This is a genomic window from Diplocloster agilis (assembly GCF_019042275.1).
Taxonomy (GTDB): Bacteria; Bacillota; Clostridia; order Lachnospirales; family Lachnospiraceae; genus Diplocloster; species Diplocloster agilis.
In genome coordinates this window covers 1-53,360 of record NZ_JAHQCW010000040.1, presented here as the reverse complement: position 1 = coordinate 53,360, position 53,360 = coordinate 1, and the positions used below count along the sequence as shown (strand labels likewise).

The 53,360-nt window shown below is 49.6% G+C and carries 48 protein-coding genes; 2 read left to right on the top strand and 46 right to left on the bottom strand.

Annotation, left to right across the window (positions count from 1 at the left end; genetic code table 11):
* Window positions 1-256 precede the first annotated feature (256 nt).
* From KTH89_RS19505 to KTH89_RS19450, 12 genes are all read right to left on the bottom strand, one after another.
* Complete coding sequence (locus KTH89_RS19505) at window positions 257-1,864, bottom strand: MBL fold metallo-hydrolase RNA specificity domain-containing protein (RefSeq protein WP_238722813.1); 1,608 nt, start codon at window positions 1,862-1,864, stop codon at window positions 257-259.
* 419 nt (window positions 1,865-2,283) lie between these two features.
* Window positions 2,284-4,017 (bottom strand): ABC transporter ATP-binding protein, encoded by a 1,734-nt coding sequence (locus tag KTH89_RS19500; RefSeq protein WP_238722812.1) that lies wholly within the window; start codon window positions 4,015-4,017, stop codon window positions 2,284-2,286.
* Complete coding sequence (locus KTH89_RS19495) at window positions 4,010-5,785, bottom strand: ABC transporter ATP-binding protein (protein ID WP_238722811.1); 1,776 nt, start codon at window positions 5,783-5,785, stop codon at window positions 4,010-4,012. Before KTH89_RS19495 ends, KTH89_RS19500 begins: the two co-directional genes overlap by 8 nt.
* Before the next feature lie 154 nt (window positions 5,786-5,939).
* Window positions 5,940-7,385, bottom strand: a complete 1,446-nt coding sequence (locus tag KTH89_RS19490; protein WP_238722810.1) for an ABC transporter ATP-binding protein — start codon at window positions 7,383-7,385, stop codon at window positions 5,940-5,942.
* Between the two features lie 134 nt (window positions 7,386-7,519).
* Window positions 7,520-8,257, bottom strand: a complete 738-nt coding sequence (locus tag KTH89_RS19485; protein WP_238722809.1) for an energy-coupling factor transporter transmembrane component T — start codon at window positions 8,255-8,257, stop codon at window positions 7,520-7,522.
* Complete coding sequence (locus tag KTH89_RS19480) at window positions 8,257-8,838, bottom strand: MptD family putative ECF transporter S component (protein ID WP_238722808.1); 582 nt, start codon at window positions 8,836-8,838, stop codon at window positions 8,257-8,259. The genes KTH89_RS19485 and KTH89_RS19480 overlap by 1 nt, the downstream gene beginning before the upstream one ends.
* A gap of 21 nt (window positions 8,839-8,859) precedes the next feature.
* Window positions 8,860-9,162: an NADPH-dependent FMN reductase family protein gene (locus tag KTH89_RS19475; protein ID WP_238722807.1), complete on the bottom strand. Its 303-nt coding sequence runs from the start codon at window positions 9,160-9,162 to the stop codon at window positions 8,860-8,862.
* Window positions 9,163-9,199: 37 nt separating this feature from the next.
* On the bottom strand, window positions 9,200-9,751 hold the full coding sequence (locus tag KTH89_RS19470) for a DUF3793 family protein (RefSeq protein WP_238722806.1): 552 nt from the start codon (window positions 9,749-9,751) through the stop codon (window positions 9,200-9,202).
* Window positions 9,736-10,041 (bottom strand): DUF2325 domain-containing protein, encoded by a 306-nt coding sequence (locus KTH89_RS19465; protein ID WP_238722805.1) that lies wholly within the window; start codon window positions 10,039-10,041, stop codon window positions 9,736-9,738. The genes KTH89_RS19470 and KTH89_RS19465 overlap by 16 nt, the downstream gene beginning before the upstream one ends.
* A 149-nt stretch (window positions 10,042-10,190) precedes the next feature.
* Entirely contained in the window at window positions 10,191-11,180 is a 990-nt protein-coding gene (locus KTH89_RS19460; protein WP_238722804.1) for a helix-turn-helix domain-containing protein, read from the bottom strand.
* Between the two features lie 199 nt (window positions 11,181-11,379).
* Window positions 11,380-11,688, bottom strand: a complete 309-nt coding sequence (locus KTH89_RS19455) for a class I SAM-dependent methyltransferase (RefSeq protein ID WP_408639971.1) — start codon at window positions 11,686-11,688, stop codon at window positions 11,380-11,382.
* A 272-nt stretch (window positions 11,689-11,960) separates the two neighbouring features.
* Window positions 11,961-12,224, bottom strand: a complete 264-nt coding sequence (locus KTH89_RS19450) for an ABC transporter permease family protein (RefSeq protein WP_238722802.1) — start codon at window positions 12,222-12,224, stop codon at window positions 11,961-11,963.
* 355 nt (window positions 12,225-12,579) lie between these two features.
* Here KTH89_RS19450 and KTH89_RS19445 point away from each other — a divergent pair, with 355 nt between their 5' ends.
* Window positions 12,580-12,948, top strand: a complete 369-nt coding sequence (locus tag KTH89_RS19445; protein WP_238722801.1) for a YkvA family protein — start codon at window positions 12,580-12,582, stop codon at window positions 12,946-12,948.
* Window positions 12,949-13,355: 407 nt separating this feature from the next.
* On the opposite strand, the gene sigE is transcribed toward KTH89_RS19445, so the two are convergent.
* The 13 genes from sigE to mraZ all read right to left on the bottom strand — a co-directional run bounded on the left by sigE (window position 13,356) and on the right by mraZ (window position 28,761).
* Complete coding sequence (sigE, locus tag KTH89_RS19440) at window positions 13,356-14,096, bottom strand: RNA polymerase sporulation sigma factor SigE (protein ID WP_158344548.1); 741 nt, start codon at window positions 14,094-14,096, stop codon at window positions 13,356-13,358.
* 25 nt (window positions 14,097-14,121) lie between these two features.
* Complete coding sequence (locus tag KTH89_RS19435; RefSeq protein ID WP_158344550.1) at window positions 14,122-14,982, bottom strand: sigma-E processing peptidase SpoIIGA; 861 nt, start codon at window positions 14,980-14,982, stop codon at window positions 14,122-14,124.
* Window positions 14,983-15,383: 401 nt separating this feature from the next.
* Window positions 15,384-16,580 (bottom strand): cell division protein FtsZ, encoded by a 1,197-nt coding sequence (gene ftsZ, locus KTH89_RS19430; protein WP_158344552.1) that lies wholly within the window; start codon window positions 16,578-16,580, stop codon window positions 15,384-15,386.
* Window positions 16,581-16,683: 103 nt separating this feature from the next.
* A complete protein-coding gene (locus KTH89_RS19425) occupies window positions 16,684-17,427 on the bottom strand; it encodes a cell division protein FtsQ/DivIB (protein ID WP_158344554.1) in 744 nt (247 codons plus the stop codon).
* A 39-nt stretch (window positions 17,428-17,466) separates the two neighbouring features.
* Window positions 17,467-18,720 (bottom strand): UDP-N-acetylglucosamine 1-carboxyvinyltransferase, encoded by a 1,254-nt coding sequence (murA, locus tag KTH89_RS19420; protein WP_158344557.1) that lies wholly within the window; start codon window positions 18,718-18,720, stop codon window positions 17,467-17,469.
* Between the two features lie 131 nt (window positions 18,721-18,851).
* The gene (locus KTH89_RS19415) at window positions 18,852-19,982 is read right to left on the bottom strand and encodes an FtsW/RodA/SpoVE family cell cycle protein (RefSeq protein WP_238722815.1); all 1,131 of its coding nucleotides are present in this window, start codon (window positions 19,980-19,982) and stop codon (window positions 18,852-18,854) included.
* Window positions 19,983-20,032: 50 nt separating this feature from the next.
* Complete coding sequence (murD, locus tag KTH89_RS19410) at window positions 20,033-21,388, bottom strand: UDP-N-acetylmuramoyl-L-alanine--D-glutamate ligase (protein WP_238722800.1); 1,356 nt, start codon at window positions 21,386-21,388, stop codon at window positions 20,033-20,035.
* 48 nt (window positions 21,389-21,436) lie between these two features.
* On the bottom strand, window positions 21,437-22,396 hold the full coding sequence (gene mraY, locus KTH89_RS19405) for a phospho-N-acetylmuramoyl-pentapeptide-transferase (RefSeq protein ID WP_158344561.1): 960 nt from the start codon (window positions 22,394-22,396) through the stop codon (window positions 21,437-21,439).
* A 143-nt stretch (window positions 22,397-22,539) separates the two neighbouring features.
* Window positions 22,540-24,474 (bottom strand): penicillin-binding transpeptidase domain-containing protein, encoded by a 1,935-nt coding sequence (locus KTH89_RS19400; RefSeq protein ID WP_158344563.1) that lies wholly within the window; start codon window positions 24,472-24,474, stop codon window positions 22,540-22,542.
* A 64-nt stretch (window positions 24,475-24,538) separates the two neighbouring features.
* Window positions 24,539-26,818: a penicillin-binding transpeptidase domain-containing protein gene (locus KTH89_RS19395; RefSeq protein ID WP_238722799.1), complete on the bottom strand. Its 2,280-nt coding sequence runs from the start codon at window positions 26,816-26,818 to the stop codon at window positions 24,539-24,541.
* 15 nt (window positions 26,819-26,833) lie between these two features.
* A complete protein-coding gene (locus KTH89_RS19390; protein WP_158344568.1) occupies window positions 26,834-27,343 on the bottom strand; it encodes a cell division protein FtsL in 510 nt (169 codons plus the stop codon).
* 22 nt (window positions 27,344-27,365) lie between these two features.
* Entirely contained in the window at window positions 27,366-28,307 is a 942-nt protein-coding gene (rsmH, locus tag KTH89_RS19385) for a 16S rRNA (cytosine(1402)-N(4))-methyltransferase RsmH (protein ID WP_238722798.1), read from the bottom strand.
* 22 nt (window positions 28,308-28,329) lie between these two features.
* Window positions 28,330-28,761, bottom strand: coding sequence for a division/cell wall cluster transcriptional repressor MraZ (mraZ, locus tag KTH89_RS19380; RefSeq protein ID WP_158344572.1), 432 nt, complete (start codon window positions 28,759-28,761; stop codon window positions 28,330-28,332).
* A gap of 173 nt (window positions 28,762-28,934) precedes the next feature.
* Here mraZ and KTH89_RS19375 point away from each other — a divergent pair, with 173 nt between their 5' ends.
* Window positions 28,935-29,165: a hypothetical protein gene (locus KTH89_RS19375; RefSeq protein ID WP_238722797.1), complete on the top strand. Its 231-nt coding sequence runs from the start codon at window positions 28,935-28,937 to the stop codon at window positions 29,163-29,165.
* A gap of 206 nt (window positions 29,166-29,371) precedes the next feature.
* Here the strand turns inward: KTH89_RS19375 and KTH89_RS19365 are convergent, their stop codons facing one another.
* The 21 genes from KTH89_RS19365 to KTH89_RS19265 all read right to left on the bottom strand — a co-directional run bounded on the left by KTH89_RS19365 (window position 29,372) and on the right by KTH89_RS19265 (window position 53,012).
* Entirely contained in the window at window positions 29,372-29,530 is a 159-nt protein-coding gene (locus tag KTH89_RS19365; RefSeq protein ID WP_158344580.1) for a Spo0E family sporulation regulatory protein-aspartic acid phosphatase, read from the bottom strand.
* Window positions 29,531-29,568: 38 nt separating this feature from the next.
* Complete coding sequence (gene lgt / locus KTH89_RS19360; RefSeq protein ID WP_158344582.1) at window positions 29,569-30,432, bottom strand: prolipoprotein diacylglyceryl transferase; 864 nt, start codon at window positions 30,430-30,432, stop codon at window positions 29,569-29,571.
* Between the two features lie 233 nt (window positions 30,433-30,665).
* On the bottom strand, window positions 30,666-31,763 hold the full coding sequence (ychF, locus tag KTH89_RS19355; RefSeq protein ID WP_158344584.1) for a redox-regulated ATPase YchF: 1,098 nt from the start codon (window positions 31,761-31,763) through the stop codon (window positions 30,666-30,668).
* Window positions 31,764-31,822: 59 nt separating this feature from the next.
* Entirely contained in the window at window positions 31,823-32,485 is a 663-nt protein-coding gene (gene rpe, locus KTH89_RS19350) for a ribulose-phosphate 3-epimerase (RefSeq protein ID WP_238722796.1), read from the bottom strand.
* A 2-nt stretch (window positions 32,486-32,487) separates the two neighbouring features.
* Window positions 32,488-33,390 (bottom strand): ribosome small subunit-dependent GTPase A, encoded by a 903-nt coding sequence (gene rsgA / locus KTH89_RS19345; protein ID WP_158344709.1) that lies wholly within the window; start codon window positions 33,388-33,390, stop codon window positions 32,488-32,490.
* A gap of 27 nt (window positions 33,391-33,417) precedes the next feature.
* Window positions 33,418-35,568, bottom strand: a complete 2,151-nt coding sequence (gene pknB / locus KTH89_RS19340; RefSeq protein ID WP_238722795.1) for a Stk1 family PASTA domain-containing Ser/Thr kinase — start codon at window positions 35,566-35,568, stop codon at window positions 33,418-33,420.
* A gap of 100 nt (window positions 35,569-35,668) precedes the next feature.
* On the bottom strand, window positions 35,669-36,409 hold the full coding sequence (locus KTH89_RS19335; RefSeq protein WP_158344590.1) for a Stp1/IreP family PP2C-type Ser/Thr phosphatase: 741 nt from the start codon (window positions 36,407-36,409) through the stop codon (window positions 35,669-35,671).
* Window positions 36,406-37,476, bottom strand: a complete 1,071-nt coding sequence (gene rlmN, locus KTH89_RS19330; RefSeq protein WP_238722794.1) for a 23S rRNA (adenine(2503)-C(2))-methyltransferase RlmN — start codon at window positions 37,474-37,476, stop codon at window positions 36,406-36,408. Before rlmN ends, KTH89_RS19335 begins: the two co-directional genes overlap by 4 nt.
* Window positions 37,466-38,824, bottom strand: a complete 1,359-nt coding sequence (rsmB, locus tag KTH89_RS19325; RefSeq protein ID WP_238722793.1) for a 16S rRNA (cytosine(967)-C(5))-methyltransferase RsmB — start codon at window positions 38,822-38,824, stop codon at window positions 37,466-37,468. Before rsmB ends, rlmN begins: the two co-directional genes overlap by 11 nt.
* On the bottom strand, window positions 38,817-39,524 hold the full coding sequence (locus tag KTH89_RS19320; RefSeq protein WP_158344597.1) for a zinc metallopeptidase: 708 nt from the start codon (window positions 39,522-39,524) through the stop codon (window positions 38,817-38,819). Before KTH89_RS19320 ends, rsmB begins: the two co-directional genes overlap by 8 nt.
* Before the next feature lie 286 nt (window positions 39,525-39,810).
* The gene (fmt, locus tag KTH89_RS19315; protein WP_238722792.1) at window positions 39,811-40,743 is read right to left on the bottom strand and encodes a methionyl-tRNA formyltransferase; all 933 of its coding nucleotides are present in this window, start codon (window positions 40,741-40,743) and stop codon (window positions 39,811-39,813) included.
* A gap of 7 nt (window positions 40,744-40,750) precedes the next feature.
* Window positions 40,751-41,221 carry a peptide deformylase gene (gene def, locus KTH89_RS19310; RefSeq protein WP_158344601.1) on the bottom strand — a complete coding sequence of 157 codons (471 nt, stop codon included), beginning with the start codon at window positions 41,219-41,221 and terminating at the stop codon, window positions 40,751-40,753.
* 12 nt (window positions 41,222-41,233) lie between these two features.
* Window positions 41,234-43,462, bottom strand: coding sequence for a replication restart helicase PriA (priA, locus tag KTH89_RS19305; protein ID WP_238722791.1), 2,229 nt, complete (start codon window positions 43,460-43,462; stop codon window positions 41,234-41,236).
* Window positions 43,463-43,471: 9 nt separating this feature from the next.
* A complete protein-coding gene (locus tag KTH89_RS19300) occupies window positions 43,472-44,932 on the bottom strand; it encodes a UDP-N-acetylmuramoyl-L-alanyl-D-glutamate--2,6-diaminopimelate ligase (protein ID WP_238722814.1) in 1,461 nt (486 codons plus the stop codon).
* Between the two features lie 218 nt (window positions 44,933-45,150).
* Window positions 45,151-46,077: a sensor histidine kinase gene (locus KTH89_RS19295; protein ID WP_238722790.1), complete on the bottom strand. Its 927-nt coding sequence runs from the start codon at window positions 46,075-46,077 to the stop codon at window positions 45,151-45,153.
* A 10-nt stretch (window positions 46,078-46,087) separates the two neighbouring features.
* Window positions 46,088-46,918: an ABC transporter permease subunit gene (locus KTH89_RS19290; RefSeq protein WP_238722789.1), complete on the bottom strand. Its 831-nt coding sequence runs from the start codon at window positions 46,916-46,918 to the stop codon at window positions 46,088-46,090.
* Window positions 46,911-47,825: an ATP-binding cassette domain-containing protein gene (locus KTH89_RS19285; RefSeq protein WP_158344607.1), complete on the bottom strand. Its 915-nt coding sequence runs from the start codon at window positions 47,823-47,825 to the stop codon at window positions 46,911-46,913. Before KTH89_RS19285 ends, KTH89_RS19290 begins: the two co-directional genes overlap by 8 nt.
* 82 nt (window positions 47,826-47,907) lie before the next feature.
* Window positions 47,908-48,579, bottom strand: coding sequence for a response regulator transcription factor (locus KTH89_RS19280; RefSeq protein ID WP_238722788.1), 672 nt, complete (start codon window positions 48,577-48,579; stop codon window positions 47,908-47,910).
* Between the two features lie 248 nt (window positions 48,580-48,827).
* On the bottom strand, window positions 48,828-50,339 hold the full coding sequence (locus KTH89_RS19275) for a flotillin family protein (protein ID WP_158344612.1): 1,512 nt from the start codon (window positions 50,337-50,339) through the stop codon (window positions 48,828-48,830).
* A gap of 302 nt (window positions 50,340-50,641) precedes the next feature.
* Entirely contained in the window at window positions 50,642-52,342 is a 1,701-nt protein-coding gene (locus tag KTH89_RS19270) for an aldose epimerase family protein (protein WP_238722787.1), read from the bottom strand.
* Between the two features lie 10 nt (window positions 52,343-52,352).
* Window positions 52,353-53,012, bottom strand: a complete 660-nt coding sequence (locus KTH89_RS19265; RefSeq protein ID WP_334300830.1) for an HAD-IA family hydrolase — start codon at window positions 53,010-53,012, stop codon at window positions 52,353-52,355.
* Between the last annotated feature and the right edge of the window lie 348 nt (window positions 53,013-53,360).

Sequence of the window (53,360 nt, the reverse complement as noted above, 5' to 3'; positions counted from 1 at the left end):
GTTCCCGGTTCAGAGGCTCTTGCCCGTCGGACGTGAAGTCCGCCGTGCATCCTGAACCCGGCTTTCCGATTCCACTAAGCGGGAGCTCAGCCGCCCTATACGCTCCCAGGGAGACACAAAGGAATCCGGCTGCCCGGAGCATCCCGGGACATTGACACGCACCCCAGCCTTAAGCAGCGGGCATACCCAAACCCGAGGAAGAACCTAAACTGCTCCGAACGATCCTGTCTTTTTCCATTTTCCGTAATAAAAGCGGTTAATCCCGGTCCCACTTATCCGCCAGGTTATTGATTTGATTTTCGAACTTCGCCAGATCCTTATTGGCCAGGCCCTCGTTCTTCATAATCACCGCCATCAGCCGTTTACCGGCTTCCACTACGCGGCGGAACGCATTCGCGGCCCGCTGTGTCTCCGGTTTTTCCTTAGTCTTGCGTATCTTGACCCCTTCGCTTAAAATCTCGCCGGTGGCCAGATCCACACAACCTCCGCTATAAGGCGCAAACGCCGGACACCCGATGACTTCCTCCACGGTATGTGCAAAGGCATCCGTCACCTCATCTTCGCCATGGACGACAAATACATGCTGAAGCTCGGACTGGAATCCGCCCAGCCAGCGAAGCAGGCCATTTTTATCCGCATGACCGCTGATCCCCTTCAGGCTCTCGATTTTAGCATCCACCTCGATCTGCTCCCCGAAGATTTTAACCGTATCCGCTCCCTCTAAGAGCTTACGGCCCAGCGTTCCCTCCGCCTGATACCCCACAAAGAGTATGGTACTTTCCTTCCGCCACAAATTATGCTTCAGGTGGTGCCTAATACGGCCGGCCTCGCACATCCCGGACGCGGAAATAATCACCTTCGGTTTCTCGTCAAAATTGATCTGTCTGGAATCCTCGCTGGTAGTCGCCGTCTTAAGCCCCGGGAACATCAAAGGGTTAATCCCCTTGTCCACCAGCGCCATTGCATCTTCATCAAAGCAGGATCTGGTATTCATATTAAAAACCTTCGTTGCCTCAATCGCCAGCGGACTGTCCACATAGACTTCAAAACCCGGATACTCGCTGATAAGATTCTTCTCCTTAATTTCCCGTATAAAATACAGCAGCTCCTGCGTACGGCCCACCGCAAATGACGGAATGACCACATTGCCGCCCCGCGCAAAAGTTTCACGCAGGATCCTGGTAAAGCTTCCCACATAATCCGGGTGTTCATCCCCGTGCAGCCGGTCTCCGTAAGTAGATTCGATCACCACATAATCCGCAGAATCCACAAACGAAGGATCTTTAATAATCGGCTGATTCAGATTCCCAACATCCCCGGAAAAAACTATTTTCTTCGCTGCGTCCCCTTCCCGAATCCAGACTTCGATACTGGCAGACCCCAGCAGGTGCCCCATATCCGTGAACCGGATATCAATCCCCTCACAAAGGGAAATCCGTTCCGCATACACAACCGGCACCATCAGTCCGATCGCCGCCAGCGCATCGTTCATGGTATACAGCGGTTCATAGGGCTCCGCTCCCGACCTTCTGGCCTTTCTATTCCTCCACTCCGCCTCAAACTCCTGAATATGGGCGCTGTCACGCAGCATAATACCGCAGAGATCATACGTGGCATACGTGCAGAACACCTGCCCCTGAAACCCGTTCTTACACATTAGCGGTATCAAACCGGAATGATCGATATGAGCGTGGGTCAGCAAAATATAATCAACCTCACCAGGCGTCACCGGCAATTTCTGATTCTCATAGATATCCCGCCCCTGCTCCATACCGCAGTCGATCAGGATATGCTTTCCGCAAGCCTCCAGCAGATGGCAGCTACCCGTAACTTCATGCGCCGCCCCAATAAAAGTAAGTTTCATGCGTTTCCCCTTCCTTTTCTTTTCATTGTACCACCATGCATAACAATAGTAAAATAAACCCAAAGAAAGTTCTACCGATTCTGCACAGTCTGCCCCAAAAACATGGAATCTGGCTGGTGAATCATCCATACATTATGGATAAATGGAAATTGAGCAGAGTGAGATACAAGAGTTTTATGATTCCATTTTAAAAGAAAATCCTTTCGCCTGTACTGCCTTCATAAAGCCTTCAAATCCTCGCCAAAATCGTTACAGAGCAGGAGACGACCTGCAATCACGGGTCGAAATACTACATCCTGCTCTATAGCGTAGCAAAGGATCATTCCCTTCGGAAGGAAAATTCCGCAAAAGCATGTACAAGGCAAAAAGAAACCAAAAGACAAAATTTGGAGCAGAGAAACAATGGCGGGATTGGTTTCTCATTCCATCTTCCATGCTCCGGACTGCTGCTGCAACGCTACCATATGGCTGTAGATGCCATCCTGCGCGGAGAGAACATCCGGGGAACCTTGCTGTGCCACCGCCCCTTCAGACAACACCACAATTTTATCGGCTCCCGAAACGGTGCGCATACGGTGGGCAATAATCATCACTGTTTTGTTTTGAATCAGCTTGGAGAGTGATTCCTGAATCATCGTTTCATTTTCCACATCAAGGGAAGCAGTTGCTTCATCCAGCAAAATGATAGGCGCATCTTTCAAAAACGCGCGGGCGATGGATAGCCGCTGGCGTTCTCCGCCAGATAGCTCACAGCCGTTTTCACCGATTTGCGAATTCCATTTTTCCGGCAGTTTCTCGGCAAATTCATCGCAGTGAGCAAGTTTTGCCGCTGCAATAACTTCTTCATCGGTCGCGTCTTTTTTACCGATACGGATATTTTCCAAAATCGTGTTGTTAAATAAGGTTACATCCTGAAAAACAATGGAATACAGGCTCATCAGCGTCTCGGGATCTACCCTTGAAACATCCATACCGCCCACTGTAATCTTACCCTTTGTAATATCCCAAAAGCGTGCTGCAAGGCGGGAAACCGTGGTCTTTCCGCCGCCGGACGGGCCGATCAGCGCTGTTACTTCGCCTTGTTTTGCTACAAAAGACACATCCCGCAATACCTGTTCGTCTTTATTGTAAGCAAAGCCGACATGTTCAAACACGATGTCGCAGCCGTTGTTTGTAAGCTTCTCTGAACCCTCCTGCACAGGATGCTCTAAAATTTCGTTCATTCGTCCGCAGGGAATATTCAGCGCGATAATTCCGCTGAGGTTATCAAGCGTTGAAATCATCGGGTCATAAATACGGGAAACTACCAATAAAAACATAAAAAATGTAAGTACATCAAGGCTTCCGTTCGCAAGCAGCACACTTCCAACCAATGCAGTTGTTGCAATGCCAAGTTTGAGTATCATACGAGCAGAGCCATTAAAAACAGCGTTGCTCAGTTCTGTAATAATTGTGCGCTTTTCTACTGCCTTGAGTTTTGCATCAAGGCCAACCATATACGCATCTTCGGCATTGTTAGCTTTCAGGTCGCGCACGGATTCAAGGCACTCCTGAATACCGTCCGCAAACGCCATTTTCGCCTGCGTCTGTTTTACCTGTTTGCGGTTTATATATTTTGTAGAAGACAGTACAATACCAAAGGAAACCGGAAGCACCCAAAGAGCGGCAAGCGCCATACGCCAGTCAAAAAAGAAAAGACTGATTGCAATTAAAAAGGTGGACGCGATAGAGCCGACCAGCTCCGGAATCCAGTGGGATGAGCCCGATTCAAGCAAAGCGCAGTCCGCCATAATCGTACTTGTCAAATCCGCCAAATCCTTTTTACCAAAGAACGAAAGTGGAAGCTTACGAAGCTTTTCAGCAAGAGCGATGCGGCGTACGCCGCTTTCTTTGTAGGTGGCGAAAAAGGTTGCATTGTATTGAATATAGGTTGTGAGCATAATCAAAAGCAGGCAAATCACAATACCGGCAATATAGAATGCTGTCTTTGCACCTGTTCCTGTTCCGTTTAATAAATCCTTTACGAGAAAATAAAGCAAGCTGACAGGAAACATAAGAACAAGATAGGACGCGGTACAGGAGAAAAACGCCTTTCTCATATCCTTTGCTCCGGTTTCAGACAGTGCAAACTTGTGTCTTAAATAGTTAAGCATGAACAGCACCTACCTTCCATTTTACGGTTTTTCCGTATTCCGACCACATATGCGCATAAATTCCGCTTTGTGAAGTGAGAGCACCGTGCGTTCCGTACTCTGCAATCCGTCCGTTGTCAAGCACATAAATACAGTCGCAGGTTGTAACGGTGGAAAGACGGTGTGCAATCATAATTACGGTTTTCCCTTTGGACAGAACCGAGAAAGCCGCCTGTACCTTCGCCTCGTTATCCGGATCGGCAAAAGCCGTGGCTTCATCAAGAATCAGAATCGGGGCATTTTTCAGCATAACGCGGGCAATCGAAATTCGCTGCTGCTCGCCGCCGGAGAGATAAACGCCTTTTGTGCCGATTACCGTATCAATTCCATTCGGCAGTTTTTCTATAATATCGTCACACTGTGCATCGTGCAGCACTCTTTCAACTTCTTTTCGGGTGGCGCCGGGCTTTGCCATACGCACATTTTCAAGAATTGAGGTTTTTAAAAGCTTGGAATCTTGAAAGACAAAGGATACCGTATTCATCAGCTCTTCCTTTGAAATATCCTTTACATTCACTCCTCCGATTTTTACTTCGCCGGAGTTCACATCCCAAAACCGCGCAATAATGCTGGCAAGTGTGGTTTTTCCGCCGCCGGACGCGCCCACCAGTGCGATATGTTCGCCGGGCTTTACTTGCAGATCTACATCAGACAGGGCGTTTTCCTTAGCCTCAGGGTATCGGAAGCTAACGCCGCTCAGCGTTATTGAATTGTCTTTAGGGTGCTTCGGTGATCTCGGTTCCGGCAGCGGCTGCATGGTCAAGACGGATTCGATACGCGTCAGAGCATCCGCTACAATCAATTTATTTTCGCTGGAATACATGATTTTATTCAGCGTCACTGTAATGACAGGTGTGATGATGATATAGAACAAAAGATTCAGCAGAAATTCGTTTGTTACACCATCCGCCGTGAAAAACATGGCGGCGGCAATCAGTACAGCAAAAACAGCGTTTATGGCCGTAGTGTAAATCGTCATTGGCATGCGTAAATCCTTGGTATAGGAAATCACCCATTTTTCATAGTTGTCAATCGCCGCCTTAAAATGTTTAAAGGAAAATACCGACTGCCCGAAGGTCTTTACAACGGGAATACCCCGGACATATTCCACCGCTTCGTTCGACATGCTGTCGAGGGAGTTCTGATATTCTTTCATCTTCTCCTGCATTCTCTTTCCGGTCATAGCGCTCATAATCAGAAACGCCAATACCACAGGAATTAAGGAAAGGAGTCCAAGCCGCCAGTCAAAGGTAACCAGCAGAACAAGAAGTCCCACAGGCGTCGCATATGCGCCTGCCGTATCGGGCAGTTGATGCGCCAAATAGGTTTCGGTAGCGGCGCTGGATTCGTCCACCGTTTTGCGCAGCTTTCCGCTTCCTACACCGTCCATAAAGCCCATAGGCAGTGTGATGATGTGACGCAGTGTCCAAGAGCGAATATTTGTCTGCACACGGAATGCAGCGATGTGGGAGCATAACAACCCACAAAGGTAAATCGCCATGGATAATATGGCAAAGCAAACGGCCTGCCAACCATTGTGCACAAGATTTTCAGCCTTACCGAAGTCGGGTGCAACATCCAGCACCTCTTTTATAATTTTCCAGATGAATATAAACGGAACAAGGGCTGTCAGCGCACTGATGACCGATAGTATCCAAGAGGATACCGTCAGGATTTTGTAGTTGCCTGCATAGTTCATTAATTTTTGCAGGTTGGATTGTTTTTTCATTGTTTCATCACTCCTTACCGATTAGCTTCTGCTAACCCATATTTCAAATAAAAAGCGTCCCTTGACGCTTTTTATCTTTGGTTCCATTATACTTTAGTCTGTTTTCCGTTTCCACTCTGTTCGGGCAGGATTTGGCTCCATTCGGACACGGAAATTACACTTTGAAAAAGCCCGTAAATCGAGCTTTGTTTTCATTTGTAAGCGGGTATTGCTCTAAAACTGTTCCTTCCTCAAGATGCAGAATATGCGTACAGCACCGTACAATCAGCTCAGGATCGTGCGTGATGACAAACAGTGTTTTGCGTCCGGCAAAAGAACTCAGCAGCCTTGCGGTCTGCTCCATATGTTCAAAATCCAGTCCGCTTGTGGGTTCGTCAAAAATCAGGATTTCTTTTCCCGCCAAAATCGCCGAAGCGATGGCAACCCGCTGCTTTTGTCCGCCCGAAAGGGACATTGGATGCCTTTCAGAAAGCTCTGCCAACCCGAGTCCGGACAGAATACCCGAAACATCCTTTTCGTTATCCTCATCCATCCCGAGACAGACTTCGTCCTCTACAGATTCGCAAAAGAGCTGATGATTGACATCCTGCATGACCATATAGCATTTTTTGAGCATGGTTTTTCGTGTGTACTGCACTCCGTCAAAGGATACTTTTCCTTTAAATTTCTTTTCAAGCCCGCAAAGGCAGCGGGAGAAGGTGGATTTTCCTGCGCCGTTATGTCCGATAACGGCAATCACACCGCCGACCGGCAAAGCGAGCGAGTCAATACATAGGGCGTCCTTTTGCTGATACGAAAAATGATAATTTTGCAATTCCATCGTTTCTGCGACAGGGATTTTCGCTGCGATTCGCAGATGATCAGAGCACAGTGTACGCAATCCGAGCGACCTGATTTTTTCATCCGAAAAAGCTGTAAAGTCACACATTGAAATATCAAAGCTTATTTTACCTTTATCCATATAAATCACACGGTCGCAGATTTCTTTCAGCCAATACAGCCGGTGCTCGGCAATGATAATGGTTTTCCCCTGTGACTTCCAAAGCAGCAGCGTTCTTTTCAAATCTTCAATCGCATCAATATCTAAGTTCGAGGTTGGCTCATCCAGTACAAACACCTCCGGTTGGACGGCCGAAACCGAGGCACAGGCGACCTTTTGTTTTTCGCCGCCTGAAAGCTTAAAAATGTTTCGTCCGAGCAGCTCAACCATATCAAGCTCATTTGCTGATTTCTGTATTCTGCTTTCAACCTCTGATACGGGCAGCCCGAGATTTTCACAGCCAAAGGCGATTTCGCTCGTGGTATCCACACAAAAAAACTGACTTCTCGGGTTTTGAAACACGCTGCCGACCAGCCGTGCAGTTTCATACAGCTCGGTTTTCGTTACATCTAATCCGCTTACAGTAACATTGCCGCTCATCTCGCCCTCGTAATAATGCGGAATCAGCCCGTTGATAAGCCGCGTAAACGTAGTCTTGCCGCAGCCGGATTTTCCGCAGAGCAGAACGCACTCGCCACCCTTGATATGAAGTGTAATCTCATCAAGGACACCGCTGTCGGAATTGGCATAGCGAAAGCTTGCGTTTTGAATTTCTATCATAATTATGATCATTCCCTTCTGGACTTTGCGCCGATTTCACAACTGCATTTTAAATGCGGTTGTGAAATTCAGGTCGCGCCGACCTGAAAGGCGCAAATCCGGGTTTGAAAGATTTATCTTTCAAACTTCCCTCCTTATAATACACCGGCAACATCGAGAATTAAGAAGCCAAAGCATCCGGCACAAAAGAGTATGGCGATTACATCCTGCGCATGAAAGCCGATCTTACATACATTTGTCCGTTTTACCGTTCCGCCAAGCCCCCTTGTGAGTGCGGCGGCAGAAAGCTCATCGCCGATTTTCACCGTACAGGTCATCAGCGGAATCAGCCGGTATTCCAGCATTTTGCCGGCATTTTTGCCGCCGAATGCAATGCCGCGCATTTTCATCGCCGCATTGATGGAGGAAAATTCATCCGCAACCGTCGGAAAAAAGCGAAACATGACGGACATCGGGATGATTATTTTTTCGCTTAAATGCAATCTCTGCATGGCCGCCGTGAATTCGCTCACCGTCATACTCGAAACAACATAAACGGCCAGCATCATACTTGGCATAAAGCGCGTCAATATTCCGGCGCAGCCGAGTACAAGAAAGGCAGGAAAGCCTGTCAGGTGCGGTGTTGCGAGCAGGTTCAGCAGATAGGAGCCGGTGTATAGAATAAAATAAAGGGCTGCCGTTTTATATTTCCTTGCTGTTAAAAGCAAAACAAACGGCAGAACACAGAAGCACGGGAGGAGAAACGACAGTTTCTCTCCCGCAATTCCGCCTAGGACAAAGGTTGACATCGTAATCAGTAAAAGCAGCTTTGTGCGCGGATCAAACACGAGTCCCCGATGTTCTGTACTGACCTGTAAAAAACTTCCCCGCATCAGGCGATTCCTGCCTTTTTAAAATGCTTTTTCAAGAGCGCTTTGCCCAATAATCCGCCGACAACCCCAAAAACAAAGCAGGTGACAAGCAGCGTTGGGCACATCCACATGGGCATCAGGTTTGTAAGAGACTCAATGTATTCCTGCCCAAAACTCTGGCGAGTTGAAAAATATCCGTCCGGATTGAAAAACAGCGGGAGAAAATTGCCCCACATCCATGTGCTGAACACACCGTATGACACAATCGCCAGCTTGGAGCTTGCATATTTACCGCCTCTGTAAATCAGTTCTGCAATCAGCCCTGAAACAGCGCCAACCACAAGGGCATACCATCCCATGCCGGTAAGCATCATCATAATACCCATGATAATGCTCATAATCAAAATCATGCCGAATTTTTTAACCTTTGTCATAAACAGCATAAACGGAATCCCGCAGAGAACGGGGCCGATTACACAAAGCAGCGGCATCATAATCGGGATATATCCCAGCATGGCGATTGCCATAATGATAACAAAATAGATTGCCGAGAAAATACCGACATTGATCAGATCTTTACCTTTTAATTTTTCTGTTTTCATTTCTATCCCTCCAATTCTCTGTTATTCAGCCAGTGCCGCACCCAGAGCTTTGCAGGAGCTAATGGCGGCGGCGTCAGGCGCTTCGTTGCAGATTACGCTGTCGCAGGCAAGGACAGCTCCGTCGCCGATACAGGTTTCCTCCCAACTGCGCATCCACTCTCCGTCGCCCCAGCCGTAGGAGCCAAACAGAGCGATTTTCTTGCCTTTCAGATTTGCTTCGCAGGCTGAAAACATCGGCTCAAATTCATCCTCCTCCAAAACGGCAGCGGCCATCGCCTCCGTGTTCCCGGTTCCGCTCCAATAAACAACAGCAATTTTACTCATTTGTATGTACCATCCCTTCATAGATAATTTTAATATATCAATCGGCCACAGTGAGCCGTTCGATGCTTTTTCCCTCTGCCCATTGCGAGCAATAGATTAATGTACACTTTTTGTACTTTTCAAAGGTTTTCTGCGCCTGTTCTTCATCGCCGTAAACCTTCCAGCAGCCCGTACATTTTGCACACGCCGCCTTATTTTCAATAAAGCCACAGACATCCTCAGGCGGATAGCCAAGAAACAATCCTATCTCATGCGGAAATCCCGCAGAAGCTTGCAGCCGCCTTGACAACTGCGCAATACAGGCCGTGCTCCCGATTTGAGAATACCCGAGGTCTTCAAGAATTGCCGCAGCCGCAGCGGAAGCTAAATCATTGAATAATTTAGTCGGCCTGTACAGGTAAATCAGGGCTCGCCCCTTTGAGAGCCGCAGCGGAATCATTCGGATGCCCTTTGGCACAAGTTTTCGGTTGATCGCACGAATATCGCCGAATAACTCCTCTTTGCTTTCAAAGGTGCAGGAGAATAAATTACCGGTTTTTATTCCGGCGAGGGTCGGAGAGCAGTGTCGAATAATCAATTCCTCAGGCATAAATTGTTCACCTCTGCACAATATTCGTCTAAAATCCCCCGAAGCGCCGCCATGGAGCTGGAATGACTTCGGGCAATTTTTGTACATTTGCCTTTCATATCACATAATGCGCTTCGCACCATTTTATGCGACACGGTGCTTGTAAACAGGATCAGCAGGTCAGGGCTTCCGATATTTTTCATACAGCCGCCCATTTTGGGATATATCTTTGCTTTACAGCGGTACTCACGGCACAAGTCCTTGTATTCCCGTACCATGCATTCGTTTTCTCCGACAATTACGACGCTCATAGGTCATCTCCTTTTTGCTGGTTAGCTATTGCTAACCTTCGTTTTTAAAAGATGCGCCTCGCTGGGCGCCTTTTCTTTCAAATATAGTTTACACGAAAGGAACCGCATTTTCCGCTCCGTTTAGGTTTTCTTAGGCTCCAAAAAGACATTTAAGAGTTTTCACGGGGAACCCGAATGGTCTTGATTCCAAAAGCACTTCTGTACTCGTTCGGCGTCATGCCCATAACATCCTTAAAAGCAGCGGCAAACTTACTTCCGTTGTCATAGCCGAACCTCCCGGCAATTTCAAGAACGGTAGAGTCTGAGTGCTGAAGCATCAGCCCGGCCGCCTGCATTTTCTGCGTGCGGATATAGGAGTAAACCGATACGCCGTAAACGCCCTTGAAGCTGTTCTTAATTTGAGTGACGGATATATGAAAAGCCTCGGAAAGCTGCGACAGTGTAATTTTGTCGTCCATATGCTCTGTGAGATGAAAACATACTCTTTTGGCCAGATCAACCTGTGACTGCGAGTACGCGGGCCGGCAGTTTTTTTCATCTTTTATTTCGGTACCGCTCAGGAACAACAAAAGCTCAAGTATTTTAATTTTGAAATATCCTCGTCTGATCTTTTCGGGAACAGAATACAGCTCCGAAAAGATATGCTCCACGGCAGGGTTTGATCTTGAAACGAAACACTTTCCATCGCCGCAGTATTTTTTTATCAGTGCATCCGGCTTCACATTGACATCGTCCAAAACACAGGAAAAACACCTCGGTGCATTGTCCATATCAATCATAATGGTGATTCCGTGATAATGGCTGAGCGGGAAAAAAGAGCCGCGTGCGGTATCGTCTTTTTTCGCTATCGTCAGATCGCCGGGAGTCAGGTATACAAAATCATCCTTAAACCCACACTCAATGCGTCCTTCGCGGCAATGGTTGATTTCAAAGATATTGCTGGTTTCCGCACGCTCAAGTTCGCATTTTTGAATATGCACGTCATTGTAAATCAGCTCAATGCCCGGGAAAACTGCGTAGCTTGTCATAACAAGCTCTCCGGTACTGTCAAAGAGACGATAAACAGTGCAGTCCCCGTTACGGGAAACGATTTCAACACCGCTTCCGTATATATTCTTTTCTCTTACCGTCGCATCCATATTACCCCCTGTTCCGGCACTCTTTCCATTTCCCGCCGATAAAGGAGACAACCTCCGTCAGCCGGAAAACAAGTATCATAGAAGAAGCGCCATATAAAAATGACTGCATTGCATAGTAAGCCATCATGTATCATCTTTTTTCATCATTTTGAAGCACTCCGCATAGGTCAGCGGGAAACCCGCTGCTTTCATCACGCTTTCATGCGTGCAAAACGCCCATATCCTTATGCGTAAAGGTAGGTAAAATCACGATGCCGTCCTTTGCCAGCACTCGTTTTATTTCCGCAAGGGCTTTTTCCGGTTCGGGAATGATGCGCAGCACATTTGAGGCAATAATCACAGCAAAGCTTTCATCGGCATAAGGAAGATGAAACATATCCTGTACGAAAAAATGCAGCTTAGAGGAAGAAGAACTGTTTTGTTTTTTGCAGCCGGGCGCATAAGCGCGTACATCTGGGCAGAACAGACGCACCATACCACAGGCACGGGAAAGCCCGAGGCAAAAGATGGCAAAATATACCCCTTTAATCCCGGCGAAGGCAAAACGGTGAACACAGGAATTTCAATAGCAAAAGCTAATAGCAGTAAAAACCAAGCCAAAAGGCGGGCAGGCAAATACCCAGTAATGTCAATACCCGTATGCTGTGGTCCAGCACAGAGTTGCGAAATTTTGCGGAGAGCAGGGCAAGCGGCAATGCTAAAACCAGTACCCACACAAGCGCCACCCCCACTACTGTAAGAGTCGTAGGAAAAAGCGATCTTATATCCTGTGAAATCGGATTAAAGGAGTAGGTGGATATGCCTAATTCTCCGGCAAAAAAATCCCCTTACCCAATTTATGTACTGCTCCGGTATGGACTTATTCAACCCATGAGCCACACGAACCTCTTGAATTTGCTCTGCAGTAGCATTGACATTGATTCGTCTGGCAATCAGCTCTGCCGGGTCGCTGACAGAGAATGCCAGAAGTAAAAAGCTTAAAATACTCACGCCGACAAGCACAATAACAAAACTCACCAAACGTTTTCGTATAAAGGCTGACATAAACAACCTCCTTTTAGTTAGTTTCAGCTAACTTTCGCGTACAAGCCTTCTTTCCTTCTGGCAGCATGTACCTTTTTTAAGATATAATAATTTGTAACTCCGTTAAGTTAGCAATAGCTAACCATATAAGTTTAATATTATCACTTCTCGCACTGATTGTCAATATTGTTACATCAAAGAAAGAATAACCCGAAAACCAAAATAACCTACAAAATCCCAATAACAACTGCAAAATCCAAACAGCTATGCTAAAATAAAACCAGTCCCCCAATATATATCTAAATACATAGCAAAAAACACCGCTCTCCCATTACAACTTATACCGCGTCCCAAAGCGCGCAGAATGGAGCTTTAAATGAACCTAAAAGCCCGGGCCAAAAACTTAAAAACCGCCATCCCAGCCCTATTCCTATCCTTAAAAGACAAGGACACGCCTCTACCCGCCAAAATAGCCGCAGGAATCACCGTTGGATACGCCCTATCACCCATAGATCTCGTTCCGGATTTCATACCCATCCTGGGCTATCTGGACGACCTAATCCTACTCCCCGCCCTTATTACCATAACCATCAAACTCATCCCAAAAGACATATGGGAAAAGAACAAAAAACAAGCACAGAACTCCAATACACATAGGGCCGCCCAAAAATGGTACTACGCGCTTCCCATAATCCTAATCTGGCTTCTCATAATCCTCATACTCATCAAATCCCTAATCCCATAACCCCCTCTGCCCAATCCCCTCTAAAAGCACCGCCTGCACCAAAGCAGGGAGTGAGCCGCGCGGGAGTCCGGGTTCGGGCCGGGTTTCCCCGGCTTTCGGCCCCGGCGGTTGGTAAAGCCCGGGAAGGCATTGGCCGGTCATATTAGTTCCACTTACGCAGAAAGAGAAAAAGTCACATATCCTGTCACACTGTCCGAGCCGTATTTTGGCGAGTTTGTGACAGGATATGCAATAAAGACTTTTTCTCTTTCGGAGTTAGTGGAACTTATATGACCGGCCACAGCCTTCCCGGGCTTTACCAACCGCCGGGGCCGAAAGCCGGGGAAACCCGGCCCGAACCCGGACTCCCGCGTGGCTCACTCCCGGCCCTTCTAGTCCCCAGGCCCGGCCCCTTCTCATTAAGGAACCTATTGAAACCTCACGATTTCTTTCTTAAGGCGTTTGATAATCTTTTTTTCCAGTCTGGAAATGTAGGACTGGGAAATTCCCAGCAGGTCAGCCACCTCCTTTTGGGTCATCTCATCCCCATAGGCATTGTTGAGCCCGAACCGCAGCTCCACGATGGTCCTCTCCCGCTCCGTCAGCTTTTCAATCGCCTTCTGCAAAAGCTTGCGCTCCACCTCATTTTCGATGTCCTTGTAAATAACGTCCTCGTCGGTACCCAGGATATCCGACAACAGCAGTTCGTTGCCGTCCCAGTCTACATTGAGGGGCTCGTCGATGGAGACTTCCATCTTCGTCTTGTTATTCCGGCGTAAATACATCAGGATCTCATTTTCTATACAACGGGAGGCGTATGTCGCAAGCTTGATATTTTTCTGGGGGTTGAAGGTGTTGATCGCTTTGATCAGGCCGATGGTTCCAATCGAGATCAAATCCTCCACCCCTACCCCTGTGTTATCAAACTTTTTGGCTATGTAGACGACCAGCCGCAGGTTGTGCTCGATCAACACAGATTTCGCATCCGCGTCGAATTCGGTTCCCAGATCCGCGATGATTTCCGCTTCCTTGTCTGGTTCCAGCGGCGGGGGAAGCACCTCGGTGCCGCCTATGTAGTGAACGTCCCCCTGTCTGGTAAAGAGTATATTCTGGAAACTCGGGCACACCCGAAATTGAAAATGTCCTGGTATCGCTACTTTAATCATCATTATTTCTCCTCCTCGTTTACGATTCTTATCCTTCCAGCAGCTGTGGATGTAAGATCATCTGATACCTCTTTTGTGAGGAAACCTGTTCGGCACAGATTCCCAACACCGGTTTTTTTACTATTCTCGCTTCCCCATCCAGGTCGATCCGCAGATAATCGATAGAGCAGCCCGGCAGCAGACCATTGGTCTTACCCACCGCATGATAGGGAATGTAATAAAAATTCCCGCCCGGTTCGTACTCCTGTGTTTCGCTCACGTGAAGCTTTAGCATGTCTTCTACCTGTCTGCGCATTTCTGTCGTCATAAGTTCACTCAGAGCATCATATTCTATAATGCAAACAGGCTTATTCCTGACAGGGTCTTTTAAGCTGTTTCCCGTGTCCAGCAACCCCTTGGTGTGACAGCATTTTCCCTTCCAAAACAGCACTACCGGATAAATATTTCCATTTTTGGCCATAAAATGCCGGTAAAATCCCATTCCTGTCTGAATCAATGCATAACTGGCCGCTGAAAAAAACAGAAAGGTCCTGAACCCGGTTTTAGATGAGATATGCTCGTACAGCCACTGGTAAACGCCGCCGGTTAAAAAGGAGACCAGATAAAAGAGCGCGGTTCCTTTCACCATCTGCTTCTTCCCCTTCAGTTGAAGCCCGATTTTTACCATACATACGGGTAATATCCCATAGGTCAATATCACCTTGCCCATTAGAAAGGACGCAGGCAGGAACAGAAGGCCGCAGGCTCCGGCTGCTCCGAATAATCCTCCCAGAAGCATTCTAAGATGCGTGGCAGAGCCTTTTAGAATACTCCTCACTAACAGCAAAAGCAGATAATCCATAACCAGATTGATGAGAAAATAAACATCTATGTACAGCTCATAATACAAGATCACACATCCTTCCCTTACGGATTTTGTGATGCTGTTCCGGCCTTAAGCAATATTCATTATAAAACCCGGTCACACGAAAATTTGTCAAAAACACGGTGTCGATTCGCAGTTTCTTTCTGGGGTTTTCGACGGGTACGGCGTGCTTTTGTGTTCACTCGACGGAATCAGCGGTTCCTCGAGCAAATGAATTGAATTGTTTTGGGGTATTTAAGAAAAAGAACACAGTTCCTGTAATTCGACGGAAACAGGATCGAGAAATTAAAAAATAGCAGATTAAAAGTGGTAACTGGGAACATCAAAAAAAGAGGTTGTCCTATGGCGGAAGAACGCCATAAAACAACCCCTGTCATTCATTTCAAGACAAAGCATCCATCTTCTGCTTCAGATGGTCTTTCTTCTTATTTGTTTCGATTCTTCTGCAGGAACTCCGGAATCTTAATGCCGGACTCTCTGGTATTGACCTCCGGCTGCTTGGGAATCTGAAGCCCGGGCAGCGGCTGGGTATTTACCGTGGGCTGTACCTTCGGCATAGCCGTTCTGGTATTCACCGTACCCGCATTCGCGGTCTGGGTATTCTGAACATTCATCTTCGGCGGCTGATAGGAGAACTTCGGCATAATATTCGCTCCCTGCCCAATGATGGAAGAATTGCGCAGTCCGGTAGCGATGACCGTAATGCTGGCTTCATCCGTCACACTGTCATCGTACATGGCGCCGAATATGATATTCGTATCTTCTCCGGTCATATCCTGTACATAGCTGGCAGCGTCGTTGGCATCCATCAGCGTGATATCTCCGGAAATATTGATAATTACATGGGAAGCACCGGTAATGGTGGTTTCCAGAAGAGGACTGGCCACGGCCTGTTTAACCGCCTCGATCGCCTTGTCATCTCCCTTGGCCTTACCGATACCGATGTGGGCAATGCCTTTGTCCGCCATAACCGTCTGGACATCGGCAAAATCCAGATTAATCAGGGCAGGCAGATTAATCAGGTCCGTAATACCCTGTACGGCCTGCTGTAACACTTCATCCGCTTTCTTGAGCGCATCCGGCATCGTTGTTCTGCGGTCTACGATCTCCAGAAGCTTATCATTGGGGATCACGATCAGCGTGTCCACATTTTGCTGAAGCTTTTCGATCCCCTCCAGCGCATTATTCATACGAGTCTTGGCTTCAAAACGAAACGGTTTCGTCACGACGCCGACTGTCAGGATTCCCATATCTTTGGCGCATTTGGCAATGATCGGAGTGGCTCCGGTTCCGGTCCCGCCGCCCATACCGCAGGTGACGAATACCATATCCGCTCCCTTTAGTACGTCCTTAATCTCCTCCGCGCTTTCTTCCGCTGCTTTCTCACCGATCTCCGGCTGTGCGCCGGCTCCCAGACCCTTGGTAAGCTTTTCTCCTATTTGTAATGCAGTGGGCGCCTTACAAAGCTGCAGCGCCTGCTTGTCCGTATTCACGCCTACAAATTCCACACCGCCTATTTTTTCATCTATCATTCGATTGACCGCATTGTTGCCGGCGCCTCCTACGCCTACAATAATGATCCTGGCCGTTGATTCCGCATCGTTTGTCATTATTTCTAACAAGGTAGTTCCTCCTTTAGCTCGCATTCCTAGCACTTACTATCTTATATAATATATTCTTTTAATGGAATAATCAACCTACAATTTGATTTTGATTTGATTTTTTTCATTCTGTACGCTCAAATTTTATATCTCTTTGTGTTTCACTTACCTCCTCCATATGCATGATCCCCACCATCTCCTCCTGCTGGGCGATTGGCAAGGCGCTTTTTAAGACATCAATCTTGTCAAAAAGATTTTCATCCTTACCCAGCAAAACCTCAATACTGCCGAAATACAGGTTCATCTGTATATCGTCCGTGAATTCAATCCGGTCCGGCCTGAGATTCTGCTTGTCCAGCATCTGGGTCAGATCCACGATGGTACGGAAGACCTTTTGGTTTCGCACCGGCAGTTTCTTGTACAGGACGATGCTGTCAAAAGACAGGCCTGTAATCAGCGGTACCTCTTCCATCACCAGATCGGAACTTTCCACCACGACACCGTCTTTGTCGAAGTACATGTTCGTGCCCAGATATTCGATATATCCCACAACACTTTTCTCATACACTTTGATTCTGACCTTGTGGGGGGAAAGCATGGTGATCTCTATGGTATCTATAAAAGGAATTGGCTGTGTGTCCAGATATTTATATTTAAACATCAGATACAGCGAATTTGTACTGTATGGGCCCTCCATAACCAATTCCTTAATTTCCTCTTCCGTGTAATGTACATTTCCTTGGACCTCCACCTCCGTAACATGGAAGATTCCAACCGCTGCCGCTGCGGCAGCAGCTGCCAGGCAGAGGAAAACCAGGATGATGATCCATTTTGTTTTTACCCTTCCCTTTTGTGCATTTTCCTTCATTGTTTTCCTCCATTTGCGCGTGTTTTTCGCGCATACAGGTCAACTGTCCCTGCTATGGATATTACCTCCCAGTTTTTTCAGATCCCGGCAGATATCCTCATACCCCCGGTCGATAAATACCCTGTTCTCAATATATGTCATTCCCTGCGCGCATAAGCCCGCGATAACCAGAGCAGCTCCTCCGCGCAGTTCTTCCGCCTGCACCGTGGTCCCGGCCAGCCCGGATACTCCTTCGATGACGGCCTCTTTTCCATTTATCTGAATATGAGCGCCCATCTTCACCAGGCCGTCCACCGCTTTAAAACGGTCTTCAAAGATCATTTCTCTAATCGTGCTTTTTCCGTCGGCCACAGCCAATGCCGCCATCAGCTGTGACTGCATATCGGTGGGAAAGCCGGGATACGGCTGGGTCTCCACCAACGCGACGCCATGGGTCCCCTCCGTGGCGTCCACCACGACGGTTCCATCTTCCTGTCTGCACACAGCTCCCATCTGCCTCATAATCGTAAGCAACGCGTTCAGCTGCCCTTTGGGGGGATTCAGCAGGCGCACCTGCCCCTTTGTGGCTGCCGCCGCGCACAGATAAGTACCTGCCACGATGCGGTCGGGAATGATCGTATATTCCACATCATGCAGCTCTTTTACTCCCCGGATACAGATCTCCGGCGAGCCTTCTCCTTGAATGTCAGCTCCCATTGCTTTTAAAAACCGGCAGAGTTCGAATATCTCAGGTTCCATCGCAGCACCGTTGATCCGCGTCTCCCCTTCGGCCAAAACCGCAGCCAGAATCAGATTCTCCGTGGCTCCCACACTTGGAAACGGAAGTTCCACCGGGCAGCCTGTTATCTTCTGTGCTTTTGCCTCCAGGATCTTAGATTCCCGGAAATCAACTCCCATCCGGGACAGGCCGCTGATATGAAGATCGATCGGCCTTTTTCCAATCACACACCCGCCGGGATGAGGGATAGACGCTTCCTTTGTCCTTCCCAGAAGGCTTCCCAGCATCATGATGGATGAGCGCATCTTTTCCGCATATTCCGCCGGAATATCACTGGAATCCAGGCCGGATGCGTCGATGACCAGCGTATCCGCCTCCCAGTGCGCCTCACAGCCGATCCTTATAAGGATCTGAATCATATAACGCACGTCGATGATTTTCGGGCAATTATGCAGGACGCAGACTCCCCTGTGAAGGATCGTTGCTGCAATGATGGGTAATGCGGAATTCTTTGACCCCTGTATTCGAATTTCTCCATACAATGGATGACCGCCTAGAATTTCTATTCTGTCCAACTAGCAATTCCTCCAGAGTCTGTTTTACTACCAGACTATTTTACTCATATATTCCATCATATGCAGTTTCCGTAGTTGTGTTACTACTTTATCAATGTCCTCCTTGCCCTGCCGCGGCCACAGACCGGCCTTTAGGCCTTCGGAGGCGATACTTCCTTTACCTGGCTTGAGATGCTTAAAGCAAGCCCCATTTCCGCCAGCAGAAACAAAACGGATGTGCCGCCGTAACTGATAAACGGCAGGGTGATTCCCGTATTTGGTATGGTATTGGTCACTACCGCGATATTCAAAATGACCTGTATGGCCATATGCCCCATAATACCGGTTACAATCAAAGCCCCGAACAGATCGGTGGCATTTCCGGCGATCACCATCAAGCGCCAGATCAGCAGCAGGAACAGCAGGATCACCAGCACGGCCCCCACCAGCCCCAGCTCCTCGCAGATGATGGAAAAGATCATATCATTCTGCGCTTCCGGAACGAAGCCCAGCTTCTGCATGCTCTCTCCCAGCCCCCTGCCGAACACTCCGCCGGAACCGATGGCATATAGCCCCTGAAGGGTTTGATAGCCCTTCTCATAAGCTTCCGGGTTTCTCCAGATCGCCAGACGCTCCAGCCGGTAGGATTCCAGGCTTAAGAAGATCGCGATGAAACCGACGCCCAGCGCGCCCATGCCGATAAACTGCATATATTTCGGGCTGGCCACAAAAATCAGAATAACCGCGATTCCCAATATGATGATGGCGGTGCTTAAGTTGTTGGTACCCACAAGCCCCACAATGGGAAGAACGGAGAGCATTATCAAAAACATGGTCTTTATCTTCCCCATCTTCTTCACATTTCTGACGATCAGAAATGCCAGAAACAGGATGACCGCCACCTTGGCGTATTCCGAAGGCTGAAAAGACAGCGGCCCCAATGCGAGCCACCGTTTCGAACCGTTGATCTCACTTCCCACAACCAGCACCAGACCCGACAGAATCAAGGAAACGATATACGCCAGAACCGCAAACCGTTCCCAGAAATGGTAATCGATATTTGCCACTACCATCATCACACCGACACCCAGAATCGTGGCAAACAGCTGTTTCTTTAAATAATACGCCGCGTCCTGGAATTTGATCAGCCCATTATACGCGCTTGTGCTGTACAGCATGACCAGCCCGAATCCCACAAGGATCAACACGATACATAATAAGCCCAAATCCACATATCCCGTCTGTTTCGCGTTTTCCTTAGTTTGACTTGCTTTTAAAGGCATATACCTTGTTTTCATATGGTCACTGCGATTCTGGTCCATGCACTCAACTCCTATAGGTTATTCACATATTCTTTGAACTTCTTGCCTCGTTCTTCGTAATTCGTGAACATCCCCCAGCTGGCACAGGCAGGCGATAACAACACCGCATCACCGGGTTCTGCCTCAGTCGCACAGATGTTTACTGCTTCTTCCAGTGTATCCGCAAATGCAATATCTTCAAAACCGCAGCCCCTGGCTGCTTTCGCAATTTTCTCTCTGGTCGCTCCAATCAGTACGAGAAGCTTCACCTTTCCGTCAAAAGCCCGGATCCAATCCTCATAGGAGGAATCCTTATCATAGCCTCCGCCGATCAGGCAGGTGGGCCGGGTCATGGCCTGAATGCCCTTGATCGCCGCATCCGGGTTCGTACCTTTCGAGTCGTTATAATATACCACCCCGTTTTTCTCTGTAACAAACTCTATTCTGTGTTCCACCGCGCGGAATTCTGTCACCGTCTTTCGGATCACATCCGTCGGAATACCAAAAGCCACGGCGCACGCGACTGCCGCCATGATATTTTCATAATTATGCAGGCCCAGCAGATTACATTCCAAAATGTTGCAAATAGGAACATCTTTCTCTCCATCGTTATAATAAACCACATCATCACTCAGATAAACACCCGGCGCCAGCTTCCGCTTACTGCTGAAATAAAATGCCCTGGAACGGATTTCCTCTCCGAACTTTCTGGTAACCTCATCCTCATAATTCAGCACGCAGGTATCCGCTTCCGTCTGATTCAGCGCGATCCGTTTTTTCGCATTTATGTAATTCTCCATGGTGTGATGCCGGTTCAGATGATCCGGTGATATATTCAGAATCGCGCTGACCACCGGGTGAAAATCCACGATTCCCTCCAGCTGAAAACTGCTCATCTCCGCCACGATCACAGAATCCTCCGTCGTCTTGGCGGCCACCTCCGTATAAGCCGTGCCGATATTGCCCACGACGAAAGACTCCGCCGTATCATTCTTTACAATTTCACCCAGCAGGGCGGTGGTGGTCGTTTTTCCATTGGTTCCGGTAATCGCCAGCACTTTTCCGCGTCCCATCTGCCAGGCCAGTTCCACTTCCCCCCACACCGGGACTCCATTTTCCTTAAGCTGCTCCACCATCGGGATATCCATCGGCACGCCGGGACTTATGACCGCCAGCTTAAGCTCCCTGATCTGAATCCGGGACCACTCGCCCAGAATCACTTCCGCCCTCGTTCCCTCCGGCAGTCCGCCAAGTATTTCCTCCACATCTCTCTTATCATTCTCGTCGTACAGGATCACATTGGCATTCGCGCGGCTTAAAAGCCTGGCGGCTCCCATTCCGCTGATTCCGCACCCGATCACCAGTACCTTCTGATCTTGCAAATCCATCGTCCTTATCCTCCGATTCTATTTTAAACTGATTCCTATTTTCCTCAACTATGATACCGCCATCAATCCGACCAGGCACAAAAGGGCCGTAATCACAGAAAATACCGCCACCACTTTCGTCTCCGACCAGCCGCCCAGCTCAAAATGATGATGCAGCGGGGCCATCCGGAAGATCCGTTTCCCGCCGGTCACCTTAAAATACGCTACCTGGATAATCACCGAGCAGACCTCCGCCAGATAAATAAATCCCACTATCGCGATAAACAAAGGCATCTGCAGCACATAAGCCGTGGCAGCCACAAAACCGCCCAAGGCCAAAGATCCCGTATCCCCCATGAACACACTGGCCGGATACACGTTAAAGAGCAAAAATCCCAAAAGGCTGCCGGCAACCGCGCAGGTAATCGGTTCAATGCCGCTGCGGGTCCCTACGGCCACCACCGTAAAAAATGTAGCCACAAGAACCGTCACGCTGGAAGCCAGCCCATCCAGTCCGTCCGTAAAATTCACTCCGTTTACCGTGCCGATAATGACAAAGAACATAAACGGGATCGTAAGCCACCCCAGATTCCAGTATTTTCCGTCCGAGAATGGAATCAGCAGTGTCAGCTGCACATCCGTAAACCGAATCAAATAAAAGACAAAGACTCCGGTCACCACCACTTCGCCCAAAAACTTCTGAATCGGCGTCAGCCCTTCCGACCTCCTGAGCACCACTTTAATATAATCATCCAGAAATCCGATAATTCCAAAACCCACCGTCACGAACAAAATCGGTATGATCATCGGATAGTCTTTCATATAGATCAATGACGTTATAACCACGCTGGACAATATAATCAATCCGCCCATCGTAGGCGTACCGGTCTTCTTTAAATGGGATTTTGGCCCTTCGTCCCTTACTGTCTGCCCAACCTTCAGACGCCTCAAAAACGGGATAATAATCGGTCCCAGCGCCACACTGATCAAAAAAGCGATCACAACCGGCATAACTACATGATTCGTCATCTTCACACCTCTTAACTTCTTTTGCTGCGCACCTCATATCAGATGCTATGTACCGCAAGCCTCTCCATAATTTCACAAGTATATAACTTTTCTTCTGATTTCGCAAGCATCTTCTTTTCGAAGACGCCCAGGGCCTGTTCCGGCTACTCCAGATAAACGATAACATTGCTGGTCTTACTGATGGTCTCGCCGGCCAGGGGGAATTGATCCGTTACGGTCCCTTCCTCTCCGATACAGGAGACGCCAAGCTCGAATTCCTTCAGGATTTCCTGCATCTCTTCTTTGGTTTTTCCCATCAGGTCCGGCATCGTGATTTCACCGATGTTATTTTCCTGGGTCTCCTCTTCGGTAAAGCGCTGCTCGATGCCCATATAGGGCAGGATATTGCCGAAAATGTCTTTTACGATGGGAGCCGCGATGGTTCCTCCGTAATAGATCCCCTGCGGATTATTGATAATAAGCAGGCACAGGACCTGAGGATCGTCCGCGGGAGCGAAGCCCAGAAATGAGGAGATGTATTTGTGAGCGCTTCGCGGCAGGGTCTGGGACGTGGCTGTCTTTCCGCCGATTTTATAACCTGGGATATAGGCTTTGTTACCGGAACCTTCTTTCACCACCTGTTCCAGGAGATACTGCATGGTCTCAGAGGTTTCCTCGGAAATGATGTGCTCTTTGGTCGGATAAGTCAGGGTTTTCACCGGATCCCCGCCGGTATTTTTCACTTCCACCCCCAGATGCGGGGTGATGCGGGTACCGCCGTTGATGATACTGCTGACCGTGGTGGCCAGCTGGATCGGTGTGATCTGAAACGACTGGCCAAAGGATATGGTCGCCAGTTCAACAGGGCCTACGTTATCTTTTTTGTGCATGATAGTGGCCGCCTCCCCCGGAAGATCCACTCCGGTTTTAGACAGGAGGCCCAACTGATTGAAATATTTGTAAAAATTGTCTACGCCGAGCCTTAAACCCACGTCAATGAACACAGGGTTACAGGAATTCATGATACCCTGGACAAAGGTTTCTCCCCCGTGGCCGCCTGCTTTGTGGCATCGGATTCTCCGGTCTTCCACAACCCGAAAGCCCGGACAGGAGAACTGGTCATCCAGATGTACCACGCCCTCTTCCAGTCCCGAAGCCGCCGTAATGATTTTGAAGGTGGAACCGGGTTCATATGTATCGTTAATACATCGGTTCCTCCACATCTGATTCAGCAGGTCCTGCTTTTGTTCCTCTGTCATTCCCGTGGTATCTACACTGGTGTTCAGGGTAAACGGATCGTTCAGGTCAAACTCCGGTACATTTACCATCGCCATGATCTCTCCATTCTGGGGATTCATGACCAGAACGGAAACCGCGTCGGCTGATTTTTGCTCCATCACCTTCTGCGCTGCCTGCTCGCAGTATTTTTGTATATTGGAATCCAGACTGATGTACAGATCGTTTCCCGGCACCGGCTCTATGCGGTCTTCCCCGGCGTCCGCGATCTCCACTCCTCTGGCGTCTGTCAATGTTAATATAGTGCCATCGATTCCCTTTAAATATTCCTCATATTTTACTTCCAGGCCGATGATTCCCTGGTTGTCGCTTCCGGTGAATCCTAACACCTTTGAGGCCAGCGTACTGTATGGATAATATCTCTTAAAATCTTCGTCCACTTTAACGCCCGCTAAACCTAAATTCCGGATTTCATCTCCGATTTCTTTGTCCACATTTGTCTTGATCCGCTCAATGGAACTGTTTTTTTCCACCCGTTTGCGGACCGTCTCCTCATCCATTCCAAGGATTTCCGAAAGTTTGGAAATAATTACCTCCGGTTCCTTGATCTGGCTGTGGATAACGGATATGGTACACACCGTGCGGTTTGTAGCCAGTACGGTGCCATTGGCATCTATAATTTTTCCCCTTGCCGCCTTTATACTGCGCTCTCTTTCGTGAAGCGCATCCGCCTGTTCCTGATAATATTCCGATTGGAACAGCATCAGATAGATCAGCCTTCCGGCCAGCGCTCCCAGCACCAGAAAACAGCAGATAAAGATGATCAGGATCTTTTTACGGTTATAGGTCTTATTTCTTAACATCATATAACCTCATAAAAGTTATTACTATAATCTATTACAACTTTTATGAGGTTATGTATTTTAATTATTCTTCTACCTGGTTCTGGTCTGGCTCCTGGGACTGCTGCGTGTCCGGCGGGGAATACGGGATTCCGTCGTCCTCCTCATCCTCCGGGCCGCCATCCTCCGGGGCCTGGCTGTCCGCGCCTTCCCCATCCTGACCGTCTTCCGGGGTCTGGCCATCCTGGCCGCCTTCCTCAGGGCTCTGGCCGTCTGTCCCTGTATCCTGCGGCTCCTGGCCATCCTGCGCGCCGGGATCTGTCTGGGGTGACGCCGGGTCCTGCTGGCCGTCCTGGGCCGTATCCTCCGGTATTTCTTCCGTCGGGAATATGTTCATATAGGGCAGAACCTCGCTTAAAATACCGTTGGCCATCTCACAGGCCAGAGAGCTGGCGTGATTTTGTTCCTCCACGTTCGGCTCGTCGATCACTACATAGATGACCACCTGCGGTTTATCAAAGGGCGCATATCCAAGGTAAGACACCAGGAAATTCCGGTCCTCACGGGGATATTTTTCCGCGGTTCCTGTTTTTCCGCCTACTTTATATCCCGGTACCGCCGCCTTCTTAGCCGTTCCTTTTTCTCCGGACACTGTGGTGTATAAATATTGTTTCAGTGTGGCCGACGTTTTTTCCGATATCGTCTGTTTTAACAAAATAGGATCTATATTCTGGACCGTCCCGCCACTGGCGTCCAAGATTCTGGAAACCATATGGGGCTGATAGTAATAACCGCCATTGATTACCGAACAAAATGCCGAAATCTGCTGAATCATAGTGACATTATAATTCTGTCCAAAGGAATTGGTCGCCAGATCCACCGGTTTCATCTTATCCGCCGTATAGAGCATACCGGAAGTATTTGCCTCTCCCGGCAGATCGATCCGTGTTTTTTGTCCGAAACCGAAAATTTCCTGGTATCTGCAGAAGTTTTCCGTTCCGATGATAGCGGCCATCTGCATCAGGGCGTCGTTACAGGATACGTTGATCGCGCCTTCGATGGTCAGCAGCCCATGTCCATATCTGTTTACACAGGCGATTCCTTTCGGTGCTCCCGGCACCACCTGTTTCCCGTCGCAGACAAAGGTCTCATTCCCGTTTAATTTACCGGTCTCAAGACCTGAAGCGATCGTGAACGGCTTGGAGGTTGAACCCGGCTCGTAAGTATCGCTGATGCAGAAGTTTCTCCAGATCTTATTCAAAGCGTCCATCCTGGTCTCATCGTCCATGGCCGCGATCTCTTCTTCCGAGTAAAAGGGCGTCAGATCCCTTGGATTATTCAGATCCCACTCCGGCGTGCTGGCCATAGCCAGTACCTCCCCGGTATTCGGGTTCATCATCATGACCGCGGTCAGCTTACTGCCGTCTCCCGGTCTTGCTTCATCCCTGTGGGCCTCATTGAATTCCCTGATATATTTTTCGACAATCGACTGGATATTGACGTCCAGTGTCGAAACCAGCGTATTGCCGTCGATGGCCTCTTTCACCGTGCGCTCCAGCTCCAGTTCATCATTGAGATAACCGTATTCACGCCCGTTGATGCCGTTTAACGTGGAATTATAATAGCCTTCCATACCGCCGTTTCCCACGTTTCCGCTGGAGGTAAAGCCGATTTCATCCGCCGCAAGGGATCCGTAAGGATATTTGCGCACATAATCTTTTTCAAACCACACGCCCTTGATGGATACGGAAGACACCTCTTCTTCCTCCTCTTCCGGGACTTCGGTATCGGTATCCGCATCCGCAACAGCTGCCCCGTCTTCGGCTTCGCTGTCTTTCGGTTCGTCAGCTTTTGTATCATCTGCGTCCTTTTTGTCCGCTGCCTTGGTTTTATCGTCCTTCTTTTCCCGGAACAGATCTTCAAACGCGTCTTTGTCGTCTTTGGTCAGCTGCTTCTTGAGAATATAGTATGCGTTGTCGGGATTTTCAGAAATATATTGTCTGATCTGGGCCTCATCCAGCTGGAAACAGGATACCAGACTCGAAATCACTTTGTTAATGTGTGCTTCGTCTTTTGTGGCCAGCAGCTGTTTCGTATCTAATATTACATTGAATACCCGTTCGCTGGTGGCCAGCACGGTCCCCTTCCGGTCTACGATATCTCCGCGCCGGTAGGGCAGCACGGTACTTGTATACTCCTGCTGGGATAATACGCTCTTTGTATATTCATCACCGCTCTTTGCGTTTATCTGGGCAATCCGGACATTCAGCCCGATGAATACCACAATGATGCCGGCAAATAGTACTACCAGCTTTTTCTGCATTGTGCGGGTGAATTTTTTATCTTTCTTTTTATTATTCGCCACAAAATCCACCTGCTTTTATTTTTTTAATATGTTTTTAATGGTGTTTTCCTCTTCCGGCAGTTCCTCGTACTGCTTCACATAATCGCTGCTCTTGTCATTGTACAGCCGGACCTGATCCTGCGTCGCGTAGACCATACCCAGTTCATTCATGGCTACATCCTTGACGTGCTCCAGATCCACCGACGCCGTCACCCGGTTATATTCCGCATCATTTTCCGCCTTCAACGAATTCAGCTGTGTCTCCAGCGAGGATATCTCGTTGAGCTGCCCCGCAAGCGTGGACTGCAGTTTCAGATAATTCACGCAGGTGGCCAGCACCAGTATCGTGGCAACGGACAGGAAAAGAACATACCCCGGGTTCATATGCAGGGCCTTTTCCCTGTTTCGAAGCGTACTTACCCCGGTCTTTTTCCTTGGCGCCTGTGTCTCCTGCCGGTTCGGCAGTACCTCCAGTTTTCTGACGGTATTTCCTTCTATGTAATTTCTTCTTTGGTAAGTTGTTGTCTGCTTCTTTCTCGCTGCCATTCTTCACACTTCCAATCTTTTCTTAAACTTCGCCTTTTTCAAATATTCTAAGCTTCGCGCTCTTGGCGCGGCTGTTTGTCAACAGTTCCTCCTCCGAAGGCAGGACCGGCTTTCTGGTCACTACTCTGCCTTTCGGTTTTTTGCCGCATACACATACCGGGAAATCGCTTGGGCAGGTACATGGGTTCTCGTTCGTGCGGAAAATGTTTTTCACAATCCGGTCTTCCAGGGAATGAAAAGTAATGATACAGATCCGTCCCCCGCTATTTAACAGCTCAATCATATCGTCCAGAGAGTTTTTCAGCACTTCCAGCTCCCGGTTCAGTTCAATTCGGATTGCCTGAAAAGTCCGTTTCGCCGGATGTCCTCCCACTGCCCTGAATTTCATCGGAATCGCCGCTTTCACAATCTCCGACAGCTCCAGGGTCGTCTCAATCGGCTTCGCCGCTCTGGCCGCCACTATATGTTTTGCGATATTCTTCGCAAATTTATCTTCTCCGTAATCCCGGATCATCCGGTATAACTCCATCTCAGAATACTCATTGACAATATCTCTGGCAGTCTGCGGCTGCCGTCTGTCCATACGCATATCAAGGGGCACGTCCTCCCGGTAGGTAAATCCCCGTTCCGGCTCGTCCAACTGATACGAAGAAACTCCCAGATCCAGGACGATACCGTCCACCTTTTGAATCCCCAGTTCCTTCATCACCTGTGTCATCTCACAGTAATTACTCCGGACGATGTCCACCTGTTCCTCAAATTCCGCCAGCCTTCTGCCGGCCGCGTCAATTGCCGCCTCATCCTGATCGATTCCGACAAACCGGCCGTTTTTCGACAAGCGCCGGCATACCTCATAGGCATGTCCGCCGCCGCCCAGCGTGCCGTCAACATATATCCCATCCGGCCGTATGTGCAAACCGTCGATGGTTTCTTTCAGTAAAACGGATGTATGTGCAAATTCCATAAGCTTCCCTCTTTCATCCCCGTCAGATATTTAAGCCCAGATCCATCATTTGTTCCGCAATGTCATCCATGTCATCATACGTATTATTTTCATTCCATCTGGCTTTACTCCAGATCTCAATCCGGTTGAGCAGCCCTGCCAGAACAACATCCTTCTCCAGATCGGCAAATTCCCTTAGGGTGGAGGGCAGCAGGATTCTTCCCTGCTTGTCCAGCTCACAGGTAGTAGCTCCGGCCATAAAGAACCGGGAGAACTTACGGGCGTTTTTATTGGCCATCGGCAGGGCTCGCAGCTTTTCTTCAAAAGCCTGCCACTCATCGTTGGGAAATACGAAGAGGCAGCCGTCCAATCCCTTTGTCACCACAAATTCATCTCCGAGTATCTCTCTGAATTTGGAAGGAATGATCAGCCTGCCCTTGGGATCTATGGAATGATTATATTCTCCCATGAACATCCGCGCGCAACTCCCCTCAGATGGCCCCACTTTCTTACCATCTAAAACCACTATTCACCACTTTCTACCACTCATGAATATATCTTATCCCAATCAGGTTGAAATTTCAATAGTAAATTCAAATTTCACATGTGCTGTTTCGACATATTTTTTGGAGGAGCAGACGGGTTTGCATGAAAAAGGAGGGGGAAGGAAGGGTTGAATTTTTTATTTGTACAGATATTTCAGGAAGATATTTATATATAGTAGAAACTGATGTAAGAATTTTCCCGCAGAAACAAACAGCAGGCCTTGCCACCCCCGTTCACAATGTCGGGGGTGGCAAGGCCTGCTGCATGAAACTTAGTCAGCGGGTATTTTTAAGCGCTGCTATTTTTATCGCCAAACAGGATTATGGAGCGTAATTTTCATAAGACATACAGGATCGCCCATCTTTATGCTTTTTAGCAGCTCCACATCAGCATCGCAAGCAAATTCCAATCAATCAAAAAAAGCCCGCCAGCATCCCCCCGGCCAGGCGGAAACGAAAGCTCCCACCCGGCCGGCCTGGTCTGCCAAACGAACTATTTTACATGCTAAGTATCGAATTGAAATTTTTACCCCGTCTGCCCTATCTTCCCTGCAGACGTTTGATGTACTCTTCAATCAACAGGTCAACCTCTACACTATTCTCATATGCTTCCTGCAGATTTTCCCGACTTTGAATAGAGGCATTTAACTTCAATCTTGCTTTCTCAATTTTTGCTTTCAACTCTTCTGTATCTTGCATAATATACACCTCATCTATTGTCTCTTTGCGAACTATAACTACATTCCTCCTTTATTCAGCCGCCTGTGTCTTACCACTATTGTAACTGCCGAAAGGATCACCAGGATTGCCGACAGCAATTGAGAAACCGGAATTCCTGCAAATGGAAGCAATAACTGATCCGTTCTCAACCCTTCAATCCAAACGCGTCCAAGGCCGTAGCCAAAAAGGTAAATCAAAAACAATTCCCCCTGAAACTTCTTTTGTTTTCGATACCACAACAGAACAAGGAAAATGCACAGATTCCACAGGGACTCATACAAAAATGTGGGATGCACCTGGATATATTCCACTCCATGGATGATCTGTATATGAGCCGCTATATCTGCACTTATGTCCCCCGCACGGACCGCCGATACCGGTAACTGCATCGCCAGGAGGTTATCGGTATATCCTCCAAAGGCTTCCCGGTTAAAGAAATTCCCCCACCTTCCTATTATCTGCCCAGCAATCAGACCTATACAGCCAGTATCTGCCATCTGCCAGAAGTTTAATTTTCTTTTCCTTGCAAACACATAAACAGTGATGACCGCTGCAATCACACCGCCATATATGGCAAGGCCTCCGGCCCTCAGATTAAAAATCAGCAATAAGTCTTCTTTGTACTGGTCCCAGGAAAAGGCCACAAAGTACAGTCTGGCGCCGACAATGGAAAAGATGATCGCATAGATTGCCAGGTCTATATAGTCATTCGAATTCTGTCCTGTCCTTTTTGCTTCCCTGCAAGCCAGCAGAATGCCTACTACCATACCTATTCCGATTACAATTCCATAAAAGGCGATATCCAATCCGAATACACGGATGCTCTTTCCTACATGCTCCAGCTGCAGCCCCAGGTTGGGGAAAAGAATTGACGTGTCCATCGCTAAAATCTCCTGTCTGCCTCTTAATTCCGTCGATTCTTGACTACAGATTCATTTTAACTCCATATAAATCAAAAATCAAACAAATTAAAACATCATTTTCTCCCATATTTCGACTTTTGGCTTTTTCCGTCTGAAAATGGTAAGTGTAAAAAAGCCCTGGAATGGCCGTATGACTCTGTTTCAACCATGACAGCCCCCGGGCTTTTATGAATTTCTATCCAGTTATAGCATTAAACATTAAAGCGGAAAAGGATCACATCCCCGTCCTTTACCACATATTCCTTGCCTTCCAACCGCACCAGACCCTTCTCTTTTGCCGCGGCTGTTGAACCGCAGTCCAGAAGATCCTGATAGTTGACCACCTCCGCGCGTATAAATCCACGTTCAAAGTCGGAGTGTATCTTACCGGCCGCCTGAGGCGCTTTCATACCTTTCGTAATCGTCCATGCCCTGGTCTCCGGTTCTCCTGCCGTCAGATAACTGATTAAGCCCAATAGGGAGTAACTTGCTTTAATCAGTTTCTCCAGTCCCGATTCTTTTAATCCCAAATCTTCCAAAAACATTTTCTTTTCTTCTTCGTCCAGCTCAGCGATCTCCTGTTCGATCTGTGCGCAGATCACGAAGACCTCGCTGTGCTCCTGGGCCGCATAGTTCCGAACCTGCTGCACGAAAGGATTCCCATTCCCGTCATCCGCCAGATCATCCTCTGCGACATTCGCCGCATAAATAACCGGCTTATAGGTAAGAAGCTGATAGCCGGCCAGCAGCGCCTGCTCCTCTTCGTCATCCGTCTCAAAGCCCTTCGCCATCTTTCCTTCTTCCAGATAGCCCTTAAGCTTGTTCAGCAGTTCCAGTTCTTTCGCCAGAGCCTTGTCCATCCGGGCTCCCTTTGATGTCTTCGCAATCCGGCGTTCCAGTATTTCCAGATCTGAAAAGATCAGTTCCAGATTAATGGTTTCGATGTCCCGCATAGGATCCACGCTGCCGTCCACATGAATAACATTGGGATCCTCAAAGCAGCGCACAACATGTACGATCGCATCCACCTCACGGATATTGGCCAGGAACTGATTGCCAAGCCCCTCTCCCTTGGACGCCCCCTTCACCAGCCCCGCGATGTCCACAAACTCAATCACAGCCGGCGTGATCTTTACCGAATCATATAGTTTGGCCAGCATGCCCAGACGCTCGTCCGGTACCGCCACGATTCCTACATTCGGATCAATGGTGCAGAACGGATAATTGGCAGATTCCGCCCCTGCTTTTGTCAATGAATTAAATAATGTACTTTTGCCCACATTCGGCAGGCCCACAATTCCCAATTTCATAATTTCCTCCAGTGCCGTACTTGCTACGGCTTATTATCAGGTATGGTGTAATCTATATATCATTCATTATAGTCGTTTAAGATATCCAGAAAGGCTTTGACATTGGCCGTACATTCACCGTTAAATACCGCAGATCCCGCCACCAGGATGTTAGCCCCGGCATCCAGGATCATCCGGGCATTGCCAAGTCCTACCCCGCCGTCCACCTCAATATCCACGTTCAGCTGCTCTCTCTTAATCCACTCCCGCAGCTTCCATATCTTATTGGTGGAGCTCTCAATATAACTTTGGCCGCCGAATCCCGGATTGACACTCATAATAAGAACCATATCCGTCTGATCCAGCACATATTCCAGTACGGACAGCGGTGTGGCCGGATTCAGGGATACCCCTGCTTTCACATTACAATCCCTGATCTGGCGAAGCGTCCGGTGCAGATGCCGGCAGGCCTCCGCGTGCACGGTGATAATATCCGCCCCGCAATCCGCGAATTCTTCGATATATGGTTCCGGATGAGACATCATCAGGTGAACGTCAAAGATCATATCCGATTTATTGCGGATAGAGCGGATCACCGGCATGCCCAGGGAAAGGCTTGGAACGAAGTCGCCATCCATGACGTCGATATGCAGATACTGCGCCCCGGCATTTTCCACCTTTTTAACATCTTCTCCCAGCGCGGAAAAATCCGCGGACAATATAGAGGGTGCTATAGCGTACATAATTAATATCTCCTTTTCTCCTTTAATTCTTCAAATAGTTCCGTGTAATTCTCATAACGGATACTGCTGATCTCACCCGCCTCCAGCGCGGCCTTGACCGCACAGCCAGGTTCATGGATATGAACACAGCCCTGGAACCGGCATTGATCCTCATAATCCTTAAATTCCGGAAAATAATCCTTCAGTTCTTCTTTTTCAAACTGATTCACATACATGGAACTGAATCCGGGAGTGTCCATGATATACGTATTTTCATCGATGCAGATCAGCTCCGAATGTCTTGTGGTATGCTTGCCCCGGTCGATCTTTGTGCTGATGGCTCCCGTCTCCATGCCCGCTTCCGGCTGGAGGATGTTGATCAGGGAAGATTTACCGACGCCGGAGGGCCCGGCTACCGCCGTAGTCTTACCGGAGAGCAGCTCTTTTACCTGACTTAGCCCCTCGCCTTCCTTCGCGCTGGTAAATACGATGTGATATCCGCATTTCTCGTAGGTCTGCTGCAGCAGGAACAATTCTTTTTCCGTGGCAATATCTTTTTTATTGAAGCAAAGGACCGTTTCGATCCCTTGCTGCTCCATCGTAATCAGGAAGCGGTCCAACAGGTTCAGATTGGGTTTTGGCTTACTGATGGCGAAAATCACCATGGCCTGGTCAATATTGGCGACCGCCGGGCGCACCAGTTCATTTTTACGCGGCAGAATCCGGGTGATATTTCCCTCGGCGTCCCCCTCATGGGTGACATCGAAGGCGACGTTATCCCCTACCAACGGCTTCATCTGGTCCTTTCTGAAGATGCCCTTGGCTTTGCAAGCGTAGATTCTGGCCCCTGGCATAAGCCGTGCATCCCCGGTCTGGGGATGCACATAATAAAATCCTGCAATTCCTTTGATTATCTTACCCTGCATGCAGCTGTGTTTCACCACCTGATTCTCTTAATTTGAAGGCTGGAACGTGATCGTCCACTGCCCGACTTTCTTTTCCTCGCCTGTGGCCGGATCGGTCTCGTACAGATATGCCTTACCGGAAGAGATACCCGAGGCTCCTTTCACCGGTTCCAGCACATAGCTGAACGGGATGCCGAACGTCTGGTTGGAAAATACGTCCACGGTCCGTTTGGAACCATCCGACAACGACTGCTCCACCACCATTCTGGCAGGGCCGCCTGTATAAGCGCCCACATCGTCATTCAACTGCACCCGCACGCTGGCCCATTCCTGATTCGGCGTTGGGGTGGGCGTCGGTTCCGGTCCCTTGCTGACCGTTACATTCACTTCGGTTCTCTCCGTCACGGTAGTTCCCTGGCTGGGGCTCTGATTGATCACGCGTCCTTCTTCCACACCGGAATTATATTGTTCCGTAACGGTTCCCCATTTTAATTTGTTCTGGGTTATTAAAGTGTCTACCTGTTCCATCGTCATATTCGTAAAATTAGGCATCACTACTTCCCGAATCTCTTTTCCTTTGCTGACCGTCATTCGAATCGTCTGGTTTGGTTTCACATCAGAGCCGGCTTTGGGGTCCGTACTGATGACGTTCCCTTTATCCACATCATCGCTGTAGCTCTCTTCTATGGTCACTTTAAAGCCTTCGTCTTCCAGCTTCTGTTTCGCTTTATCTTCCGACAGGCCGCTGACATCGATGAGCTGAACATAAGATTCCCCGCTGCACACGGTCAGTTCAATGGTGGTATGTTTTTTCACCATATCGCCGGACTTTACGCTCTGCTCCATGACTTCGCCTTCTTCATAGTCATTGGATTCCTTGTAGGTCGTCTTATATCCCAGTTCCATTTCTTTTAATTTTGCCTGGGCCTTTTCTTCCTGCATTCCTACCAACTTCGGCATCTCTACCTGATCGGTCTCGGCAGACGCTGTGGTCTGCGGTTCCTTGTTCTCTTTGTCCTTATCTTTATTGGAACCGAAGGAGAAGATTCCGACCATCTTGCCCACCAGGAACAGTACGATCAGAGCGATGATAACCGCCGCCACGATACCTCCGATGGTCATGATTTTTTCAAGCTTCGGATTTACTTCTTTGTCATCGTCATCCTCATCGTCCTCATCGGAATCTTCGTAGTCTTCATCCTCATATTTATATTCGTCGTCCTCGTATTCCCCGTCGTCATATTCCTCGTCTTCATAGCGCTGCTCCGGCTGCACATGAATTCTACCGGTTTCCCGCTTAATCTGTTTGACATCATCTCTGGTGAACATGACGGTTTTGGCTGTCTGGTCTATGGGGCTCGCCTTTACAAAATCCCCCTCCGGGCTGACCAGCGCCTGCTTTAAGTCCTGAATCACTTCCGACATATTGTTGTATCGCCGGTCCGGGCTTTTCTGCGTCATTTTGATAATAATCTGCTCCAGGCTGTAGGGCAGTTCCGGCGCAAAATACTTGGGAGATATCATCTCCTCCTGCAGATGTTTCACAGCGATCACTACCGGCGTATCCCCGTCAAAAGGCACCCGGCCGGTCACCATCTCATACATAGTTACACCCAGGGAATAAATATCACTTTTTTCATCGCTGTAACCGCCTCTGGCCTGTTCCGGAGATGTATAGTGAACGGAACCCATCGCACTGGAACTGATCGTCTGGGAGGACGCCGCCTTGGCAATGCCGAAATCCGTAACTTTCACTTTTCCATCCGTAGAAATAATAATATTCTGCGGCTTGATATCCCTGTGTATAATATGGTTATTATGCGCTGCCTCCAGGCCCATGGAGACCTGGATCGCGATACTGATCGCTTCTTTGGAAGACAGACGTCCCTTGCGCTCAATGTATTCCTTCAAGGTGATGCCGTCCACCAGCTCCATTACAATATAATAGACCCCGTCCTCATCCCCCACATCGTAGACATTTACAATGTTCGGATGGGCCAGACCCGCAGCCGCCTGCGCCTCTGCCTTGAATTTGGCCACAAACGTGGTGTCTCCCCTGAACTCATTCTTTAACACCTTGATTGCGACATAACGGTTTAACTTACGGTCTTTTCCTTTATAGACGTCAGCCATACCACCGGTCCCGATCTTTTCAATGATCTCGTAGCGGCCGCCGACAAACATACCTGTTGTTAACATGTTTACCTCCAGTTGCGCATTTCCTTCGCGATAAATTCAGCAAAAAAAGATTCAAAGAAGCTTCTTTTGCATACAGGATGAGGGTTGAATGAACCTACGTTCAGCCTTCCGCCTCCCCTATTTCTGGTTCTATAATGACAACAGATATGTTATCTCTGCCGCCATTGCTGTTCGCTTTTTGAATCAGTTCCAAAGCTTTCGCTTCTATATCCAGCGGCTGCCTCATAATCTGGCGGATCTGCTCATCCTCCAGCATGTTAGACAAACCGTCCGAACACATCAGTACCAAATCCCCCAGTGACAGCTTCCGGCTGAAAAAATCGATAATCACCCTCTCATCCGCACCGACCGCCCTTGTAATCACGTTTCGTTTCGGATGATTTTTGGCCTCTTCTTTGTTTAGTTCCCCGAGGCGCACCATTTCTTCCACAAGGGAATGATCCCTGGTAATCTGTCGGATATCATCGCCGATTACATACAAGCGGCTGTCCCCAATATTGGCCACATACAGATAATCCTTCAGCACGATGGCAACCACAAGCGTAGTTCCGCATCCGTTTTTTGTCTCATCTTCCCTGGCCCGTTTCACCAGCTCCTGGTTGGCATAGTCGATGGCCTTTCTAAGTATCCTGACCGGATTTGTATCCTCGTCGCGTCTGATGGCGTAGACCAGCTGTTCCACGGTATACTTCGATGCAAAATCTCCGGCGTTGTGTCCTCCCATGCCATCGGCCACAACGAAAAGGTTCGGAAGATTTCCAACCGGATGTTCCGTTGCAAATACATAGTCCTGATTAGTCTGGCGAATTTCTCCGACATCAGTGATTGCAAATGCTTTCACATTTCTCCCCCGCCTTTCTCTTCCTGTCTGTCTATGAAATGTTTGCGCAGCTGCCCGCAGGCGCCGTCTATATCTCTGCCCATTTCTCTTCTAATAGTAACATTTATTCCACATTTTTCAAGTTTATTTTTAAAATCCACCACTACAGACCGGTCGGACTGGACATAATCCCGCTCCTTGATGGGGTTGACCGGTATCAGATTTACATGTCCATGGAGCGGTTTTATCAGCTTGGCAAGCCGGACAGCATCTTCTTTGGTATCATTTACCCCGCCCACCAGGCTGTACTCGAACGTCATTCTTCTCCCTGTCTGTTCCCCGTAATAATCACAGGCCTCTAACACCTCATCCAAGCCGTATTTGTTCGCCACCGGCATCAGCTCCAGCCGTTTTTCCTGACTGGATGCGTGCAGGGAGAGGGCCAGCGTGATCTGGAGTTTTTCCTCCGCCAGGCGGTAGATGTTCGGAACAATCCCACAGGTGGAAACCGTAATATTTCTCTGGCTGATATGAAGCCCGTGTTCGTCGGTCAGTATTTTAAGAAATGCCAGCAGATTATCATAATTGTCAAGCGGTTCCCCGGTTCCCATGACGACCACGTTGGACACCCGGGCTTTTGTGAGCGCCTGTATACGGTAGATCTGATCCAGCATCTGGGCAGGCGTCAGATTCCTGACCAGCCCGCCTATGGTCGACGCGCAGAACCGGCAGCCCATTTTGCAGCCGACCTGGGAAGAGATGCAGACGGAATTGCCATGTTTATACTGCATCCAGACACTTTCGATCACATTGCCGTCGGACAGCCGGAATAAAAATTTCTTCGTCCCGTCGATCTGTGATGTCTGCTCCTCCAAAAGCTCCAGCGAAGTCCACTCACAATTCTCCTTGAGTTTTCCGCGCAGCTCTTTTGACAGATTGCTCATCTCGTCAAGATCCGTAACCAGCTTTTCATGTATCCACTGATACACCTGGCGCGCCCGGAAAGGTTTTTCTCCCAGCGACTCCATATATTCGGTCAGCTGCTTAAGGTTCAGGGATTTGATATCTATTTTTGCCTTATTCTCCATCTTTTCGTAACCTCGCCATAAAGAACCCGTCTGCCCGGTGCACGCCCGGAAGCAGCTGCAGATATCCCTGCGCCGTCGTATTGCTTCTTAACGCTGCGCATAGATAAGGATCGATGCTTTCCAGATGAAATGGAAATTGACTCAAAAACCATTCCAGATTTTTTTCATTCTCTTCTATATCTATGGTACATGTACTGTAAACGAGAACTCCGCCTTTCTTTACATACTTATGTACCGTGCCAAGAATTTCTCTTTGAAGCCCGCGAAGCTCCCGAATCTGTCCCTGGCTCATATGATATTTAATATCCGGCTTGCGCCCCAGCACGCCAAGTCCCGAGCAGGGCAGGTCCGCAAGCACCAGATCCGCCGTTTCCACCGCTGCTTCATCCAGCGCGCAGGCATCCCATACTTGCGCCCGGATATTCGTAAGGCCGCTGCGCAGAATATTTTCTTCAATCAGCCCCACCTTATAAGGTGTCAGGTCTCTGGCCGTCACCATGCCGGTATTCTGCATCAGTTCCGCCAGATACAGGCTCTTTCCGCCCGGCGCGGCACAAACGTCATATACCGTATCCCCTTTTTGGGGAGCTGCGATCCGGACAGCCAGCATGGAGCTAATGTCCTGCACCTGGAAAAGTCCCTGTTCAAACTCCGGCAGGGCGCCCAGATAATCATAGCCCCGGATTTCCATGGCTTCCCTTATATATGGAGAAGACGTGGTCTCTATTCCCTGCTGATTCAGCCTCTTTGCCAGCTCCTCAGGGCTTATCCTGCCGGTATTACAGCGTATGCAGGTCGGGCTATCCTCCAGAAACGCGCCCAGGATCTGCCCCGTTGTCTCAGGACCGAAACGATCCAGCCACATCTGCGTCAGCCACAATGGCTGAGAATACCGGACGCTCATATATTCCGCCGGCTGTTTCTTCTCATCGGGATACCGGACTTCCGCCGGTCCCCGGGCGATGCTTCGCAGCACGCCGTTTACGAACCCGGACAATCCCTGAAACCCTTTTTTTCTCGTCAGCTTCACGGCTTCATTGCATACAGCAGAATCAGGAATGCTGTCCATCCATTTCAATTGATAGACCGCACTCCTCAATATATTCCGGATCACCGGCTTCATCTTTTTTACCTTCACACTGGAAAATTGATCGATGATATAATCTATGAGAATCATCTGTTCCAGGGTACCAATGGAGACTCTGGTGATAAAGGAGCGCTCCTGTTTTCCCAGATACTGGTACTTAGATAAGACGTCACGGATCACCAGATGGCTGTGCGTCCCCTTTCCGGTCACTTCCATGAGAATCCCAAGTACCAGCTCTCTTGTATTTACCGCATTAGTCACGGTTTCTTCCTCCGAACAGCAAGATTAGACGTAAGAGTGAAAGCATAGCCGCTGCGGCGCTGGCCACATAAGTCAGAGCGGCTGCCGACAGCACCTTCTTCGTGCCGTCCACTTCGTCCCCATACAGAATCCCGGTAGACTCCACCATCTGAATCGCGCGGCGGGACGCGTTAAATTCCACCGGCAGGGTGATCAGCTGAAATAAAACCGCCAGAGAAAACAGAATAATACCAACGTCCACCAGTATCCCCCACTGAGAGTTTACACCGAAAATCAGCCCGATCAGGATCAACGGCATGGACAGCCCGGAGCCTAAATTCGCAACCGGTACAAACGCGCCCCTGATTTTCAAAGGAGCATAACTCTTAGCGTCCTGGATGGCATGCCCGCACTCATGGGCCGCCACTCCCACCGCAGCCACGGAAGGCGAACCGTACACGGAATCCGACAGGTTCAGCGTTTTATTTCTCGGATCATAATGATCCGTCAGATCTCCGGACACATGCTGAATCTGCACATCATAGATTCCGGCCGTGTGTAAAATCCTGGCGGCTGCTTCCGCCCCGGTCATACCGGACATGCTGCGGACTCTGGAATATTTAGCATAGGTAGATTTCACTCTGGACGACGCCCATAAGGATAAGATAAGCCCTATGATTATTAATATATAAGTAGGGTCCCAAAAATAATAGAAAGGCATGAAAATTCCTCCTTTAATTTTACTTCCATGAATTTTTCTTATTATACAACAGTCATACCCTAAAATCCCGAATTTCATAAATATTTCATAGAAATTTCAGGAATCGTTATGATTGGCTTCGGGATTCGGGCATAAACAGGGGAATGGGGACAGGCGAATGGGGACATGTCCCAAATCGAAATGGACATGTCCCAAACCAGAATGGACATGTCCCAAACCGAATTGGACATGTCCCAAACCAGAATGGACATGTCCCCCCCAATTGGCCCAATTGGCCAGCCAATTCTCAGGAAGGCAGGATCACATGCTCTTTTACCGGATATCCTCTCAGGAAGGCGTCCGTGGTCATGCGCTTCTTTCCGGCCAGCTGTACCTCTTTGACGGACAGCACGCCATCGCCGGTCTGCACGCAGAACGCGTCCTTTTCTATCCGAATGATTTCGCCCGGTTTCCCATCGCCGGCCTCCTCTAATACGTCGGCATCCCAGATTTTTAAAACGGTCTGATCCAGGTGCGTATAAGCGCTGGGCCAGGGATTCAGCGCCCGGATCAGGCGTTCGATGGAAACGGCGTCCTTGTTCCAGTCTATGTTTCCCAGCTCTTTTTTCATCATTTTCGCATAACTGGTTTGGCTTTCTTCCTGTTTTTCGAATACGGCTGTCCCGGCTTCCAGCAGGCGCAGCGCCTCCACACACAGCTCGGCGCCTACGGCACTTAGCTTATCAAATAGGCTGCCACCGGTTTCCTTTCCATCTATGGGGACTTCCCGCTTCAATATCATATCGCCGGTGTCCAGGCCTTCGTCCATCTGCATGATGGTCACGCCGGTCTTGCTCCGGCCGTCGATGATCGCCCACTGGATCGGCGCCGCTCCCCGATAGTCCGGCAGGAGGGAGGCATGTACGTTGACACAGCCGAATTTTGGCATCTCCAGCAGTTCTTTGGGCAGGATTTGTCCAAACGCCGCCACCACGATCACATCCGCCTGAAATTTTCGGATTTCTTCGATACATTCCGGATTGCGCACCCGTGCCGGCTGATAGACCGGTATGCCAAGCTCCAATGCTTTTTCCTTCACCGGCGGAGCAGATAACTGCTTGTTTCTGCCCTTGGGCTTATCGGGCTGAGTGACCACACCCACTACCTCGTATCCGGCCTCTGCCAGTTTTTCAAGCGTTCCCACCGCAAAATCCGGCGTTCCCATGAATACAACTCTCATCCGTGCTTCACTCCTCTTCCTGCGGGCCGTGCAGTTCACCTTCCACCAGCTCCACGAACATTTTCCCTTTCAGATGGTCCGTCTCATGACAGATAGCCCGGGCCAGAAGTCCGGTCCCTTCTATCTCATAGGGTTCCATATTTTCATCGTAAGCCGTAGCCTTGACATAATCCGGCCTGGTTACCTGGCCGTACTGGCCGGGAAGGCTTAAGCATCCCTCGTCACCGGTCTGCTCCCCGCTTGTTTCCAGGATTCTGGGATTAATCATCACCAGCGGATTATCATCATCCACATCGATCACTACAATCTGCTTTAAGATCCCCACCTGGGGGGCCGCCAGTCCGACACCGTATTCTGAATACATAGTCTCAAACATATCATCGATCAGCTCCCGGATTCTCGGGGTCATCTCTTTGACCTCCCGGCACTTTTTCGTTAGTACGTCATCGCCCATCACTCTGATTTTCCGAATTGCCATTACGTTCACTCCTTAACCTGCATGCATTGGATTAAAATCAAACTGCATATTTATTTTTTCAAGAAGCGGCTGCTCCATCGCATACCGTTCCAGATGATCTTTTACCTCTGTCAGTGTATCATATTTTTTATGTTTTAGGTAGATTACTTTTTTATAGATATCGTTAATCCGGGCCACGGCCGGCTCCGCCGGGCCGATCACCGTAAGTCCCTCCAGTTCCCGGGGCACCTGCCGGATCAACAGTCCTGAAGCCCGGTCAAGCTCCTCCTGATCCGCCCCGGACAAAAGCACGGCCAGCAGATGGGCCGCAGGCGGATAACCGGAAATCGTGCGGTATAAGATCTCCTGCTGGTAAAACTCCTCGTAATTCTGGGCCGCAGCCGTCACCACCGCATAGTGCTCCGGCTGGTAGGTCTGGATCACAACCTCTCCGGGCACGTCCCCCCTGCCCGCTCTGCCTGCCGCCTGAGTCAGCAGTTGAAAGGTCCGCTCACTGCTCAGATAGTCTCCCGTATACAAAGACAGATCCGCCGCTATCACTCCGACCAGCGTCACCGCCGGAAAATCATGCCCTTTCACGATCATCTGCGTTCCTATCAGAATATCCGCCTCCCGGTTTGCAAACGCGGCCAGGATTTTTTCGTGCCCGTCTTTATTTCTGGTCGTATCCGCGTCCATCCTGAGCACTCCGGCCTGGGGATACTGTTTTTTCAAAAGCTCCTCGATCTGCTGCGTCCCGGCCCGGAATCCGCCGATATATGGGGAACCGCATTCCGGACACTTCTTGACCGTCGGTTCCTCATAGCCGCAATAATGGCAGACCAGCCTGCCATGATTATGCATGGATAATGAGACGTCACAGTGGGGGCATTTCATCACATGCCCGCAGGAACGGCAGGATACAAATCCCGCGTAACCCCGGCGGTTTAAAAACAGCATCACCTGCTCTTTTTTTTGCAGCCGGTCCTGTATCAGCTCCTGAAGCCTGGCGCTGAAAATCGACCGGTTCCCGCTTCTAAGTTCTTCCCGCAGATCCTCCACATATACGTGGGGCAGCGCATTTTTCTTAGCCCGGTCCGTCAGCCGGAACAAGCCGAACTCTCCTCGAAGGGCTTTATAATAGGAATCCACACTGGGTGTCGCAGACCCCAGCACCACCATAGCCCCCTCCGTCAAAGCCCGGTGGATGGCCACTTCTCTGGCATGATAGCGGGGAACATTTTCACTTTTGTAGGTCAGTTCATGTTCCTCGTCTATAATCACCACGCCCAGGTTGGGAAATGGGGTAAATAACGCGGATCTGGGACCGATCATCACGCTGATTTCCTTATTTTTCGCCCGCTCGAACTGATCGTACCGCTCCCCCGCCGACAGCCTGGAATTCATAATCGATATCCGGTCTCCGAATCTTTGATAAAACCGCAGAACCGTCTGAAACGTGAGCGCGATCTCCGGAATCAGAACGATAGCCTGCCGGCCATCTGCCACCACGCGGGCAATGATTTCCATATATACTTCCGTCTTGCCGCTGCCCGTCACTCCATGCACCAGATAAGTGCGCCGTAGCCCCTGCTCCCAGTCTTTTACCACCTGGTCAACCACCGACTGCTGCTGGTCATTTAACACGACCTGTGTCTTCTGCCGGTCCGACGGCCGCACCGGATTCCGGTATAGCTGCTCTGCCTGAACGCTCAGAACCCCCTGTTCTTCCAGAGTCTTTATCACCGCCGGGGTAATATGAAGCTTCTTCGTCACCAGTTCATAGTCAAGCTCCGGCTCATTTAAAAGCGCCTGCACCAGTCTGGCCCTTGCCGTACAATGCTTTCGATTCAGCTCCTCCAGATAGGTCCGGGCCCGGTCTACAGGCAGATCCAGCCGGATCAGACGCTTTTGTTTGGCTCTCACCTCTTTTTTAATCGGTATCACCGTTTTCAGCGCCTGAATCATGGTAGAACCATAGCGCTCCCGCATCCAGGCCGCCAGCGCGATCAGCCTGGATTCGATGGGAACCCTGCCCGGAACGATCCGCTTTATCTTTTTGATCTTAGCGGGATCATAGGCGGGCCGGTCGGTCGTCTCCACCACATATCCCCGGATCAGCCGGTCCCCCCTTCCAAAAGGGATCTCCACTTCCACCCCCGGGACGATCTTTAGCTCCATCTCTTCCGGCACCTGATATTGGAACGTCCGGTCCAGTTTTTCATTCGTAATATCCACAATCACATCGGCATAAACCGCCACCTGCTCACCTCATTTTTTCTGCTGTATCATTTCCCGGATAATAACCCGCTCATCCATCGGGTACTTCACCCCGCAGATCTCCTGGTAATCCTCATGTCCCTTACCCGCCAGTATCAGGATATCCCCTTTTTGCCCATGGCGCAGCGCCCAGGCGATCGCCTCCCTGCGGTCCGGGATCTCTATATAAGCGCCGTCCGTCTTCTCCATACCGGTTCTGATATCCGCTATAATCTCCTCCGGCTTCTCATATCTGGGATTATCTGAAGTAATCACCGTAAAATCCGAAAGTTTTCCTGACATTTCCCCCATCTCATAACGCCGCAGCTTCGAGCGGTTTCCCCCGCATCCGAACAGGCACACCAGGCGGTGGGGCTTATATTCCCGCAGTGTCGTCAGCAGGCTCTCAAGGCTCATCGCATTGTGCGCATAATCAATCAATACCGTGAAATCCCAGGGGCCCGGAACCACCTCCACTCTGCCCTTCACCTTCACCGTCCGCAGCGCACTGCCCATCACATCCGCAGGCAGCCCTAACTGCGCGCAGGCCGCGATAGCCGCCATCGCATTATACACACTGAACTTTCCCGGAATATCCACCTGCATCCGCGCTTCCAAGCGTCCGCTCACCTGAAACTGGATTCCCGGCACTCCATCCTCCTGGTAAAGCATAAGATCCGATGCAGTATACGCATTCTTAAGTCCCATTCCATAGGTAACCACCTCACAGGTATGCCCTTGCAGGATCAGATCCAGATATTCATCGTCCCCGTTCATCACACCCACGAGGCACTGACGGAACAGCCTGCTCTTACACTGGGCATACTCCGCAAAATCCTTATGCTCCGCCGGTCCGATATGATCCGGCCCCAGATTCGTAAATATACCTATATCAAACACAATCCCTGCCGTACGCTGTAACTTCAGCCCCTGGGACGACACCTCCATCACCACATACTGACAGCCGGCCTCCACCATCTGCGCCAGCAGTTCCTGAATCAGATAAGACTCCGGCGTCGTATTCCCGGCCGCCTGTTCCTCATCCCCCACCGCGGTCACGATGGTTCCCATCAGCCCGGTCTTATACCCCGCTTTTTTCAACATTTCCCGCAGCATATACGCCACCGTCGTCTTCCCCTTCGTCCCGGTGACGCCAATCAATTTCATCTTTTCAGCCGGATAGTCAAAATAGGAAGCCGAAATCAACGCCAGCGCATACCGGCTGTCGCTAACCTGTATCACCGTAATCCCGGCCGGAACCCGGACCGTTCGTTCCGCCACAATCACCTTAGCCCCCCTGCTTACGATCTCACCGATCAGATCGTGGCTGTCCGCCCGGTTTCCTTTAATACACACAAACAGGTCTCCCGTTTCAATCTCCCTTGTATCATAACGTACCGCCCCCACCAGGACATCCATATCCCCGGCCTCACAGCTGTACTCAAGCCTCTCCAACAATTTACCTAACTCTATCATGCAAACGCCTCCGGCATCTTTCTACTATTTTATGTGTTTACCTTACATAGGATACCATACCCAAACAAGAATTCCTAGACCGATTTTTCACCCGGGAAACCGGGCGGCCGGCATTTGTTCCTGAAATAAAATAAGCCGGGGGCAAAGGATCCCACCCGACGGACTTCACGTCCGACGGGCTGGATTCTCTGACCCCGGCCTGCTGTATAACTGCATTACTCCGCAGTCCCGGCCTGCTCTGCAGCACCGGTATGCTCTGCAAATATAACCCTTATCGTCAATTGGTCCTTAACATACTCAGACACGATACTTCCTCCCAACTGTTCGGTCAGTATTTTCGCGATAGACAATCCGAGCCCCGTAGAGCCGCGACCGTTCTCAACGGTAAAAAACCGGTCAAACAGCTTTCCGGCTGATATAGGATCCAGCGTCTTCGTAGTATTTGTAAATGAAATGCTGCCGTTCTGGTCCATGGTGATCATCAGATCCTGGTCGCTGTACTTGATCGCGTTGCCGATAATATTTTCAAATATCCGGGACAGCGCATTACGGTTTAGCCTTCGCACCACCTCCGCAGACGGCATGGAAATCACCGGAACGATATTTTTCTGTCTTAACGCGCCGTAGAAGCCGGCAACGACCTCCTCCAGAACTGCATTTATGCTGACCGTTTCCGCAGCATTGTCTTCCCCGACTGACATAATGACAGAGTATCGGAACAGTTCTTCCGTCAACTGTTTCAGCGCCTGGGTCCGGTTTCGTATCATATTCAGGTAACGGGATACCTGCTCATTTGTCTCTTCCCTTTTCAGCAGGTCCAGGTAACCGCAGATAGCGGTCAGCGGTGTGCGCAGATCATGGGATATATTGGTGATGGTTTCTTTGAGTTCCCTGTCTCCATGCTGATACTGGTGGCGGTCCTTGCGCAGGAGCCGCAGCTGTACGTTGATGTCTGCTGCCAAGCGGCGGATACTGGAATCATTGCTTGAGACATCGATCAGGGTGTTCGTATCGGTTTTTACCCGGTCGGCAAACTCTTCACCAATTTCATTTACCGCCTTTTTCATTTGGCAGATATAGACGAGCAGCAGCGCGGTAATTAAGGTAAGTATCCCGCACAGGACATATAACCAGATATCCATAGTTTCTCCTTTATTTCAGATCTTTTTTACGAAATGCCAATATTCCAACCGTGTTCGCAGCCAGAACCACTCCCAGGGAGTATAACGAGAGCGGCCAGAAATAAGGGGCGCTCAACCCTGAAAGCTGAAGGGACTGGCCGGAAGGTAACAGATCGATCACAAATTGGCTTATGGTTCTTTTTGATCCTTCTATATAATAAGGGTTCAGCCCTCTGGTCATTACATATTCCCCGTCGACCAAGTTATAGAGATCTGTGATCTGGGGCTCCGACAGCCGCAGGATCAGGTAGGCGCACAGACACATGACAACAACCACACCGATCAGGCTGATAACGGATGCCGTGGTCTTGTTTGCAAGCAGCATGGCAAGCAGGTTGAACATAGCGGCGTAGGATACCATAATCAGCAATCCGTCCAGAATAATGCAGATCAGAGTACCCGCCTCCAGCTGAAAGCCCCCGAACATGGGTATCCCAATGGCACAGATGAGGATACCGTAGACCAGATTCAACACGATACCTGCAATGGCACAGGTAATAAAATTAGCCAGATAAATCTGTATCCGGCCATGTCCCACAACCAGCTTATTGCGGATGGTGCCGTCACTGAACTCCGTCCCGATGAACATACTGCACAGGGCCGCCATTACAATACCAGCCACCGTAATCATGCCTCCCAGCCCATAAGCACTTAGGAGCAGCACATCGACGGAGACTCCTATTCCGTAATAACTGCAAAACAGGCAGGCCACAACAGCATAGACTGCCATAAAGCCGGCACATACGAGAAATACTCTGCTTTTGAAAAGCCTGCTTAAGTTGGCGTTTAACAGCTTATTCATGACTGCCACCTCCCATCAGACTTACATAATAACTCTCTAAAGACTCATCGTGTTCGCGAAGCGAGGTAATCTCGCACTGTTCCGCGTCCAGGGCAACCGCAAGCTTTGTGATGTTTACATTGCCGAAGACGTCCGCCTGTCCTTCCTCCAGAATCGTATATTCGAGTGCCATACGGTCCAGAACCCGGGCCAGAACGGCGGCATCCGTTACCTTCAGACGCATGCATTTGCGGCAGGCCGCCTCCAGCTCCTGCGCGTTGATTTCCTTTACCATATGTCCGTTGTCGATGAAACCGTAATGGGTCGCTAGTTTTGAAAGTTCATCCAGAATATGGCTGGAGATAAGAAATGTAATCTGGTGTTCCCGGTTGAGCTTCAGGATCAGTTCCCGTATCTCTATAATTCCCTGGGGATCCAGGCCGTTGACCGGCTCATCCAGCACCAGGAAGTCAGGGTCCCCTGCCAGGGCAATGGCAATGCCCAGCCGCTGGCGCATACCCAGAGAAAAATTTTTCGTCTTTTTGTTCCCGGTATCGGAAAGGCCCACAAGCTTTAGCAGTTCTTTCACCCCATCGAAAACCGGCAGTCCCAAAACACGGTATTGCTCCCTGATATTTTCCTCAGCGGTCAACTCCATATAGACCGATGGCGTCTCCACCACCGCTCCCATTCTCCGGCGCGCACGGCTCACCTCGTGTTGTGTATTCTTTTTACCATACAGCGTGTATTCTCCCCTTGTCGGCTCCTGCAGGCCGCACACTAACCGGATTAGTGTTGTTTTACCGGCGCCGTTCTTACCGACAAATCCATAGATGGCCCCCTTTTCCACATGCATATTGAAATCATGCAGCGCCTTAAAATTACGATATTGCTTGGTCAGGCCATTGGTTGTCAAAACATATTCCATCGTTTATGCCTCCTTACGTTTGATACCGGTATCTTAACACCCAGTAGTCAAGAAACCGGTTAAGAAATTCGTAAAGAAACAGTTAAGATCCGGACTCACGCATTTTAAATCCGATTCCCCAGACAGCCTCTATATAGTCCTTTTCACTGTATTCCCGCAGTTTTTTCCTCAGGTTACTGATGTGTATCTTCAGAGAACTTTCCATACAATCCGGGGTGTCTTTCGCGATCCTCTCCAGAATCTGCGACTTTGTAATGACCTGTTGCGGATTCTGCATCAATAATTTTAAAATGGCATATTCCGTCTTGGTCAGTCTGATGAAATGATCCCCGTGTTGGACCTGGTGCGTATCCACATGAAGAGTCAAATCCTCAAAGGCCAGCACCGGCTGGCTTACACTCAGCGCCGCATTTCTAAGCTGCACCGAGATCCTCGCCAGCAGTTCTTCGGTATCAAACGGTTTCGTAACATAGTCCGCGGCTCCTCCCAACAGCAGATTCACTTTATCCTGTACGTCTGCCTTTGCGCTTAAAATGACCACCGGTATCCCGTTGATCTGCGCAAGAACGTCCTCGCCGCTCAGACCCGGCAGCATAAGATCTAAAAGGACCAGATCCGGCCTGATTGACGAAAGAAGCAGCAGCGCCTCGGTGCCGGAATACGCCCGCAGAACCTGGTAGCCTTCCCGCAGCAGCAGTTCTTCCAGCAGATCTCCAATATACACATCGTCATCGATTACCGCGATTTTAATCATATACACTATCCTTTTCTATTTATCATGCATTTCCATAGCAATACCATAGCATTCCTTTACCGGAAGCAGGGATCAGGATGGGGCTGCCACACTAACTAACGTTCTTCCTTGGACTTCGTAGGTCCGCTGCTTATAGCTTGGAACAGCATACCTGCAAAACCCACAGGAAGAACGTTATGTTAGTGCGACAGCCCCAGGAATCTCTGAAGCCGCTTATCAATTCCACTTAGCTGCGGCTCCTTAGCAGCTTATTCTTTCAGCACCGCTCCGGCCACCGTTCCCTTCGTCTGAGGGTCCGCTTCCTCAAGCCCGGTGATGTTCACATTGCGGTTAACTTTCGCATCGTAGGAGTCCGCCTTCACAATTTCCGCCAGATCGATCCCCACGGTTTCCTTCAGGCTCTCGAACACCTTGGACATGACGACCGGCACATTTCCCGCCACGTTGCCGACTCCGTCCCCGTTACTGCCCTCAATGATGGTGATCTTATCGATCTGGGTGAGCGGTTCCGCGATCTTACCGGCGATCTCCGGCAATACATTGATCAGCATCTCGGCCATTGCGGCTTTGTTATATTTCTGATAGGCCTCCGCTTTCTTTTCCATAGCTTCCGCCTCCGCAAGTCCTTTGGCCCGGATAGCCTCCGCCTCCGCCTCACCGACCATACGGATACCGCCCGCCGCCTGTTCTTTGGCATACCGGTCCGCCTGGGCGGTCGCTTTTAGGGCTTCCGCCTCTTTTTCCCGCTCGAATTTCTCGGCTTCCGCTTTCTTCTGGCGGGCGTACAGCTCGGCATCCGACTCTTTTTCCCGGCCGAACTTCTCAGCTTCCGCTTTTTTCTTTATCTGGGCATCCAGAGATTTTTCCATTACCTCCGCTTCCCGCTGTTTTAAGATTACTTCTTTTTCCTGCTTCGCGATACTCGCCTCGGCGGTTGCGATCTCGATGGTCCTTCTCTGTTCCTGCTCCTGGATCTTATAGGCCGCGTCCGCCTCCGCCTTTTTGGTGTCGGCGATTTTCTGAAGTTCCGCCTGCTGGAGCGCCAGCTCGTTGTTCTTTTTCGCAATTTCCCGCTGGGCATTTACCCGGGCGTCATTGGCTTCTCTGTCCGCCTGCGCTTTCGCCACCGCGATCTCTTTGTCGGCCTCCGCCTTGGCAATCGCCGCTTTTTTCTTAATCTGGGAAATATTGTCGATTCCCAGGTCATCAATCACTCCGTTATTATCGGTAAAATTCTGCACATTAAAGCTCACTATATCAAGGCCCATGGCCGCCAGGTCCGGCTCCGCATTTTCCTTCACCAGCTCGGCGAATTTCTGCCGGTCGCTGACCATCTCCTCCAGGCGCATACGTCCCACGATTTCACGCATATTTCCTTCCAAAACTTCACGGGCGATCGCCGCTATGTAATCCGTTTTCTGATTCAGGAAATTCTCCGCCGCTTGTCCAAGCCTGGTCGGCTCGCTGCTGATCTTTATATTAACCGCCGCGTCCACCTGGATATTGATATAATCGGCGGTGGGTACCGCATTGGTAGTCTTAACGTCGATGGCGATCAGTTTCAGGCTCAGGGTATCCAGTCTTTCCAGAAACGGCAGCTTTACACTGGCCTTTCCGATCACAGTCTTCTTGCGCAGGCCGGATATGATAAAAGCTGTATCGGGCGGCGCTTTCTTATAGCCTGCAACCACGATCAGGACTACGATAATCACAACAACCGCAATAATAAAAACATTCAGGTATTCCGTTAAAAAGGGCATGCTTGGTACCTCCTCATTTCATGTTATAGTCTTAGTATAGTCGATCCGGGCTTTGAAATCAATTCATTTAATTTTAATAAATTTTTTAGAATTTTTCTTTTTCTTTTATACTCTGGTCATACTTTAAACATATTTTCCTTTTATAATAAGTATCAGATAGTTGATCACACACTCACTATCTCCCCCTCATAAAAATGTTAGAAACGCCCCATAGCCGGGGCGTTTCTCGTTGTATTCACTGCAAATTGCCGCTTACGCGGCCCGCCTCAGGCGCAGAGTTTCTCGAAACTCTTTTTCACATATCAGCATATTTCAATCGTATATTCCGCCCGGAAGCTCTCCTCCAGCCCCAGACTCAGTATCCCTGTCTTCTCGGACAGCTCCCCGGTAAATCCGGCATCGTCGCATCTGCCGAACCAGGGCTCCAGACAGATAAACGGGGCGCCCTTCGCCGACCAGATCCCCATATACGGAAACCCTTCGCAGCTTAAGTTCACATACGGCGTACCGTCCGGGAACTCAATCCCCGCTCTCTGGATCTGCCGTCCCTCAAAAATCAACGCATCCCGATCAAAGGTGTGTTCATCCACAGTATACACCCCATCGGTAAGCTCCAACGGATACGTCCTGCTCATATCACACAGCCCCTCCCCATTCAGAAGCCGGTATACCGGGCGCTTTTCTTCCCCCAGACGGATCTTCCAGCCGGCATAGCCTCCGTCGGCATCTGACGGCAGCCGAAAAGCCGGATGTCCGCCAATGCAAAAATACATGGTGCTGTTCCCGTAATTCGTCACCTTCCACGCCACCTTCAGGCGGTTGCCTTTTAACGTGTGCGTCACCTTCAGGCGGAACAAAAACGGATAGACCATCATCGTATCATCGTTGGCCTCCAGTGTATGGCTGACAAAATCAGGTCCCTGGTCCTTCAGGTCAAAGGGTAAATCCCTGGCAAATCCGTGCTGACCGGAAGGATATTCCTTTCCCTGATAGTGATACACATCCCCATTTACCTTTCCTACAAAGGGGAACAAAACCGGCGCATGTCTTTTCCAATAAGCCGGATCTCCCTCCCAGATCACTTCTCTTTTATTGTATTTATCATAAATCCTGGTGAGTTCCGCCCCCAGATCGTCCACCTCAATCAAAAGCCTGTCATTTTCCATCCTCCTGCGTCCTTTTGCCATAGGCTCCTCTCCTTTCTTTCCATTTCTTCCATGCATCCTAACTAAAATCAGCGCTCCCGTCACCCAGGCGGCCGCCACAGCCAGATAATAGACAGCCGGCTTCTCCAACACACGCCCAAGCGCCGTCTCCGTCAAAAGAACGGAAAACAGGTTTGCCACACAGTGCGCTGCTGCAGGCGCCTTAAGGGAACCATATACCTCATACAGATAAGCAAAGATAAGTCCCAGAAGAAATGCGTAGACAAACTGCAGAACATTCCCATGCAGCAAGCCGAAAATAAACGCACTGCACAAAATACCATAAAAAGGTCCGGTCCATTCCCGCAATCTGCTGTACACAATACCGCGGAACAGCAGCTCTTCCGCCAAAGGGGCCGCCGCCACCACATTAAACAGCGCAATCCATTTATTCCCGCCGTAGAGAGTATTCAAAACCTCCTGCCCCTGGGGGAACCAGACCGGCAAAGGACTCAAAGCGATCAGTCCATTAAAACCGACACAGCCGCAGACCGCCAGCAGAACCACCCAAAAGAAGGAAAACTTCCCGCTCCCGTCCCTTTTGTGCAGTCCCTGCTTCTCATCCCGCCGAAAAAGCTTCCACAAAACCGGAAGCACCAAAACATTGCCGGCCAGCAGTATTCCGTTGCTGTATTTCACAATCAGCCCATCCACCCGGCCCGCGCCCTCCGGCGCAGACAAGGATACCGCCGTGAATATCCCGGCCGCGGCAAGTGTTACCACCGCCTCCACCAGATACTTGATTCCCAGCGGATAGACCAGTTTCCAGATTCTTACATACACCGGTTCTTTTTCCATCCGCCCCTCCTTATTTTAATAAAAGCTCCGTCAGCTCATCCACCGAATTCACAATCCAATCCGGATGCGCCCCGGCCAATTCATCATAACCGCCATAACCATAGGTAACCCCGATCGAGGCCACTCCCGCTTCCTTAGCCCCGATCACATCATGTTTCCGGTCCCCGATCATCACAACCCTGTCCTTGTTCTCCTCGTCAATCCGAAGCCTGGAAAACACCTCTCCGATCACATCACTTTTCCTGGTTCGGCTGCCGTCCATCTCACTGCCCACGACCTCCGTAAAATATTTGGTAATCTCAAAATAATCCAATATTTTATCCACAAAGAGGGTCGGTTTGGAAGACGCCACCGCCAGGATTTTCCCCTCCTGCGAAAGCCTCCGCAGCATATCGGCCACGCCGGGATATATCTTATTCTCTTTCCACCCGTCCACCGAGAACCGCTCCCTGTACTTCCACACCGCTTCCTCCCCTTTCTCCTCCTCAAAACCGCAGTACTCCATAAACTGCTCTTTCAAGGGAGGCCCGATAAACGGTTCCAGCTTCGAAAGGTCCTCCTCCTCAATCCCAAAATATCTCAGCGCATACTGCACGCTTTTCGTAATCCCTTCCTTAGGGTCCGTCAAAGTACCATCCAGATCATACAAAATAATATCAAACATATCCAGTCCTCCTCCGCCAATCTTATCTTCCGCGAAACGAATTTGTCTTAATCATACCATACTGATCCGAAAAATGATACACCGCTTTACGGGGGGGCTTTGAGAAGGGGCCGGGGAAAAAGCGGAGGCGGAGGTTGGGGCAGCGGATGGGGGGCTTCCTCGGGGATGGGGGTGCCTGCTGCTCAGGGCCGGGATGCTCCGGACAGCCGGGTTCCTTTGGGTCTCCCCGGGAGCGCGGAGGGCTTGCGCTGGCACCCGCTAAGTGGAATCGGAAAGCCGGGTTCAGGAACCGAGCCTATTCACCAGGAACACGTGATGTGTTCCCGGTTCAGAGGCTCTTGCCCGTCGGACGTG

Excerpts from the sequence above, each read along its gene's own strand:
- KTH89_RS19505 (WP_238722813.1), bottom strand. The coding sequence starts at position 1,864 with ATGAAACTTACTTTTATTGGGGCGGCGCATGAAGTTACGGGTAGCTGC.
- KTH89_RS19500 (WP_238722812.1), bottom strand. The coding sequence starts at position 4,017 with ATGCTTAACTATTTAAGACACAAGTTTGCACTGTCTGAAACCGGAGCA.
- KTH89_RS19495 (WP_238722811.1), bottom strand. The coding sequence starts at position 5,785 with ATGAAAAAACAATCCAACCTGCAAAAATTAATGAACTATGCAGGCAAC.
- KTH89_RS19490 (WP_238722810.1), bottom strand. The coding sequence starts at position 7,385 with ATGATAGAAATTCAAAACGCAAGCTTTCGCTATGCCAATTCCGACAGC.
- KTH89_RS19485 (WP_238722809.1), bottom strand. The coding sequence starts at position 8,257 with ATGCGGGGAAGTTTTTTACAGGTCAGTACAGAACATCGGGGACTCGTG.
- KTH89_RS19480 (WP_238722808.1), bottom strand. The coding sequence starts at position 8,838 with ATGAAAACAGAAAAATTAAAAGGTAAAGATCTGATCAATGTCGGTATT.
- KTH89_RS19475 (WP_238722807.1), bottom strand. The coding sequence starts at position 9,162 with ATGAGTAAAATTGCTGTTGTTTATTGGAGCGGAACCGGGAACACGGAG.
- KTH89_RS19470 (WP_238722806.1), bottom strand. The coding sequence starts at position 9,751 with ATGCCTGAGGAATTGATTATTCGACACTGCTCTCCGACCCTCGCCGGA.
- KTH89_RS19465 (WP_238722805.1), bottom strand. The coding sequence starts at position 10,041 with ATGAGCGTCGTAATTGTCGGAGAAAACGAATGCATGGTACGGGAATAC.
- KTH89_RS19460 (WP_238722804.1), bottom strand. The coding sequence starts at position 11,180 with ATGGATGCGACGGTAAGAGAAAAGAATATATACGGAAGCGGTGTTGAA.
- KTH89_RS19450 (WP_238722802.1), bottom strand. The coding sequence starts at position 12,224 with ATGTCAGCCTTTATACGAAAACGTTTGGTGAGTTTTGTTATTGTGCTT.
- KTH89_RS19445 (WP_238722801.1), top strand. The coding sequence starts at position 12,580 with ATGAACCTAAAAGCCCGGGCCAAAAACTTAAAAACCGCCATCCCAGCC.
- sigE (WP_158344548.1), bottom strand. The coding sequence starts at position 14,096 with ATGATGATTAAAGTAGCGATACCAGGACATTTTCAATTTCGGGTGTGC.
- KTH89_RS19425 (WP_158344554.1), bottom strand. The coding sequence starts at position 17,427 with ATGAAGGAAAATGCACAAAAGGGAAGGGTAAAAACAAAATGGATCATC.
- KTH89_RS19415 (WP_238722815.1), bottom strand. The coding sequence starts at position 19,982 with ATGCCTTTAAAAGCAAGTCAAACTAAGGAAAACGCGAAACAGACGGGA.
- murD (WP_238722800.1), bottom strand. The coding sequence starts at position 21,388 with ATGGATTTGCAAGATCAGAAGGTACTGGTGATCGGGTGCGGAATCAGC.
- mraY (WP_158344561.1), bottom strand. The coding sequence starts at position 22,396 with ATGACGAATCATGTAGTTATGCCGGTTGTGATCGCTTTTTTGATCAGT.
- KTH89_RS19400 (WP_158344563.1), bottom strand. The coding sequence starts at position 24,474 with ATGTTAAGAAATAAGACCTATAACCGTAAAAAGATCCTGATCATCTTT.
- KTH89_RS19390 (WP_158344568.1), bottom strand. The coding sequence starts at position 27,343 with ATGGCAGCGAGAAAGAAGCAGACAACAACTTACCAAAGAAGAAATTAC.
- rsmH (WP_238722798.1), bottom strand. The coding sequence starts at position 28,307 with ATGGAATTTGCACATACATCCGTTTTACTGAAAGAAACCATCGACGGT.
- mraZ (WP_158344572.1), bottom strand. The coding sequence starts at position 28,761 with ATGTTCATGGGAGAATATAATCATTCCATAGATCCCAAGGGCAGGCTG.
- KTH89_RS19375 (WP_238722797.1), top strand. The coding sequence starts at position 28,935 with ATGAAAAAGGAGGGGGAAGGAAGGGTTGAATTTTTTATTTGTACAGAT.
- KTH89_RS19365 (WP_158344580.1), bottom strand. The coding sequence starts at position 29,530 with ATGCAAGATACAGAAGAGTTGAAAGCAAAAATTGAGAAAGCAAGATTG.
- lgt (WP_158344582.1), bottom strand. The coding sequence starts at position 30,432 with ATGGACACGTCAATTCTTTTCCCCAACCTGGGGCTGCAGCTGGAGCAT.
- ychF (WP_158344584.1), bottom strand. The coding sequence starts at position 31,763 with ATGAAATTGGGAATTGTGGGCCTGCCGAATGTGGGCAAAAGTACATTA.
- rpe (WP_238722796.1), bottom strand. The coding sequence starts at position 32,485 with ATGTACGCTATAGCACCCTCTATATTGTCCGCGGATTTTTCCGCGCTG.
- rsgA (WP_158344709.1), bottom strand. The coding sequence starts at position 33,390 with ATGCAGGGTAAGATAATCAAAGGAATTGCAGGATTTTATTATGTGCAT.
- pknB (WP_238722795.1), bottom strand. The coding sequence starts at position 35,568 with ATGTTAACAACAGGTATGTTTGTCGGCGGCCGCTACGAGATCATTGAA.
- rlmN (WP_238722794.1), bottom strand. The coding sequence starts at position 37,476 with ATGGAGAATAAGGCAAAAATAGATATCAAATCCCTGAACCTTAAGCAG.
- KTH89_RS19320 (WP_158344597.1), bottom strand. The coding sequence starts at position 39,524 with ATGCCTTTCTATTATTTTTGGGACCCTACTTATATATTAATAATCATA.
- fmt (WP_238722792.1), bottom strand. The coding sequence starts at position 40,743 with ATGAGAGTTGTATTCATGGGAACGCCGGATTTTGCGGTGGGAACGCTT.
- def (WP_158344601.1), bottom strand. The coding sequence starts at position 41,221 with ATGGCAATTCGGAAAATCAGAGTGATGGGCGATGACGTACTAACGAAA.
- KTH89_RS19295 (WP_238722790.1), bottom strand. The coding sequence starts at position 46,077 with ATGGATATCTGGTTATATGTCCTGTGCGGGATACTTACCTTAATTACC.
- KTH89_RS19290 (WP_238722789.1), bottom strand. The coding sequence starts at position 46,918 with ATGAATAAGCTGTTAAACGCCAACTTAAGCAGGCTTTTCAAAAGCAGA.
- KTH89_RS19285 (WP_158344607.1), bottom strand. The coding sequence starts at position 47,825 with ATGGAATATGTTTTGACAACCAATGGCCTGACCAAGCAATATCGTAAT.
- KTH89_RS19280 (WP_238722788.1), bottom strand. The coding sequence starts at position 48,579 with ATGATTAAAATCGCGGTAATCGATGACGATGTGTATATTGGAGATCTG.
- KTH89_RS19275 (WP_158344612.1), bottom strand. The coding sequence starts at position 50,339 with ATGCCCTTTTTAACGGAATACCTGAATGTTTTTATTATTGCGGTTGTT.
- KTH89_RS19270 (WP_238722787.1), bottom strand. The coding sequence starts at position 52,342 with ATGGAAAAAGAACCGGTGTATGTAAGAATCTGGAAACTGGTCTATCCG.